General features: G+C 75.1%; 53 protein-coding genes (1 of these 53 running past the window's edge). 24 read left to right on the forward strand and 29 right to left on the reverse strand.

Annotated elements, in window-relative coordinates; genetic code table 11:
• Positions 1-1699: lytic murein transglycosylase (locus MY526_RS17880; RefSeq protein WP_436704724.1), on the forward strand; the 1699-nt coding region annotated here is incomplete at its 5' end.
• Positions 1700-1892: 193 nt separating this feature from the next.
• Positions 1893-2075 carry a hypothetical protein gene (locus MY526_RS17885; RefSeq protein ID WP_436694165.1) on the forward strand — a complete coding sequence of 61 codons (183 nt, stop codon included), beginning with the start codon at positions 1893-1895 and terminating at the stop codon, positions 2073-2075.
• 31 nt (positions 2076-2106) lie between these two features.
• Here the strand turns inward: MY526_RS17885 and MY526_RS17890 are convergent, their stop codons facing one another.
• Both MY526_RS17890 and MY526_RS17895 read right to left on the reverse strand, forming a co-directional pair.
• Positions 2107-2925, reverse strand: coding sequence for a phosphotransferase (locus tag MY526_RS17890; protein ID WP_436694164.1), 819 nt, complete (start codon positions 2923-2925; stop codon positions 2107-2109).
• Positions 2913-3245, reverse strand: a complete 333-nt coding sequence (locus MY526_RS17895) for a hypothetical protein (protein WP_436694163.1) — start codon at positions 3243-3245, stop codon at positions 2913-2915. Before MY526_RS17895 ends, MY526_RS17890 begins: the two co-directional genes overlap by 13 nt.
• A gap of 238 nt (positions 3246-3483) precedes the next feature.
• On the opposite strand from MY526_RS17895, the gene MY526_RS17900 reads away from it, so the two are divergent.
• From MY526_RS17900 to MY526_RS17920, 5 genes are all read left to right on the forward strand, one after another.
• Positions 3484-4053, forward strand: a complete 570-nt coding sequence (locus MY526_RS17900; RefSeq protein WP_436704725.1) for a hypothetical protein — start codon at positions 3484-3486, stop codon at positions 4051-4053.
• A 79-nt stretch (positions 4054-4132) separates the two neighbouring features.
• The gene (locus tag MY526_RS17905) at positions 4133-5557 is read left to right on the forward strand and encodes a sensor histidine kinase (RefSeq protein ID WP_436704726.1); all 1425 of its coding nucleotides are present in this window, start codon (positions 4133-4135) and stop codon (positions 5555-5557) included.
• A 73-nt stretch (positions 5558-5630) separates the two neighbouring features.
• On the forward strand, positions 5631-6377 hold the full coding sequence (locus MY526_RS17910) for an SDR family oxidoreductase (RefSeq protein ID WP_436704727.1): 747 nt from the start codon (positions 5631-5633) through the stop codon (positions 6375-6377).
• Between the two features lie 23 nt (positions 6378-6400).
• Positions 6401-7090 (forward strand): maleylpyruvate isomerase family mycothiol-dependent enzyme, encoded by a 690-nt coding sequence (locus MY526_RS17915; RefSeq protein WP_436704728.1) that lies wholly within the window; start codon positions 6401-6403, stop codon positions 7088-7090.
• A 99-nt stretch (positions 7091-7189) separates the two neighbouring features.
• Positions 7190-7636 (forward strand): DUF5709 domain-containing protein, encoded by a 447-nt coding sequence (locus MY526_RS17920; protein WP_436704729.1) that lies wholly within the window; start codon positions 7190-7192, stop codon positions 7634-7636.
• 196 nt (positions 7637-7832) lie between these two features.
• Here the strand turns inward: MY526_RS17920 and MY526_RS17925 are convergent, their stop codons facing one another.
• Complete coding sequence (locus MY526_RS17925) at positions 7833-8330, reverse strand: GNAT family N-acetyltransferase (protein WP_436694157.1); 498 nt, start codon at positions 8328-8330, stop codon at positions 7833-7835.
• 38 nt (positions 8331-8368) lie between these two features.
• Positions 8369-8914 carry a bifunctional adenosylcobinamide kinase/adenosylcobinamide-phosphate guanylyltransferase gene (locus MY526_RS17930; protein WP_436704730.1) on the reverse strand — a complete coding sequence of 182 codons (546 nt, stop codon included), beginning with the start codon at positions 8912-8914 and terminating at the stop codon, positions 8369-8371.
• 148 nt (positions 8915-9062) lie between these two features.
• On the opposite strand from MY526_RS17930, the gene MY526_RS17935 reads away from it, so the two are divergent.
• On the forward strand, positions 9063-9794 hold the full coding sequence (locus tag MY526_RS17935; protein ID WP_436704731.1) for a Clp protease N-terminal domain-containing protein: 732 nt from the start codon (positions 9063-9065) through the stop codon (positions 9792-9794).
• A gap of 12 nt (positions 9795-9806) precedes the next feature.
• Here the strand turns inward: MY526_RS17935 and MY526_RS17940 are convergent, their stop codons facing one another.
• The 3 genes from MY526_RS17940 to MY526_RS17950 are packed head-to-tail and all read right to left on the reverse strand — an operon-like array spanning position 9807 to position 11093.
• Positions 9807-10451: an SRPBCC family protein gene (locus tag MY526_RS17940; RefSeq protein ID WP_436704732.1), complete on the reverse strand. Its 645-nt coding sequence runs from the start codon at positions 10449-10451 to the stop codon at positions 9807-9809.
• Positions 10448-10831, reverse strand: a complete 384-nt coding sequence (locus MY526_RS17945; protein ID WP_436704733.1) for an ArsR/SmtB family transcription factor — start codon at positions 10829-10831, stop codon at positions 10448-10450. Before MY526_RS17945 ends, MY526_RS17940 begins: the two co-directional genes overlap by 4 nt.
• Positions 10832-10853: 22 nt before the next feature.
• A complete protein-coding gene (locus MY526_RS17950) occupies positions 10854-11093 on the reverse strand; it encodes a hypothetical protein (RefSeq protein ID WP_436704734.1) in 240 nt (79 codons plus the stop codon).
• A gap of 135 nt (positions 11094-11228) precedes the next feature.
• On the opposite strand from MY526_RS17950, the gene MY526_RS17955 reads away from it, so the two are divergent.
• The 4 genes from MY526_RS17955 to MY526_RS17970 all read left to right on the forward strand — a co-directional run bounded on the left by MY526_RS17955 (position 11229) and on the right by MY526_RS17970 (position 16416).
• Positions 11229-11864: a TetR/AcrR family transcriptional regulator gene (locus MY526_RS17955; protein ID WP_436694151.1), complete on the forward strand. Its 636-nt coding sequence runs from the start codon at positions 11229-11231 to the stop codon at positions 11862-11864.
• Positions 11861-13531, forward strand: coding sequence for an MDR family MFS transporter (locus tag MY526_RS17960; protein WP_436694150.1), 1671 nt, complete (start codon positions 11861-11863; stop codon positions 13529-13531). The genes MY526_RS17955 and MY526_RS17960 overlap by 4 nt, the downstream gene beginning before the upstream one ends.
• 71 nt (positions 13532-13602) lie before the next feature.
• Complete coding sequence (locus tag MY526_RS17965; protein ID WP_436704735.1) at positions 13603-14619, forward strand: LLM class flavin-dependent oxidoreductase; 1017 nt, start codon at positions 13603-13605, stop codon at positions 14617-14619.
• Positions 14620-14802: 183 nt separating this feature from the next.
• Positions 14803-16416: an alpha/beta hydrolase gene (locus MY526_RS17970; protein WP_436704736.1), complete on the forward strand. Its 1614-nt coding sequence runs from the start codon at positions 14803-14805 to the stop codon at positions 16414-16416.
• Between the two features lie 57 nt (positions 16417-16473).
• Here MY526_RS17970 and ggt read toward each other — a convergent pair whose 3' ends face one another.
• Positions 16474-18270 (reverse strand): gamma-glutamyltransferase, encoded by a 1797-nt coding sequence (ggt, locus tag MY526_RS17975; RefSeq protein WP_436704737.1) that lies wholly within the window; start codon positions 18268-18270, stop codon positions 16474-16476.
• A 272-nt stretch (positions 18271-18542) separates the two neighbouring features.
• On the opposite strand from ggt, the gene MY526_RS17980 reads away from it, so the two are divergent.
• A complete protein-coding gene (locus MY526_RS17980; protein WP_436704738.1) occupies positions 18543-21308 on the forward strand; it encodes an ATP-binding protein in 2766 nt (921 codons plus the stop codon).
• Positions 21309-21402: 94 nt separating this feature from the next.
• Positions 21403-21699, forward strand: coding sequence for a hypothetical protein (locus MY526_RS17985; RefSeq protein WP_436694145.1), 297 nt, complete (start codon positions 21403-21405; stop codon positions 21697-21699).
• Between the two features lie 59 nt (positions 21700-21758).
• Here the strand turns inward: MY526_RS17985 and MY526_RS17990 are convergent, their stop codons facing one another.
• Entirely contained in the window at positions 21759-22625 is an 867-nt protein-coding gene (locus tag MY526_RS17990; RefSeq protein ID WP_436694144.1) for an alpha/beta fold hydrolase, read from the reverse strand.
• A gap of 99 nt (positions 22626-22724) precedes the next feature.
• Here MY526_RS17990 and MY526_RS17995 point away from each other — a divergent pair, with 99 nt between their 5' ends.
• Positions 22725-23483 (forward strand): hypothetical protein, encoded by a 759-nt coding sequence (locus MY526_RS17995; protein WP_436694143.1) that lies wholly within the window; start codon positions 22725-22727, stop codon positions 23481-23483.
• 18 nt (positions 23484-23501) lie between these two features.
• Here MY526_RS17995 and MY526_RS18000 read toward each other — a convergent pair whose 3' ends face one another.
• The 14 genes from MY526_RS18000 to MY526_RS18065 all read right to left on the reverse strand — a co-directional run bounded on the left by MY526_RS18000 (position 23502) and on the right by MY526_RS18065 (position 43310).
• Entirely contained in the window at positions 23502-24749 is a 1248-nt protein-coding gene (locus MY526_RS18000) for a cation:proton antiporter (protein ID WP_436704739.1), read from the reverse strand.
• 150 nt (positions 24750-24899) lie between these two features.
• Positions 24900-26192: a ferritin-like domain-containing protein gene (locus tag MY526_RS18005; RefSeq protein ID WP_436704740.1), complete on the reverse strand. Its 1293-nt coding sequence runs from the start codon at positions 26190-26192 to the stop codon at positions 24900-24902.
• A 42-nt stretch (positions 26193-26234) separates the two neighbouring features.
• Entirely contained in the window at positions 26235-27434 is a 1200-nt protein-coding gene (locus MY526_RS18010; RefSeq protein WP_436704741.1) for a low temperature requirement protein A, read from the reverse strand.
• 61 nt (positions 27435-27495) lie between these two features.
• Positions 27496-27936, reverse strand: coding sequence for an NAD(P)H-dependent oxidoreductase (locus tag MY526_RS18015; RefSeq protein ID WP_436704742.1), 441 nt, complete (start codon positions 27934-27936; stop codon positions 27496-27498).
• 28 nt (positions 27937-27964) lie between these two features.
• On the reverse strand, positions 27965-28144 hold the full coding sequence (locus tag MY526_RS18020) for a hypothetical protein (protein WP_436694138.1): 180 nt from the start codon (positions 28142-28144) through the stop codon (positions 27965-27967).
• 64 nt (positions 28145-28208) lie between these two features.
• Positions 28209-29075, reverse strand: a complete 867-nt coding sequence (locus MY526_RS18025; protein WP_436694137.1) for a tryptophan 2,3-dioxygenase — start codon at positions 29073-29075, stop codon at positions 28209-28211.
• Between the two features lie 37 nt (positions 29076-29112).
• Positions 29113-29949, reverse strand: a complete 837-nt coding sequence (locus MY526_RS18030) for an ABC transporter permease (protein WP_436694136.1) — start codon at positions 29947-29949, stop codon at positions 29113-29115.
• The gene (locus MY526_RS18035) at positions 29946-30941 is read right to left on the reverse strand and encodes an ATP-binding cassette domain-containing protein (protein WP_436694135.1); all 996 of its coding nucleotides are present in this window, start codon (positions 30939-30941) and stop codon (positions 29946-29948) included. The genes MY526_RS18030 and MY526_RS18035 overlap by 4 nt, the downstream gene beginning before the upstream one ends.
• A 163-nt stretch (positions 30942-31104) precedes the next feature.
• Entirely contained in the window at positions 31105-32115 is a 1011-nt protein-coding gene (locus tag MY526_RS18040; protein WP_436704743.1) for a PDR/VanB family oxidoreductase, read from the reverse strand.
• A 13-nt stretch (positions 32116-32128) separates the two neighbouring features.
• Positions 32129-33391: an aromatic ring-hydroxylating dioxygenase subunit alpha gene (locus tag MY526_RS18045; RefSeq protein WP_436694133.1), complete on the reverse strand. Its 1263-nt coding sequence runs from the start codon at positions 33389-33391 to the stop codon at positions 32129-32131.
• A gap of 21 nt (positions 33392-33412) precedes the next feature.
• Positions 33413-34906, reverse strand: a complete 1494-nt coding sequence (locus MY526_RS18050; protein ID WP_436704744.1) for an MFS transporter — start codon at positions 34904-34906, stop codon at positions 33413-33415.
• 30 nt (positions 34907-34936) lie between these two features.
• Positions 34937-36907, reverse strand: a complete 1971-nt coding sequence (locus MY526_RS18055; protein WP_436694131.1) for a 3-oxoacyl-ACP synthase III family protein — start codon at positions 36905-36907, stop codon at positions 34937-34939.
• Positions 36908-36936: 29 nt separating this feature from the next.
• Positions 36937-42426 carry a carboxyl transferase domain-containing protein gene (locus MY526_RS18060; protein ID WP_436694130.1) on the reverse strand — a complete coding sequence of 1830 codons (5490 nt, stop codon included), beginning with the start codon at positions 42424-42426 and terminating at the stop codon, positions 36937-36939.
• A 68-nt stretch (positions 42427-42494) separates the two neighbouring features.
• The gene (locus MY526_RS18065; protein WP_436694129.1) at positions 42495-43310 is read right to left on the reverse strand and encodes a 3-oxoacyl-ACP reductase family protein; all 816 of its coding nucleotides are present in this window, start codon (positions 43308-43310) and stop codon (positions 42495-42497) included.
• A gap of 310 nt (positions 43311-43620) precedes the next feature.
• Here MY526_RS18065 and MY526_RS18070 point away from each other — a divergent pair, with 310 nt between their 5' ends.
• Both MY526_RS18070 and MY526_RS18075 read left to right on the forward strand, forming a co-directional pair.
• A complete protein-coding gene (locus MY526_RS18070) occupies positions 43621-44739 on the forward strand; it encodes an LLM class flavin-dependent oxidoreductase (protein WP_436694128.1) in 1119 nt (372 codons plus the stop codon).
• The gene (locus MY526_RS18075; protein ID WP_436694127.1) at positions 44736-45494 is read left to right on the forward strand and encodes an SDR family NAD(P)-dependent oxidoreductase; all 759 of its coding nucleotides are present in this window, start codon (positions 44736-44738) and stop codon (positions 45492-45494) included. The genes MY526_RS18070 and MY526_RS18075 overlap by 4 nt, the downstream gene beginning before the upstream one ends.
• 12 nt (positions 45495-45506) lie before the next feature.
• Here the strand turns inward: MY526_RS18075 and MY526_RS18080 are convergent, their stop codons facing one another.
• Entirely contained in the window at positions 45507-46553 is a 1047-nt protein-coding gene (locus tag MY526_RS18080; protein WP_436694126.1) for a YihY/virulence factor BrkB family protein, read from the reverse strand.
• 91 nt (positions 46554-46644) lie between these two features.
• Here MY526_RS18080 and MY526_RS18085 point away from each other — a divergent pair, with 91 nt between their 5' ends.
• Positions 46645-47115 carry a heme-degrading domain-containing protein gene (locus MY526_RS18085; RefSeq protein WP_436704745.1) on the forward strand — a complete coding sequence of 157 codons (471 nt, stop codon included), beginning with the start codon at positions 46645-46647 and terminating at the stop codon, positions 47113-47115.
• The gene (locus MY526_RS18090) at positions 47112-48329 is read left to right on the forward strand and encodes an MFS transporter (RefSeq protein ID WP_436694124.1); all 1218 of its coding nucleotides are present in this window, start codon (positions 47112-47114) and stop codon (positions 48327-48329) included. The genes MY526_RS18085 and MY526_RS18090 overlap by 4 nt, the downstream gene beginning before the upstream one ends.
• A 3-nt stretch (positions 48330-48332) precedes the next feature.
• Here MY526_RS18090 and MY526_RS18095 read toward each other — a convergent pair whose 3' ends face one another.
• From MY526_RS18095 to MY526_RS18105, 3 genes are all read right to left on the reverse strand, one after another.
• Positions 48333-49007, reverse strand: a complete 675-nt coding sequence (locus MY526_RS18095; RefSeq protein WP_436694123.1) for a maleylpyruvate isomerase family mycothiol-dependent enzyme — start codon at positions 49005-49007, stop codon at positions 48333-48335.
• Between the two features lie 165 nt (positions 49008-49172).
• On the reverse strand, positions 49173-50174 hold the full coding sequence (locus MY526_RS18100; protein ID WP_436694122.1) for a cytochrome d ubiquinol oxidase subunit II: 1002 nt from the start codon (positions 50172-50174) through the stop codon (positions 49173-49175).
• Entirely contained in the window at positions 50171-51556 is a 1386-nt protein-coding gene (locus MY526_RS18105; RefSeq protein WP_436704746.1) for a cytochrome ubiquinol oxidase subunit I, read from the reverse strand. The genes MY526_RS18100 and MY526_RS18105 overlap by 4 nt, the downstream gene beginning before the upstream one ends.
• A gap of 165 nt (positions 51557-51721) precedes the next feature.
• On the opposite strand from MY526_RS18105, the gene MY526_RS18110 reads away from it, so the two are divergent.
• The gene (locus tag MY526_RS18110) at positions 51722-52690 is read left to right on the forward strand and encodes an anti-sigma factor RsbA family regulatory protein (protein WP_436704747.1); all 969 of its coding nucleotides are present in this window, start codon (positions 51722-51724) and stop codon (positions 52688-52690) included.
• Positions 52691-52698: 8 nt separating this feature from the next.
• On the opposite strand, the gene MY526_RS18115 is transcribed toward MY526_RS18110, so the two are convergent.
• Positions 52699-53244: a TIGR03086 family metal-binding protein gene (locus MY526_RS18115; protein WP_436704748.1), complete on the reverse strand. Its 546-nt coding sequence runs from the start codon at positions 53242-53244 to the stop codon at positions 52699-52701.
• A 37-nt stretch (positions 53245-53281) separates the two neighbouring features.
• On the opposite strand from MY526_RS18115, the gene MY526_RS18120 reads away from it, so the two are divergent.
• Positions 53282-54103 carry a helix-turn-helix domain-containing protein gene (locus MY526_RS18120; RefSeq protein ID WP_436704749.1) on the forward strand — a complete coding sequence of 274 codons (822 nt, stop codon included), beginning with the start codon at positions 53282-53284 and terminating at the stop codon, positions 54101-54103.
• Positions 54104-54128: 25 nt separating this feature from the next.
• Here the strand turns inward: MY526_RS18120 and MY526_RS18125 are convergent, their stop codons facing one another.
• Positions 54129-55919, reverse strand: a complete 1791-nt coding sequence (locus MY526_RS18125; protein ID WP_436694117.1) for an FAD-dependent oxidoreductase — start codon at positions 55917-55919, stop codon at positions 54129-54131.
• 203 nt (positions 55920-56122) lie between these two features.
• Between MY526_RS18125 and MY526_RS18130 the strand changes: the two genes are divergently transcribed.
• From MY526_RS18130 to MY526_RS18140, 3 genes are all read left to right on the forward strand, one after another.
• The gene (locus MY526_RS18130; protein ID WP_436694116.1) at positions 56123-56539 is read left to right on the forward strand and encodes an ester cyclase; all 417 of its coding nucleotides are present in this window, start codon (positions 56123-56125) and stop codon (positions 56537-56539) included.
• A complete protein-coding gene (locus tag MY526_RS18135; RefSeq protein ID WP_436704750.1) occupies positions 56536-57378 on the forward strand; it encodes an SDR family NAD(P)-dependent oxidoreductase in 843 nt (280 codons plus the stop codon). The genes MY526_RS18130 and MY526_RS18135 overlap by 4 nt, the downstream gene beginning before the upstream one ends.
• Positions 57379-57583: 205 nt before the next feature.
• On the forward strand, positions 57584-57671 hold the beginning of the coding sequence (locus tag MY526_RS18140) for an LLM class flavin-dependent oxidoreductase (protein ID WP_436694167.1). 1097 nt of this gene lie beyond the right edge of the window; the window shows 88 of its 1185 coding nt (coding positions 1-88); it begins with the start codon at positions 57584-57586; the stop codon falls past the right edge of the window.

The raw sequence follows: 57671 nt of genomic DNA on the forward strand, positions 1-57671 counted from the left end.
CATGGCTCCGATCCGACTTGCCCCCGTCGCGGCCGGGGGCCCGGCCCCCGAGCCCGCGCCGTCCCTGCGCGACGTCCCGCCCCGGCCGGCCGCGGGGCCGGTGTCCGCACTGGCCGGCCGCGGGATCCCCGCGACCGCGCTGGACGCCTACACCCGTGCGGCCGCCGCCGCCCCCGCGTCCTGCCACCTCAGCTGGCCGCTGCTCGCCGCCATCGGCCGGGTGGAGTCCAACCACGGGCGGTTCGCCGGTGCGGTGCTCCGCACCGACGGGCTGTCGGACCCGCCGATCGTCGGCATCGCGCTCACCGGCGCCGGGACGGCCCGCATCGTGGACACCGACGGCGGGCGCCTCGACGGGGACGCCGTCCACGACCGGGCCGTGGGCCCGATGCAGTTCATCCCGTCCACCTGGGCCCGGTACGCCGAGGACGGCGACGGGGACGGCCGGCGCGACCCGTTCGACATCTACGACGCCGCCGCGGCCTCGGCCGCCTACCTGTGCGCCGCCGGCGGCGACCTCCGCACCATCGCCGGGCAGGCGCGGGCGGTGTTCGCCTACAACCACTCCGCCAGCTACGTGGCGACCGTGCTGCAGTTGGCGGCCGTGTACGCCGGCGGCCCGGTCCCGACCCTTCCGACGCCGGTCCCGGCCGGACCCCCGTCGATCCCACCGGCCGCGCCGGCGCCACCGCCGGCGATCCTGGCCGCCCCGGAGCCGGCCCCGCTCCCCGAGCCGGCCCCGGCACCCGATCCGATCCCCGCGCCGGCACCCGAACCAGTCCCGGCACCCGAACCCGGCCCCGCCCCGGAGCCGCCGGCGGCGCCGGCGGAGCCCACATCGCCGGACGGGCCCGAGACCCTCGCCTCCGCCGAGACGCCGGCCGTCGCCGAGCCCTCGGCCGTGGACGAGGCACCGCCCGCCGCCGACGAGCCGGCCGCCACCGGGACGCCGGCGGAGGACCCCGAGGTCCCGGCGGCGGAGCAGCCCACCGCTCCTGAGCCCCTCCCCACCGAGCCGCCGGCCGAGACGCCGACCCCGACAGCGGAGCCGACCCCCACGGAGTCGCCGGCCGAGACGCCGACCCCGGCAGCGGAGCCGACCCCCACGGAGTCGCCGGCCGAGACGCCGACCCCGACCGAGCCGACGGCCGAGACCCCGGCCCCGACCGAGCCGCCGGCCGAGACCCCGGCCCCGACCGAGCCGCCGGCCGAGACCCCGGCCCCTGTGGAGGAGCCGACCCCAGCAGCGGAGCCGGCTCCGGCCGACACTCCGGCTCCCGCGGAGCCCCCGGCCCCCGCGGCGGAACCGGCGCCGGCGGAGCCCCCCGCTCCGCCGGAGGAGGCCTGCCCCGCCGTCGAGCCCGTGGTCGTCGACGTCCTCAACACCACCGGGGACCCGGCGCTCGCGGAGGCGGCGGCCGCCCACCTGGCCGCTCCGGGGGTCGTCGTCGGCAGCGTCACGACGAACGCCGACGCCGTCCCGTCGGGCATCACGCACCCGGCCGGCGAGGAGGAGTCCGCGCGGCTCCTCGCCGACGCCCTCGGCGCGGGCGACATCGCCGAACCCGGCGACGTCGTCCACGTGACGATCGTGCTCGGCCCGCCCGACCTCGACGTGGCGATGGCGGCGCTCAGCGACTTCCCCGGCCTGCCTTCGCCGGCCTGCGATCCCGCGGCGGACGGCGACGCGACCCCGTGAACCGGACCGGCCGGGGGCTGCGGTCCGGGGCTAGCGTCGGTCCATGACGACACCGCCTCCGGGTCCCCAGCCGCCGTCGCCGTCCCCGTCGCCGGTCGACCCCACCCCGCCGCCCGAGCCCGCGCCGTTCCCGCAGCCGAGCCCCACCGACCCCAGCGCCCCACCGCCCAGCGGGCCGCAGCCGGTCTGACCCGTGAGCATCGACAGGTCGCACGTCGTCCAGGTGCTGCGCGCCAAGGGCCGCACCGATGAGGCCCGCCGCGCCGAGGAGGTCCTCGACGTCGACGTCGACACGGTGCGGGACGCCGAACTGCTCCGCGAGCTGGGGATCGACCCCGACAGCCGCGCCGAGGGCGGCGGGCTCGCCCTCCGCTGAGCGGACGCCCGCGCGGGGAGTCCGGGACAGCTCAGCGCTCGGGGGGCGCCGGGCGCTGCCAGAACGACGCGGGCCGGGCCTCGACCTCGACGGCGGACCGCTCCAGGTCGTCGGCCTGCCGGCGGATCGCCGCGTAGGCCGGGTCCCCGCCGTCGGCCAGCCGCCGGACGACGGCGGCGTTGATCCGCGCCCGCTCGGCCACGACCGCCCCGAACGCTCTCCGGTCGCCGTCGAAGCCGTAGGCGTCCAGCAGCAGGTGCAGGCGCCGCGACGCGTCCGGCACGGGGGTGGCGGCGTGCGGCCAGGCCGACCCCGCGGCCAGCAGCGGTACCCACTGCAGCGCCGCGTAGGCGAGGTCCAGTTCGGGCGAGGACGGGCTCGCCGTGTCCCAGTCGACGAAGCCGATCACGTGGCCGGTCCGCCAGACCGCATTGTAGGGCGCGGCGTCGTGGTGCCCGATGACCAGCCCCGGCCGCCACGGCCGGCCGGAGAACCAGGTCGCCCCCTCCGGGGGCACGAACCGCGCCGTCACGTCGTGCAGCCGCCGCAGCCAGGCGCCGACGTCGGCCAGGGCGGTGTCGGCGTGCACCCACGAGGGCCACGGCCTGCGCTCGCCGACGGTCTCGCCCTCGAGGAAGCTGAGCACCTCCCGGCCCTGCGCGTCGACGCCGAGCACGCGCGGGGCGCCCTCGAACCCGGCCGCCTCCAGGTGCCGCAGCACCGCGTGGACCGCCGCTGTCCACGGTCGCGCCGGGCGGTGCACGGCGGACCCGATCCGGACGACGCCGGCGGTGGTCCGGCCGCCGCCCAGCGGTACGCCCTCGGCCGGGGTCTGCGCTATTCCGACCACGCCGGCCGGTGCACCACGACGCCCCGCGCGGCGAGGTCGGCCCGGATCCGCTCCGCCCGGTGCCGCCGGGCCGTGGCGCGCTCGCGGAGCATCGCGGCGACGGCCGGGTTGGCGAGGCGCTCGGCCCGGAGGGACAGCACGGTCGCGAGCTCGTGGTCCACCGACACCCGGCGGATCTGCCCGACCAGCTCCCGAGCCGGCTCGCCGAGGACGCTCGCCCGCAGGGGCGCCGGGTCCGAGGCGACGGCGGCGACGATGCGGTCGACGGCGTCACCGGGGCCTGCGGCCGGCCGGGGGGACGTGCGCACTGCCAGGGTCATCGGGGTCCCTGCCTCTCACGGGCGCGGCTCTCGGAGCGGGGTGCGTGGCCGGTTCACCCGGTCGGGTGACGCCGGTCACGAGGAGGATGCCGCCGGCCCCGGCCCCGCCACACCCCCAGGCGGGTGGTCGCGCTCCGCCCCAAGGGGGTGGGGCAGGAGCGAACGCAGCGTTCACTACTGACGTCGTGCTGACCGCGTACGAGGACTACCGCGAGTGGGACGCCGTCGAGATGGCCCGGTGGGTCGTGCCGGAGAGGTCACCGCCGAGGACCTGGCCGAGACGGCGACCGCGCTCATCGACGCCTTCCGGGCGCTCAACGCCGTCGCCGCCGTGGCCGACCCGCAGCCCGGCCCGGCCGGGGACGGTCCGCTGGCCGGCGCGCCGTTCGCCGTCGAGGAGCTGCTCGCCGGGCCGGGGGCTGCCACGACCGGCTGCTGGACACCCGGGTCGCGGCGCTCACCGAGGGACGGCGGACCGGACGGCGGCCGCCGCGCAGCTGCTGGACTTCTGGCTCGACCACCGCCTGGCCGTCGTCGTCCTGCTCGACCGGGCCGAGGGCACCGCCGTCGCGGGCTGCCCCGAGGCGTTCGTGCGGCGCCTCGCCGCGCACGCCGAGCGTCCCTGGACACCCCGCCGGCCCCGGTGCAGCGGGAGATCCTCGAGCTGGTCTTCGACAACACCCGTCGCGTGCTGGCGCACATCCTGCGGACCGCCTGCGACCGTGAGCACGCCCGCGCGCTGGTCGACGCCTTCTGGAGCTACCAGCTGCCCGGGCTCGACGGCTTGCCGGCGGCCCTGCGGCGGTAGGGTGCCGCACCGGGCAGCAGCAGTGCCCGGTGCGGCCCCGTCACCGCGGCCGCGGTGCGTGCGTCGGGAGGCCTCGCCGATGACCCCAGTGACCGTCCACGACGACGTGATCGGCGCAGACGACCTGCGCCCGCTGCCGCTCTTCGGGGGCATGGGCGAGGACCAGCTCCGAGCCCTCGTGGGGGCGGGGACGACGGTGCGGTTCGCACCCGGGGAGGAGCTGTTCACCGCGGGCCGGCCCGCGGACGCCTGGTGGCTCCTCGTCGACGGCGGGATCGACCTGGTGCGCCACGTCGGGCGCGAGGAGACGCTGCTCGCGACGATGGACGTGCCCGGCCGGTGGGCCGGCGGCTTCCGCGCCTGGGACGAGCACGGGGTGTACCTGGCGACGGCCCGCGGGTGCGTGGCCGGCCGCGTCTTCCGCGTCCCCGCGCCGGCCCTGCGCGACTGGGCGACCACCTGGTTCCCGTTCGGCGTGCACATCATCGAGGGGATCTCCCGGACCGCGCGCACCTTCGAGGCGGCAGCCCGGCAGCGGGAGTCGCTGGTCGCGCTCGGCACCCTCGCGGCCGGGTTCGCCCACGAGATCAACAACCCGGCGGCCGCGGCGGCGCGGGCCGTCGACGAGCTGGGCGCCGTCTGCGCGGCGGCGCTGACCTCGGTCGGCTGGCTGGCCTCCGGCTCGCTGACCGCCGCCCAGTTCGCCGCCCTCGACGAGCTGCGCCGCGAGTTGCAGCCGGACGCCCCGGCGGTCGGCCCGGTCCTCCTGGCCGACCGCGAGGACGCCCTCGCCGACTGGCTGGACCGCCACGGGATCGACCAGACCGCGGAGACGGCCGACGTGCTGGCCGGTGCCGGCGGCGACCCCGCCTGGTGCGACCGGGTGGCCGGCGCGACCGGCGGCGCCGCGCTGGAGCCGGCCCTGCGGTGGGTGGCGACGACGCTGTCCGCGTCGGGGTTGCTGCGCGAGGCCCGGGAGTCGACCCGCCGCATCTCCGACCTGGTGGCGGCGGTCAAGTCCTACGCCCAGCTCGACCGGGCGTCGACGCAGCAGACCGACGTCGCCGAGGGGCTGGACAGCACCGTGGTGATGCTGGCCTACCGGATCCCCGGGACCGTGACCGTCGTCCGCGACTACGACCCCGCCGCGCCCCGGATCGAGGCGGCCGCGGCCGAGCTCAACCAGTTGTGGACCAACCTGGTCCACAACGCGCTCGACGCGATGCCCGACGGCGGGACGCTCCGGCTGTCCACCCGCGCGGACCGCGGTGGCGTCGTGGTCGAGGTCGGCGACACCGGCACCGGGATGTCGCCCGAGACGCAGCAACACGCCTTCGACCCCTTCTTCACGACGAAGGAGGTCGGTGAGGGCACGGGCCTCGGCCTGCACATGGCCCGCCGCATCGTCGACGGGCACCACGGGGACATCGCGATCGAGCTGCGACCGGGCGAGACGGTGATCCGCGTCCAGCTGCCACCGGGTGGCCGGCGCCCGCACCCCTGACACCATCTGCGCGGGTCCCCGGGGGCGCGGCGTCACACGGGCGCGGGCCGCGGGGGCCGACCGGAGGTGACGGGTGAGCCGGGGTGTGTGCGTCGTGACCGGCGGCGGCCGGGGGATCGGAGCGGCGACGAGCCTGCGCCTGGCGCGGGACGGGTGGGACGTGGTCCTCTCCTGGACCGCCCAGCAGGAGCCGGCCGAGCGCGTGGCGGCGGCCTGCCGGGAGGCCGGCGTCCAGGCGGCCGCCGTCCGCGCCGACGTGTCGCGCGAGGCCGAGGTGGCCGCGCTGTTCGCTGCGGCCGCCGAGCGCGGCCCGGTCACGGGCCTGGTGAACAACGCCGGCGCGTTGGGCCGCCGGTCCCGCGTCGAGGAGCTGGACGCCGACCGCATCGAGCACACCCTCGCGGTCAACACGCTGGGCTCGTTCCTGTGCGCGCGCTCGGCGGTGCGGGCCATGTCGCCCCGGTACGGCGGGGACGGCGGCGCGATCGTCAACGTGTCCTCCCGCGCGGCGGTCCTGGGCGGAGCCGAGGAGTACGTCGACTACGCCGCGGCCAAGGCGGCCGTCGACGCGCTGACCGTCGGCCTGGCCAAGGAGGTGGCCGCCGACGGCATCCGGGTCAACTCGGTCCGGCCGGGGCTGATCCACACCGACATCCACGCCGCCGGCGGGCAGCCGGACCGGGTCGACCGGCTGGCCCCGACGGTCCCCATGCGCCGCGGTGGGCACCCCGAGGAGGTGGCCGAGGCCGTGGCGTGGCTGCTCTCGCCCGGGGCCTCCTACGTCACCGGGACCTTCGTGGACGTCTCCGGCGGCCGGTGACCGGTCTCGGGCATCCTCGCGCCATGACCGCCGCACTCGACCACCTCGCCGCGCTTGCGGCCGAACAGGCCGTGTTCGCCCGCCTGGCGGCGGCCGCGGACCCCGCCGCCCCGGTCCGCGCCTGCGCGCCCTGGACCGTCGCCGACCTCGTGCGGCACCTCGGCGGGGTGCACCGGTGGGCCGCGGCCACCGCCCGGTCGGCGCCGGAGGCCGGCGTCCCCGACGACGGGCCCTTCCTGGCGGCGCAGACGGTGGAGGGCTACCCGGACGCGGCCGCCGAGCTGCGCGCGGCCCTCGACGACCCGCGGCGGCCCTGCCCCACGCTGACCGGCGCCGGCGAGGCCGGCTGGTGGCGGCGCCGGCAGCTGCACGAGACCCTGGTCCACCGGCTGGACCTGGCCGGGGCGGCCGGCGGACCGGTGGACGCCGATCCGGCAGTGGCGGCCGACTGCATCGCCGAGGTGCTCGACACGATGCAGCCCCGCCAGGTGCGGCTCGGCCGGATGGCGCCTCCGGCGACGGCGGTCCGGCTCACCACGCCCACGGCCGGGTGGACGCTGGGGTCCGGTCCGGTCGTCGCCGAGGTCGCCGGCCCCGAGCTCGCCGTCGCGCTGCTGCTGTGGCGGCGGACCACCCTCGCCGACCCCCGCCTCGCCGTGGCGGGCGACGCCGGTGCCGCGGGCGCGCTGCTGGCGGACCCGATCACGCCCTGAGCGGTCCGTCGCGCCACCGGCGTCGCAGCGGGTGGTGCCGGCACCGCCACCAGGGGCAGGCTGCCCTCATCACCCGGTTGCGACGACGGGAGGCGGCGCGTGGACCCCTGGGCCAGCCCCGACGACCTCGATGGCGAGAACGACTCCGGCGTCCTCGACCTGGCGGACACCCTGGACGACCGCGGCGTCGACCCGCTCGACGAGGGCTGGTCGCCGGCCGAGCGGCCCTGGGCCTCGACCGACTGGGGCACCACGGGCGACGAGGAGGAGCGGGGCGAGAGCCTCACCGGCCGGCTCGCCCGGGAACTCCCCGATCGGACGGTGGAGGACGGCGACGGCCTGGGCGACGCGTCCGACACCGACGGCGAGCTGATCGACGAGGAGGTCGGGGACGCCCGCGCCGGCCGGCTGGCCGAGGAGGACGACGGCGTCCGCCTCGACACCGACGCCGAGCTCTTCGCCCACGACCGGGGCATCGACGGCGGAGCGGCCTCGGCCGAGGAGGCGGCGGTCCACGTGGTCCCCGACGACGACCGCTGGCGTTGACGGCCCCTTCTCCCCCTCGCTGCACCTCGACCTCGGGGAGGACCACCGCAGGCTCGGGGACCTCCCGGCCGCCCGGCGGCAGCTCGAGCTCGGCCTGGCGGCCGCCGCGGCACTGCCCGACGACGGTTGCGGCGCGATGATCCGCGGCGGCCTCGAGTCCCTCGCCGAGCGGCTGCGGGAGGGGTGACCGGCACGGTCACAGCGCCCGGTAGTAGCGGACCAGCGGCAGCCCGGTGAATCCGGCCCGCTCGTACGCCGCCCGTGCCGGGGCGTGGCCGGGGTCGCCGCCGGTGGCCACCACCGCCAGTCGGACGCCGGCCTGCCGCATCTCGGCCAGCGCGTGCTCGACCAGGGCGGCCCCGGTCCCCCGGCGCTGCTGCGCGGGATCCACGGCGACCATCTCGATCTCCCCGCTGCACGGCTCGTCGTGCGTCTCGTCGTGCAGGGCCACCGCCACGAAGCCGATCGGCCGGTCGGCCTCGTCGACGGCCACCCGGACGAGGAGCGCCCCGTCCCGGCAGACCTGCTCGACCGCGCGCGCCTGGCTCGTCGTCCAGTCCGGGTACAGGTGCCGGTAGACCGCCGCCCCGAGCACGGCCTCGAAGGAGGCGAAGACGGGGGCCCACGCGCGCAGGGACAGGGCCACGACCGCCTCGACGTCGGCCTCGGTGAGCTCGCGGATCCCGACCGGCACGCCGTCAGGCTCCCGCGCGCGTCAACCGCTCTGCGCGGTCACCTCAGCCGCTGCGGGATGCCGGCGGTCAGCAGCCAGACCCGGTCGGCCCGCGCGGCCATCCGGGCGTTGAGCGCCCCCATCTCGTCGCGGAACCGCCGTCCGGACGCCGTCGCCGGCACGATCCCGCCGCCGACCTCGTTGCTGACCGCCGTGACCCGCCGCCGGGTGCCGGCCCAGGCATCGACGAGCGCGTCCACCGCGGCGGCGAGCCGGGCGTCGGCGTCCGGGGCGCCGGTCCAGATGCCGCAGTCGTCCATCGTGCGGGCCAGCCAGGTGGTCAGGCAGTCGACCAGCACCGGCGGGCCCGGGCGGCCGAGCACCGCCGCCAGGTCCACGGTCTCGACGGTCCGCCAGGACGCCGGACGGCGGGCGCGGTGCAGCCCGACGCGATCGGTCCACTCGGCGTCGCTCCCGTCCGGCACGGCCCCGCAGGCGACGTACTCGACGCCGCGCACCCGGTGCAGCCGCTGCTCCGCGAAGCGCGACTTGCCCGACCGGGCGCCACCGAGCACGAGCACCCGCCGCGGCCGGCGGCCGATCACGCCCAGTGTCCCGGGTCGGCGGGCAGGGGCAGGTCGGCGGTCACCGCATCGGTCCAGAGGTCGGGGGCGTGGGTCGGACCAACCTACGACGCGGCCGTCGTCAACGCGCGGTTGACGACGCGGCGGTCGTCAACCTACGGTTGACGACATGACCGACGCGCAGCCCCCCACTCCGGTCCGGCTCGACGACCTCATCCACGCCGTCACCCGCACCCACGAGGCCCCGCTCGACCAGCTGGCCGGCGCGGTCCTCCTCGCCGAGCACCTCGGGGACGTGGCCGACTCGCTCATCGGGCACTTCGTCGACCAGGCCCGGCGGACCGGCGCCTCCTGGTCGGACATCGGCCGCAGCATGGGAGTCACCAAGCAGGCCGCCCAGAAGCGCTTCGTCCCGAAGGCGGGGGCGGCGAAGGGCGACGCGCCGCCGCTGGACCCCAGTCAGGGCTTCAGCCGGTTCACCGACGAGGCGCGCGCCGTCGTCGTCGGCGCCCAGGAGCAGGCCCGCACCGCGCGCAGCGCGACCATCGGCGTGCCGCACCTGGTGCTGGCGCTGGTCCACGACCCCGAGGGCGAGGCGGCCCACGCCCTCGCGGCGCAGGGCGTCGCGCTCGACGCCGTCCGCAGGACCGCGACCGCGACGCTGCCGCCGGCGGCCGGCGTGGTGCCCGACCTCATCCCCTTCGACCCGCACGCGCAGCAGGCGCTCGAGCTCACCTTCCAGGAGGCGTTGCGCCGGGGGGACGACGCGATCGGCGGCGGGCACCTCCTGCTCGCCGTGCTGGAGGCCGAGGACGGCACCGGGGTGCTGGCCGGGCTGGGCGTCGACAAGGCGGCCGTCGACGCCCACCTCACCGAGGCCGCAGCGTCCCCGGCGGGGTGACCTCCGGCCCGGCTACCCGGCGGACGGCTCGGTCGGTCCGGCCACCAGGTCGGGGGTGAACTGGGCACGGGCGACCTCGGTGGCCACGGCGACCCCCTCGGCGGTGGCGGTGCCGCTGACCGCGACGACCTCGGCCCAGGCGTCGATGCTGCGCTCGTGGTAGTGCTGCATCTCCGGCGCGTTCTCCCAGGCCACGGGGTCGTCGACGACCTCGCCGGCCAGGAAGCCGGCCAGGCCGAGGACGGCGGCGTCCCAGCCGGGGCCCACGTACAGCCCGCCCGCCCCGCTGCCGGCGATCTCCAGCGGCACGGTGTGCTCCAGGGAGAACGTCGTTCCTCCTGCGTCGGCGGTCAGCCGGACGTCGACGACGCTGACCTCGCCGCCCCAGGTCACGGTGAGCCGGCTCGGCGGCTCGCAGCGCCGGATCTCGCCGCCGGCGTTGCCCTCCACCTGGAACGTGCCGCCGGCCCGCAGGTCGCCACTGACCGGGGCGAACCACCGGCCCAGCCGCTCGGGGTCGGTGAGGGCGTCCCACACGTCCTCGACGGACGCCGGGTAGGTGCGCCGCACCGTGACGGCGACCTCCTCGCCCCCCTCGGCGGCGCGCCGGCTCACCGACCGCGCCGCCGCGGCCACCTCGAGCAGGATGTCCCTCACCTGTCGTCCTCCGTTCCGGCCGCCCGGCCGCTGTCCGGGGGCGGGATCGCCCTCCGGCGTCGTGCGCGTTCGCCGCGGGCCAGCTCGGTCGCCAGCGCGTCGAGGTGCTGGTCCCAGGCGCCGCGGAACCGGTCCAGCCAGCGGTCGACGTCCTGCAGCGCGGCGGGCTCGACGGCGTAGAGCCGGCGAGCACCCTCGGCGCGAACCCGCGCGAACCCGTTCTCGCGGAGGACGCGCAGGTGCTGGGACACCCCTGGTTGCGTGATGCCGAACTCCGCCTGGACGACGGCCCCGATCGCCCCGGCGGGCTGCTCGCCGTCGGCCAGCAGCTCCAGGATCCGGCGTCGGACCGGGTCTCCGAGGACGTCGAACGCGTGCACGGTCCAAGGCTACAGTGATCGCTTATATAAGTCGAGGGTCATCCCGGTTGTGCGGGTCGTGCTGGACCGGGTCGTCGTACGTGTCGACCGGCCCCCCGGACCGCGGGGTCTCCTCCTCCGGGACGTCGGTGTCGACGCGGGTGGGCACCCCGCGCCCGACCGGCGGGTCCGGCGGCACCGCCTCGGCCGGCGTCGTCGGGAGGCGGGGGCCGTCGTCCGGCTGCCCGCCGGCGGGGTACTCGTCGTCCCGCGTCGTCGTCATCGCTGCTCCTCCGTCCGGGCGTGCTCCGTCGCACTGCGGGTACCCCCACCGCCCGCGAGCGCACGCGCGCCGGGTGACCGACGACACGACCGCGGTAGACGCCGTCCTTCTGCACGCCGTGCAAAGATGCACGACGTGCAAACAGAAGCCGGCCTGCGCGAGCGCAAGAAGGCCGACACCCGGCGCCGGCTGACCGCCGCGGCGCGGGAGCTGGTCCTGGCCGCCGGGCTCGACGGCGTGACCGTCGAGCAGATCTGCGACCAGGCCGGGGTCTCCCTGCGCACCTTCTTCAACTACTTCGAGTCCAAGGAGCTGGCCGTCATCGGCCAGGAGCCGCCGGTGGGCACGCCCGGGGCGCGGGCGGCGTTCGTCGCGGGTGGCCCCTGCGGTGACCTGCTCGCCGACCTCCTCGACCTCCTGGACCCGACGCCGCTGTTCGACGAGGTGGGGCGCGCCGGCCTGCAGGTGGTCATCGCCCTCGCCGAGCGGGAACCGCGCCTGCTGGCCGCACACCTGGCCCGCGAGGCGTCCCGCGAGCAGGAGATCGCCGGCCTGCTCGCCGAGCGGCGCGGGCTGCCCCGCCCCGACGCCGGGTGCGCCGCCCTCGCGGCGGCGGCCCAGGCCCTCGTGCGGACGGCGTGCCGCGCCTGGTTCGAGGCCGACGACGGCACCCCCCTGCAGCACTACCTCGAGGCCACGCGGACGGCGTTCCTCGAGACCCTCCCCCCGACGCCGACCACCTCGGCGTCCCGACCCACAGGAGCACGGTGACCACCCCGACCGCCGCCGACGCGGCACCCATCGTCCTCACCCGGCGGCGGATCAACCTGATCTTCTCCGCGCTCATCGCGGGCATGCTCGTGTCGAGCCTGGACCAGACGATCATCTCGACGGCCATGCCGACGATCGTCGGAGACCTGGGCGGCGTCGCGCACATGGCCTGGGTGACCACGGCCTATCTGCTGGCCAGCACCCTGGTCATGCCGATCTATGGCAAGTTCGGCGACCTGTGGGGCCGCCGGACCCTCTTCCTGGTGGCGGTCGGGCTGTTCACCGCGGCCAGCGTGGGGGCGGCCCTGTCGCCGGACTTCACCTGGTTCGTCATCTGGCGCGGGGTCCAGGGCCTCGGCGGCGGCGGGCTGATGATCCTCTCCCAGGCGATCATCGCCGACGTCGTGCCGGCCAAGGAGCGCGGCAAGTACATGGGCCCGCTGGGCGCGGTCTTCGGCCTGGCCGCCGTGGCCGGCCCGCTCGTGGGCGGCTACCTCACCGACCATGCCAGCCTGGGCTGGCAGTGGTGCTTCTGGATCAACGTCCCGGTGGGCGTCGCGGCCCTGCTGATCGGCTGGTTCGCCCTCCGCCTGCCGCGGAAGAGGAACACCGAGCCGATCGACTACGCCGGCATCGCGCTGCTCTCGGCCGCGACCACGTCGCTGATCTTCTTCACCGACTTCGGTGGCGACCGCGGCTGGACCGACGGCTGGACGCTGACCCTCATGGCGGCCTTCGTCGTGTCGGCCGTGCTGTTCGTGCGGGTCGAGCTGCGCGCGGCCCAGCCGATCATCCCGATGAGCCTCTTCCGCAACCGCGTCTTCGTCGTCACCACGGCGCTGGGCGCGGCGGTCGGGCTGGGCATGTTCTCGGCCATCGCGTTCATGCCCACGTTCCTGCAGATGGCGTCGGGCACCTCGGCGGCCAACTCCGGCCTGCTGATGCTGCCGATGATGGCCGGCCTGTTCATCACCGTCATCGGCTCGGGCATCGCCACGACGAAGACCGGTCGCTACAAGGTCTTCCCGATCGCCGGCGTGCTCGTCGTCGCGGCGGCGATGGTCTGGATGACCAGCCTCTCGGGCGACACGTCGCTGTGGACGGTCGGCGCGATGCTCTTCGCCATCGGCCTCGGCCTGGGCCTGATCATGCAGATCGTCGTCCTGGTGGCCCAGAACGCCGTGCCGGCGTCCGACCTCGGTGCGGCGACCGCGACCAACAACTACTTCCGCGAGGTCGGCGCGACCCTCGGCGTGGCCGTCTTCGGGACGATCTTCACCAGCCGGCTCGCCGACAACCTCACCGGCGCGCTGCAGGCCAACGGCGAGCAGGCGGTCGCCGCCGGCATCACCTCGCCCGACAGCCTCGTGCCGCAGGCGGTGCAGGCGGCCGGCGACCCGCTGCGGACGGCGATCGTGGACTCCTACGCCGACGCGCTCGCCCCGGTGTTCGGCTACCTGCTGCCGGCCTTCGCGGTCGCGCTGGTGCTCGCACTGCTGCTCAAGGAGATCCCGCTGTCCGACGTCGCGGGCATGGTCGCCCGAGGGGAGGCCGTCGAGGACCCCGAGCTGCGGCGGGAGCACACCCCCGCGGGAGCGCCGGCCGAGGCGCTCGACGGGCAGTCGCCGCGCGACGCCGACGAGGACCGGGCGCCCGCTCTGACGTAGCCGCGGGAACTCCGAGGGGCCGGGACGGCAGCACCGTCCCGGCCCCTCGCCGTGTCGGCGATGATCTCCGCATGCCCGACCCCTCTGTTCCCCTGCAGCAGCTCGGCTTCCTCACCATCGGCCTCTTCGACGGCACCGACCCCCGCCCCGGGCACGAGACGACGCTCCGGGTCATCGAGCTCGGCGAGCAGCTGGGCTTCGACAGCGCCTGGGTGCGCAACCGGCACCTGCAGTACGGCATCTCCTCCCCCGTCGCCCTCCTGGCCGCCGCCACCCAGCGCACCCGGCGGATCGAGCTGGGCACCGCGGTGATCCCGCTCGGCTGGGAGAACCCGCTGCGGCTGGCCGAGGACCTCGCCACCGTCGACGTCCTCTCCGGCGGCCGGCTCAACCCCGGGGTGAGCGTCGGCCTCCCGATGCACTGGGACGACGTCAAGGGCGCCCTATACCCCGACACGGCCGACGTCGAGGACTTCTCCTACGCGCGGGTGTCCCGGCTGCTGCGGCTGCTCGGCGGCGAGCCGGCCAGCACGTTCGCCGGCCGCGAGGGCGTGGTGGAGGAGTGGTCGGACCGGGTGCAGCCGCACTCCCCCGGCCTGCGCGGCCGCACGTGGTACGGCGGCGGCAGCCTGGGCTCGGCGCGGTGGGCGGGGGAACAGGGCATGAACTTCCTGACCAGCAGCGTGGTCAAGGCCGAGGAGTCCGAGGACTTCGCCGAGATCCAGGCCTCGCTCGTCGCGGAGTTCCGGGCCACCCACCCGGCGGGCCGGGTCTCCCAGGGGCTCGTCGTCATCCCCACCGACACCGCCACCGCCGCGCAGCGGCAGAAGTACGCCGCCTACGTCGAGGCGCGCACCCCGCGAACGGCGACCCCGCAGGGGCCTGCCCGGCTGCTGTTCGCCCGCGACCTGCTCGGCACGTCCAAGGAGATCGCCGAGGCGCTGTACGCCCATGCCGGGTTCCGCGCGGTCACCGAGGTCGTCTTCGCGCTGCCGTTCAGCTTCGCCGACGAGGACTACGAGCAGATCCTCACCGACATCGCCACCCGGCTGGGCCCGACGCTGGGCTGGCGACCGAGCGCCTCCTGAGCCGGTCACCGTGCGGGCGGTCAGGGGGGCGACCCGCACGGTGACGGCGCGCAGCCTGCGTTCCGGAACTGACGGACTCCTCAACACGCAAACGGTGACGGGCGTGCTCTCACCCCGGTTGACTTCCCGCGACACACCCGGCGGGCGGCGTCGCCCGCGTCGTGCCCAGGAGGCCGGTGTCCCATGACGAGCCGTCGAACCGCCGTCGTCAGCAGCGTGGTCGCCGTGCTGATCGGCGCAACGCCCGCAGCCGCGAGCGCCCACCCGGAGGCCGCTCCGGCGGTCGAGCAGACGCCGGTCCCCACGCTGACGTGGCAACCCTGCGGCGCAACGCCCGAGGCCACCGCGGCCGGCGTCGAGTGCGCGCGGGCGCCTCTCCCCATGGACTACGACGACCCCGGCGGGGCGCAGGTCGACCTCGCCGTCGCCCGGATCCCGGCGACCGACCAGGCCAACCGCCTCGGGTCGCTGTTCTTCAACTTCGGCGGCCCGGGCGCCCCGGCCGTCGACTACCTGCAGGCCTTCGGCCCCGGGATGCTCGATCTGCTCAACCAGCGCTTCGACATCGTCGCCGTCGACCCCCGCGGCGTGGGCCAGAGCACCCCGTCCGTCGCGTGCCCGCCCCAGCCGGCCCCGTCGCAGGCCCTCAGCCCCCCGGAGATCGACGTCGACGCCCAGGTGGCGGCCGCGCAGGCCGCCGTGGACGCCTGCCTGGCCGGGAACGGCGAGATCCTCGAGCACCTGTCGACCGCGAACGTCGCCCGTGACATGGACGCCGTGCGCGCCGCGCTCGGCGAGGAGCAGCTGAACTACCTCGGCTTCTCCTACGGCACGTTCCTCGGCGCCACCTACGCGAGTCTCTTCCCCGACCGGTACCGCGCGCTCGTCCTGGACGCCGCCGTCGACCCGGACCTGTGGATCCACGACCCGGCGGCCGAGTTCGCGACGTTGGTCGGCGGCTTCGAGGACGCGCTCGACCGGTTCCTCGACGCCTGCGCCGCCGACCAGGTGGCCTGCTCCGGCTTCGGCGGGGCCGACCCGCACGCCGCGTTCGACGCGCTGGTCGCCACCGCGCACGCGACCCCGCTCCCTGCGGCCGGGTTCCCCGAGGACCCGACGCCGGTGACCGGCGACGACGTCCTGGCGGTCACGGCGACGCTGCTCTACGCCAAGCAGGCGTGGGGCGTGCTCGCCGCCGCGCTGTCCGCGGCCGAGGACGGCGACGGGTCGCTCTTCCGCGCGATCATCGCCATCCTCACGGCCGGGGCCGACCCGGCCGGCGACCCGTTCTTCCCGATCACCGCATCCGAGCAGCAGTGGCCCACCGACATCGAGGCCTACCTGGAGCGCGGTGCGGCGGAGTGGGCCGCGTTCCCGCACTTCTGGCCCAGCGGGTCCTACTCGAAGTTCGGCTACGCCCTGTGGCCGGCCCAGGACGAGGACGCCTTCGGCGGCCCGTTCGTCGCCGACCCGTCGGCCCCGACCGTGCTGGTCGTCGGCAACACCCACGACCCGGCCACGCCGCTGTCGGGGGCCGTCGCGCTGACCGAGCGGCTGGGCAACGCCCGCCTGCTGACGATGGACGGCGACGGGCACGGCGCCTACGGGGGCAACTCGTCCTGCATCGACAGCGCGGTCGACAGCTACCTGTTCACCGGCACGCTTCCGGCCGAAGGGACGGTCTGCCCGCAGGAGGTGCCGTTCACCCCGCTGGACCCGGCGACGATCCCCGTGGCCACCGCCACGTCCCTGCCGCTGCCGGTGACCACGGCCGGCGTCCTCACCGGCGGACGCTGAGGATCCGCGGCACCGCCGGTCCGGCCGGGGTGAGCCCGTCCGCCCACATCCTCACTGTCAGTCGACGAGGACGTCGTCCACGACTCCGGCGCTGCCGCCGCCGCGCCGCTGGGGCTCGGCCGCGGCGAGGAGCAGGCCGCCGGGCAGGAACTCGATGCCGGTGGCGGCACCGATCTCCGCGACCGGCGCGAAGGCGTGCCCCAGCGTGGTGAGGTCGGCGCCGTATGCCTCGAGGAAGGCCGGTTCGGCGTCGGTCGTGGCGCCGTTGCGCGAGCTGGCCCGGGGGGCGGCGATCGCGTCGGCGAGGTCGGCGTTGCGGTCCAGGCGCTCGACGAGCGTCTGCAGGACCGTCGTGATGATGGTGGCGCCGCCCGGTGAGCCGAGTGCCAGCACCGGCTCGCCGCCGTCGAACACGATCGTCGGCGCCATGCTGCTGCGCGGTCGCTTGCCGGGGCCGGGCAGGTTCGGCTCGGGCCGGGCGGGGTCGGCCTGGGCGAAGGTGAAGTCGGTGAGCTCGTTGTTGAGCAGGAACCCGCGGCCGGGCACGGTGATGCCGCTGCCGCCGGTCTGCTCGATGGTCAGCGTGTAGCTCGCGACGTTGCCCGCCGCGTCGGCGACGGTGAGGTGCGTCGTCGAGGTGCCCTCGGCGCCGCCGCCGCCGGCCGCCGCCGCAGGTGCGGGGCAGGGGCCGTACGCGCCGTCGGGCGAGCCGGCCGGCACCGGCCGCGGCGCCGCCCGCACCGGGTCGATCGCGCAGGCCCGCTCGGCCGCGAAGCCGTCGGACAGCAGCTCGGCCAGCGGCACGTCGACGGCCGCGGGGTCGCCGACGAAGGCGTTGCGGTCGGCGAAGGCGACGGCCGCGGCCTCCAGGTACAGGTGCAGCGCCTCGACGTCGGCCAGCGAGCCCAGCGGGAACGTCTCCAGCACGTTCAGCGCCTCGCCCACGGTCGAGCCACCGCTGGACGGCGGCGCCATGCCGTAGACGTCGAGCCCGCGGTAGCCGACCAGCGTGGGCTCGCGCAGCGGGGCGTCGTAGGCAGCGAGGTCGTCGGCGGCGAGCAGCCCGGGTCGGACGGCGGCGGCGCCGGGGGCCTCGGGCGGGTCCTGGACCGTCGCCACGACCTCGGCGGCGAGCTCGCCGGTGTAGAACGGCGCGACGCCCTCGTCGGCCATCAGCTCGTAGGTCCGCGCGAGATCGGGGTTGCGGAACACCGAGCCGACCTCGGGCAGGGCGCCGTCCGGGAGGAACAGCTGCGCCGTGGCGGCGAACCGGCGGAACTTCTCCTCGTTGTCCGCGGTCTGCTGCCGGAACGTCTCGTCGACGACGAAGCCCTCGTCGGCCAGCCGGACGGCGCCCGGCAGGACGTCGGCCAGCGACCTCGTGCCGAACTGCTCGAGCGCCCGCACCCAGGTCAGCGGGGTGCCCGGCGTCCCGACCGACAGCCCGCTCTGCACCGCCTCCTGCAGCGGCAGCGGGGTGCCGTCGGCGGCGAGGAAGGCGTCGGGGCCCATCGCCTGCGGGGCGGTCTCGCGGCCGTCGATCGAGCTCACGGTGCCCGCCGCGGCGTCGTAGTAGAGGAAGAAGCCACCGCCGCCCACACCGGCGGAGTACGGCTCGGTGACCCCGAGCGCGGCCGCGGCGGCGACCGCCGCGTCCGCGGCGTTGCCGCCGTCGGCGAGCACCTCGAGGCCGACGCGGGTGGCGTCGAGGTCGACCGTCGCGACCGCGCCCCCGGTGCCGATCGCCAGCGGCACCTTCTCCGTGGTGGGCGCGGCGGCGGCCGGGCCGGCGGTCGTGACGACGCCGGTGGCCAGCGCCGCGAGGGCGAACAGGGTGGGGGCGCGGCGCGGCATGGCAACTCCTGCACGGCATCGACGGCGCGGACCCCCATCGGACACCCGGGGGTCCGGCGCCCGCCACACGAACCGGCCGCGGACACGTCACGGCCCCGGCGCGGGGGTTCCACGGCCACGCCGGGGCCGGTCAGTCGCGCAGCTTCCCCGAACGCCTGCGGCTCAAACACGCGGCCGAGCAGCGCTTCTTCCCGGCACGGCGGCGCGGCGGGATGCTGGACGCCGTGGAGGCGGGTACCCGGCACCCGAGGCTCCCTGCGGACGACGCCATCGTGGGACGGCGGCGCGAGCTCGACTCGCTGCGGTCCTGGCTCGCCGCCGCCCGGGACGGGCACGGGCGGCTCGTCCTCTGCGTCGGCGAGCCCGGGGTCGGCAAGACCCGGCTCGCCCAGGAACTCACCCGCCTGGCGGTCGGTTCCGGGATCGCCGCCGCGTGGGGGCGGTGCGTCGAGGACGACGGGGCGCCGGCGTACTGGCCGTGGCGCCAGGTGCTCGCCTCGCTCGGCCTCGACGCCGACGCGGTGCTGGCCGGTGACGCGCAGTCCCCCGAGGACCGCTTCCGGCTCTTCGACGCCGTGACCGCGAGCCTGCGGGCGGCCGCCGAGGTCCGTGGGCTCGTGGTCGTCCTCGACGACGTGCACTGGTCCGACCGGCCCTCCCTCCTGCTGCTCCGGCACCTGGCCGACCGGGTCGGCGACGCCCGGCTGCTGGTGTACGCGACGATGCGCGACCTGGGCCCCTCGGGCCCCCTCGCCCGTGTACTCCCCGACCTGCTGCGGTCACCCGCCTCGGTGTGGGTTCCCCTCCGCGGCTACGACCTGGCCGGTGTGCGGGAGGTGCTGTCGCGGACGGGAACGCCCGGTCCACCGCCCGACCCCGCCGCCGTGCTGGACCTCACGGACGGAAACCCCCTCTTCGTCCGGGAGGTGGCGCGCGCGGTGGCCGACGGGTCCTGGCGCCCGGACCGCCCGCCGCGGACGGTCCTCGACCTCGTGGCGGCCCGGCTGGCGGCCGTGTCGGCCGGCTGCCGCCGGCTCGTCCAGGCCGCCGCGGTGATCGGACGGGACTTCCCGCTCCCCCTGGTCGCCGTCGTGCTGGAGACGGTCCCGGCTTCCTTGTCGCGGTCGGTCGACGAGGCGGTGGCGCACGGATTCGTCGAGCGGGCCGAGGCGGGGCCGTACCGCTTCGTCCACGCGCTCATCCGGGACGCCGTCGAGGCCTCGCTCACCACCGCCGAGCGCGCCCGCCTCCACCGCGCCGCTGCCGAGGCGATCGAGCGGCAGTACGCCGGCGACCTGGCGCAGCACCTCCCCGCCCTCGCCCGGCACTGGGCCGAGCTCGTGCCCCACGGGGAGGGAGCCACCGCCCGTGAGTGGACCGTCCGGGCCGCGGACGAGGCCGTACGGCAACTCGCGTACGAGGAGGCGGTGCGGCTCTACCGGGCCGCGCTGCACATGGACGCCCCGCCGCCGGCCGAGGCCGATCGCTGCCGGCTGCTCGTCGCGTCCGGACGGGCGAACCTCCTGGCCGGTGACGTCCGGCCCTGTGTCGAGGACGTCGTCGCCGGCGCCGAGGCGGCCCGCGCGGCGGCGGATCCCGAACTCCTGGGCAGCGTCGCGCTCGTCCTCGAGGCGGTGCCCGACCCGGCCGTCCACGCACTCGCCACCCAGCTGTGCGACGAGGCACTGGCGGCGCTCGACGGTGCCGACGCCACCGCGCTGCGCTCCCGGCTGCTCGCCCAGCGCAGCCACCTGGCGTTCTACGACGGCGATCAGGAACGCGTCGCGTCGCTGAGCGCCGCGGCCCTCGCCACGGCCCGGGCGACCGACGACCCGCACGCGCTGGTGGACGCGTTGCGCGCCCGGAAGGAGGCGTGTCCGGGCCCGTCGGGGCGGGAGGAGCGGATGCGGCTCGCCGCCGAGCTGGTCGACATCGGGCACCGGACCGCCACGCCGCGGACGGCCATGTGGGGCGAGATCTGGCGGATCGAGGGGCTGCTCGAGGCAGGTCGCCTGGTCGAGGCGTCCGACGAGCTGTCCGCGCTCGGCTTGGCGGTCGACCGGGTGGGTGGGCCGGTCAGCTCCTGGCACCTCGACCGGGTGACGGCCTGCACCGCCCAGGCGCGGGGCCGATTCGCCGAGGCGCTCGCGGCCGGACGGAGGGCGCGGGACCGGATGCACCCGGTCGAACCGGGTCCGGCACGGGGCACGTGGTTCGCGCTCTGCTGCGTCCTGAGCCGCCACGTCGTCCTCCCGGAGGCGGAGGAGGTGCCGCGGAGCCGCTTCGACCCGCTGCCCCGGTTCCGCACGCTGGGCCCGCTGATGAGGGCCCTGCTGTTCTGCTCCTCCGGGCAGCCCGAGGAGGCCGGACGGTCCTACGCGCAGGCCGGACCGCTCGCGACGTGGACCCTCCCCGCCTTCTACGCCGTGCACGGCGAGGCCTGCGCGACGCTCGTGGCTGCCGACCTGGGCCGGACCGACGACCTGCCGGCGTTGCTCGCCCGCCTGCAGCCGTCCCGCGGCACGCACGCGGTGGCCGAGGGCGTCTGCTCGCTCGGCCCGGTCGAACTCGCTCTCGGCATCGGTGCGGCGGCGCTCGACCGGCTGGACGACGCCGTCGAGGACCTCACCGTCGCCGCCGACCGAGCCGCGCGGGCGGGCGCGCTCGGCTTCGCCGCCGAGGCGGGGCACCACCTCGCCACGACACTCCTGCGCCGGGACCGCCCCGGCGACCTCGACCGGGCCCGGACGGCCGCAGTGGACTCCGACCGCCTCGCGCACACCCTGGGCATGTCCGCGTACGTGGCACGGACGACGGCCCTGGTCGCCCACCTCGGGCGCAGCGCACCCCCGATCCTCAGTGCGCGCGAGACCGAGGTGGCGAACCTGGTCGCCAGTGGCCTGACCAACCGGCAGATCGGCGCACGGCTGGGGATCTCGGAGCGCACGGCGCAGAACCACGTGCAGCACGTCCTCGGGAAGCTGGGCTTCCGCACCCGCAGCCAGATCGCGGCGTGGCGTGCGGGGCTGCCCTCATGAGTACGCCGCTGAGTGATCCGGCGGATGTCCCGGGGTGTCTGCCGGTCCAGGCTCCTCCCAGCGGTCGACCGGCCGCCTGACCGAGGAGGAAGCCATGTCCTACATCGCGGTGGCCACACCGTCCTTCGACTCGATCGAGCAGTTCGACCGCGTCGTCGGCCAACTCGACCGGACCCCCGACGGGCTGGAGGCCCGCTACGTCGGCACCGCCGACGACGGCCGGCTGCGCGTCGTCACGCTGTGGGAGTCGCGGACGCACTCGCAGCGCTTCTTCACCGAGACGCTGCGGCCGCTCCTCGAGCGCGAGCTGGGTCCCCGGCCGGACGGCGGAGGCGTGGAGGTCCTCGGCGTCGAGGTGGCCCGCGAGTACGTCCGGACGCCGGAGGGGTGACCCGACGGCGGGGTCGTCGCCGGTCGGCGGTCGTCCGGCAACGACCCGCCCCGGGGGGATCAGGGTCGCAGCGCCCCGTACACCTCGGCGGCGTGGTCGAACACGAAGAAGTGCCCCTCCCCGCCGAGCCAGTGCGGAGTACAGGTCGGCAGCATGTGGGAGAGCACCCGCCCCAGGGCCACTGGGACCTGCCAGTCCTGGGTGCCGTGCCAGACGTGGACGTGCTGGCGCACCTCGGACAGCGGGAACCCCCACGGCCGGAACAGCAGGGCGCGGTCGTCGGCCAGCACGCCGGGTCCGTTGCGCAGCCCCTCGGTGAAGGTGGCGGCGAGGAGCCGGTGGACGCCGGGCCGGCCGAGGACCCGCCGGTCGGACGGGTTCAGCCGCGTCCGGAGGTATCGCGGGATCAGCCCGGGCCGCAGGGCGGCCGGCGCGAACACCGGCGTGAGCAGCGCCGTGGCCGGGGAGGGCCGGTGCACCGCAGACCGCATCCGGCGGGGCACCCACTCGGGCCAGGGCCAGGGGACGTCGGGCGGTGGCGCGCCGCCCAGCACGCCGACCCCGCGCACCCGGTTGCCGAGGGCGTGCGCGCAGGCCAGCGCGTAGGCCGCGCCGCCGGAGAGGCTCAGCACGCTGAGCCGGTCGACGCCCAGCGCGTCGAGCAGCTGCGCGACGTCGCCGGGCCAGTCGGTCACCCGGCGGCCTGGCTGCTTGTCGGAGCGGCCGAAGCCGGGCCGGTCGGGGACGACGAACCGGATCCCCCACCGCCGGTACTCCGCCACGTCCTCGACGTGCCGCTCCAGCCGGGAGCTCGGGGAGCCGTGGCAGCCGAGCACCACCCGGCCGCCCGGGTCGCCGTACTCGGCGTAGGCCATCACCCGGCCGTCGGGCAGCCGGAGGGAGCCCTCGCGCGGTCCGTCGTCCATGGGCGGCCCCTACCCCGCGCGGCCTCCGGGGAGACCGATCCGCCTTGACACCGGCGCGACGATCGGGCCGGCCGCAGTCCTGGGGCACGGGGTGGCGCAGTGGGCATCGAACTGGAGCTCGTCCCGGTGCTGGCCGGGCGCCGGATCGTCGTCGCGTGGATGCTGGGCGCGTTCCTGCTGACCTTCCTCGGCACCCGGTTCGTCACGCGGGCCATCCGGACCGGCCGGGGGCCCTTCCGCGACGCGAGCATCGGCGGCGTCCACGTGCACCACGAGGTGTACGGCATCTTCCTGCTGCTCGGCACCGGGCTGGTGGAGCTGACCTACCGGCCCGGCGGCGCGTGGCAGCACGTCCTGGCGGTCCTGTTCGGCGTGGGTGCCGCGCTCACCCTCGACGAGTTCGCGCTGTGGCTGCACCTGGAGGACGTGTACTGGTCGGAGCAGGGCCGCAGCTCCATCGACGCCGTCCTCATCGCCGTCGTGGTGGGAGTGCTCCTCCTGGTCGGCGCCAACCCGTTCGACGCCCAGCAGCTGCCGGGCGACCTGCCGGTGGCGGTGACCGTGGCGCTCAACCTCGGGTTCGCGCTGGTCGCGATCCTCAAGGGCCGGGCGGTGCTGGGCGTGGTGGGGGTGTTCGTCCCGGTGGTGGCGGCGGTGGGCGCCGTGCGCCTGGCCCGGCCGCACTCCTTCTGGGCCCGCCGGCGGTACCCGGCCGGTTCACCTCGGAGACGGCGGTCGGAGACCCGCTTCCCGCCGGGCCGGCGGACCCGCTGGGACGCCGTCGTGGACCTGTTCGCCGACGTACCGCACCGCGCCCCCGCCGGTCCGGTCGTCGGCGCGCCGCACGCCGGGCCGTGAGCCCCGGCCGCCGGCCGACTACACCGGCCTCCTCCTCGCCATCGGCCCGATCGAGCGCCGCCTGCTGACCCGGTCGGCCGGCACCACCGGCTGAGCCTCCGGCCCCGGCCCGCCCCCCGGCGGCCGCAGGGCGACGGCCAGCGCGGGGCAGACCAGTACCGTCAGCACGCCGGCGCCCACGAGCGCCGCCGCGTTCTCCGTGAGCATGGTGCCGTTGCGGAGCCCGATCTCGGCGAGGGCCACGAGGACGGGCAGCGCGGTGGCGGTCACGAGCGCGGTCTGGCCGCGCTCCCGCCAGGTCAGGACCCGCCGGTAGACCAGCAGCGCGGGCAGGCCGCGCACCGCGAGCAGCAGGCCGAAGAAGAGCGCCACGCGCAGCGGTGCCTCGGCGATCGAGTGCAGGTCCAGCGCCATCCCCGAGTACACGAAGAACACCGGGACGAAGAACCCGTAGCCGACCGCGTCCAGCTTGGGCTCCAGCACCGGCGAGGCGCCGCCCACCCACTGGCGCAGCACGACCCCGGCCAGGAAGGCCCCCAGGACCGCGTCGAGGTGGAACTCGTCGGTGACGGCGATCAGCGTGATCAGCAGCAGGATCGTGGCGCGCAGCGTGATCTGGGCGGTCTCGTGCTGACCGCGGAGGACGACGGTGGCCAGCCGCCCGCCGTCCTGCACGGCCCGGCGGCCCAGCGCGAGCAGCACCGCGAGCACCGCCACGGCCGCGAGCGAGGCCAGCGCCGCGAACCGGTTCTGGGTGCCCAGGAACAGCGCGATCGCCAGCACCGGGAAGAGCTCCCCCACCCCGCCGGCGGCGAGCAGGTACCGCCCGAGCCGGCCCTGGAGCAGCCCGTTCTCGCGGAGCACGGGCAGCAGCGTGCCCAGCGCCGTGGTCGTCAGGCCCAGCGCCACGGGGAGGAAGGCGCGGACCAGCCCCGCCGCGGCCAGCAGCGCGACCACGCCGACGGCGAGCGTCAGGGACACCGTCCAGGCGAGGACGGCGCGGCGGCCGGCGTCCTCGGCGAAGACCCGCAGCTCCACCTCGTAGCCGGCCAGCAGGAACACGAAGCCGAGTCCGACGTCGGCGAGCACCTGGACGTCCTCCGGCGAGCTGAGCCCCAGTACGTCGGGGCCGATGAGGATGCCGCCGGCCAGCAGGAGGACGACCTGCGGCACCGGCAGCCGGGGCAGCAGGCCCACCACCACCGGAGCCAGCAGCGCCACGACGAGGACGGCCACGAGCGCGTCGACCACGAGGACGTCGTCCACCCGGTCCTCCCGTCGTCCGCTGCGCCGGCGCGGGAGAGATCGTGCCCGAACCGAGGACCTCCCGACGAGGGGCGTCGCCCCCGGCTCACCCGCTGACGCCAGTCGCACCGAGCGACGAGGTCGTCAGCCGGCCGGCCACGGAGCGGCCGGTCACCCGTGCCGCTGGAGGTCCGCCCTGATCTCGCGCAAGGCGTCCGCAACTCCCCGCACCGCTTGCGGCGCCCCCCGGTCGGCGATGCGGGCGGCGGCGTCCGCGAGCTCGCCCAGCCGCTCCAGGAAGGTGAGCCAGGCGGCCCGGCGGTGCGGGGCCAGCGCCACCGCGCGGTGGATCTCGAAGCTCGGGCCGGCCGTCGCACCCGCGTGCTCGCCCCCGACCGGCAGGGTGGCGACCAGCGAACCGAGCGGTGAGACGACCGAGGTCATCACCGCGACCGCCGCCCCCGCCAGCGCCCGGAGCGCCTCCGGCGACTCGTCGGTGTGCGCCAGGTAGCGCTCCAGCAGGTTCGTCATCAGAACGTAAGCGCTGTTGAACAGGTCCATCACGGCCACGGTCAGCTCGTCGTCGACGACGACGCCGTGCTCGACGTCCGGCCTGGCCTTGGCCACGGGGTCCGCCACGACCGGCCACGCCGGGTCGAACGCCGGATCGGCCCGCTGGGCCTCACGGAGCTCCTCCCGCATCCGCAGGAAGGTGCCGTAGTGGGCGTCCTCCCAGTTCCCGCGCACGCCTTCGCCCTGCTCGACCAGGAGGCGCAGAGCCTGACGTGCCGAGGAGAGGTCCGTCACCGGGACGAGGTCCTCGAACCCCAGGTCGTCGGCGGCCGACTGGGCGCCGGGAGCCCCGATGAAGACGGCGACCTCGCCCCGCAGGTCGACGAGGTGCTCGAAGCCGTCCTCGATCGCCTGGTACAGCTCCCCCACCGTCGTCAGGCCGCCATCCCCGGGCACCGGCTCACCGTCGCCGTCTCCGGCCCGCACCGCTCCGGGGGGAGCTCCGGCGCCGGGGGCCGACGGCGCCAGGGCCGGGTCCTCGTCGACGTCGTCCTCGATGCCGACCCCCTCGGGGCGTTCGAGGTGGACGAACCGGGTGAGGGTCGCCTCGTCGAACCTGCGCAGCGCGATCGTGATCCCCGCCGGGTAGTACCGGGACTGCTGCGGAAAGGGCGGCCGGCCCATGTGGGGAGCCGCGCCCAGCGCGGTCAGGAGGTTGGACACCAGGGCCAGGTGGAGCATCTCCTCCCTTGCCACGCCCGCGAGCAGCCCCCGCCAGCGGGCCACGCTCTCCCGCTGGTCCTCCGGCAGACCCGCGTCCGCGCCGGTTCGTAGGCTGAAAGCGGCGAACAGATAACTGCAGCAGAGACCGTGCTCGAGCTCCGCCGCCTCGTACAGGAGCGAGACGAGCTCCTCCCGCGTCTCGCACCGGATCGCGCACCGCTCGGCCACCACCACCGGCTACCCGCCCGCCCGGGGATCCACCCCCCGGCCTCACACCTCCCGAACGGCGAGCCGGCCGGTCGCCCGCTGCAGCGACCCCACCACGACCACGGCGACGACCAGCAGGGCGAGCGCGCCCACGACCACGACCGCGGGCAGCTCGAGCGCGACGTCGAGCGCGGCGACGGCGGCCGCGCCGACCGGCCACCACCATCCGCGCCGCGCCCGGCCGGACATGCCGCCGACGGTCACGCTCACCGACACCAGGTAGAGCGCGACGCCGCCGGCGAGCAGCAGCCGGGTGCCGACCGGCACCTCGCCCTCCGAGCTCTGGACGACCGCCAGCTCGACCCCGGCGCCGACGCTGGCCAGCGCGAGGGTGAGCGGCAGCTGGCCGAAGACGTAGGCGTCGTGGGCGTGGTCGCCGCGCTCGCCGCCGGTCTCCTCCAGGAGCCGTTTGGCGCGGGCGCCGGCCAGGTCGAAGTAGCTCCACCACAGCGCCGCGGCGAGCACGAAGGCGAGCGCCGCGACCGGCAACGCCGGCGCCGACCACCCCGCGTCGGCGAGGCCGTGCGCGATGCCCGCCACCGACTCCCCCAGCACCAGGATCACGAACAACGCGAACCGCTCCGGCAGGTGCTCGACGTGCAGCGGGACGTCGGCCGAGGACCGGCTGGCCAGCAGCGGGACCAACGCCTCGGCCAGCACCGCCGCTGCCCACAGCGCGAAGCCGATCGGCCGCGGCACCACCAGGGACAGCGTCCAGAGCAGGGCCCCCGCGACCGCGCCGGCCATGTACAGCCGCGTGACGGGGCGGGCCTGGGGCACGTGGCGGTGGGCCCGGTGGTACTGGAGGAGCAGCAACAGCCGCAGCACCAGCTGGCAGCCGACGAACAGCGCGAAGCGCTCCCCCGTCGCCTCGGTCGCCGTCGCGGCCATCCCGATGACCGCGGCCATGCTGCCGAGCTTGTACAGCCGGTAGACGACGTCGTCGTGGTCGAAGCGGTTCGCGTAGAGGGTGGCGCTGACCCACGCCCACCAGACGGTGGTGAACAGCCCGGCGAACTCCAGCTCGCCGGCCCACGTCACGTCCGCGCGCAGCGCGATCGCGAGCTCGGCCACGACGAGCACGAACGCGAGGTCGAAGAACAGCTCCAGGCGCGAGGCCGACCGCCCCTCGTCGGTGCGCAGCTCCGGCCGGCGCACCGCTCCGTTGCCGGTCAGCGCGCCCAGCCAGCCCCGTTCGGGCACCCGGTCCCCTCCCGCCGAGCCGGCGGCAGCCGGCGACCGCCGTCTCCCTACCCCGGGCGGGTCACAGTTGCACCGCGACGGTCGCGGCCAGCTCGCGGCAGGCCTCCAGCTCCGCCGGGCCGGGCGCGCCGACGAGCTGCAGCGGCGCGGCCACCTGCTTCCAGCGCAGCGCCCCGGTGATCCGCTCGATGCTGCCCAGCGCGCCGGCGGTGTCGTCGTTGCCGTGCACGTAGACGCCGTACGGGAGGCCCGGGGTGGCGTCCAGGCACGGGTAGTAGACGGTGTCGAAGAAGTGCTTGAGCGCCCCCGACATGTAACCGATGTTCGCCGGCGTCCCGAGCAGCACGCCGTCGGCGGCGAGCAGGTCCGCGGCACCGGCCGACAGCGCCGGCCGCACGGTCAGCTCCGCCTCCTCGACCAGCGCGGCGCCCTCCCGCACGGCCTCGAGCAGCGCCTGCATGGCGGGCGAGGGCGTGTGGTGGACGACGAGCAGGCGCGGCACCCCCGCATCGTCCCCCGTGGGCAGCGGGTCAGAAGTCGTGGGCCTCGTCGGACTCGTAGTCGCCCGTCGGTTGCTCCGGACGCGGGCCCGGGCGGGCCGCCTGCGGGCGGGCCGGCCGCGGGCTCGACGGCGCCGTCCCCGCCCTGACCTCCTCGTGGGCCAGGTCGTAGCCGTAGTCCCCCGCCGGCTGCCTCGGGTCCTGCGTCATGGTGGGCCTCCTCGCTCGACGGCGGGGCCATGCTCGTCCCCGCCCGCACCGGGGACAAGGGCCCTCAGGTGCCGATCTCCGTGCGGACGGCGTAGAGCTCCGGGAAGAAGGTGAGGTCCAGCGCCCGCCGCAGGAAGCCCACGCCCGACGACCCGCCGGTGCCGGTCTTGAACCCGATGGTGCGCTGCACCGTGCGCAGGTGCCGGAAGCGCCACAGCTGCACGGCGTCCTCGAGGTCGACCAGGCTCTCGCAGGCCTCGTAGACGCCCCACGGCGTCTCCTCCGACTCGTAGACCCGGCGGAACAGCGGCACCAGGCCGGGCTGGAACGCCCACGGCTCGCGCACGTCCCGGTCCAGCACCGCGGAGGGGACGTCGAGGCCCAGGCGGGCGAGGTGGCGGAGGAACTCGTCGTAGAGGGTGGGGGCCTCCAGCAGCTCCACCAGCAGCCCGCGGGCGGCCGGCTCGCCGTCGAACACGGCCAGCATCCCGGCGTTCTTGTTGCCGAGCACGAACTCCACCGCCCGGTACTGGTGCGACTGGAAACCCGACGCGCTGCCCAGCGCCCCGCGGAACTGCACGTACTCCCGCGGGGTCAGCGTGGCGAGGACCGACCACTGCTCGATGAGCGTCCGCAGCACGTGCTTGACCCGGGCCAGGCACTTCAGCGCGGGGGCGAGCTCGTCGCCGGCCAGGTAGCGGCAGGTGGCGCGCAGCTCGTGCAGCACCAGCTTGAACCACAGCTCGCTGGTCTGGTGCTGGACGATGAAGAGCAGCTCGTCGTGGTGCACCGGCCGGCTGCGCGGGTGCTGCGCGTCGAGCAGGTGGTCCAGGTCGAGGTAGCCGGCGTAGGTCATGGCACCGTCGAGGTCGGTGCGGATCGACCTCTCGATCGGCCGCACCGACCGCGACGACTCCTCCGGTGGCGCCACGGCCGCAACCTATCCCCGCCCGGCGGCCGCCGGGTGCTCAGCGGCTGCGGTACAGCCGGGTGGTCACCGGCAGGAACACCGCCGCCAGGGCGGCGGCCACGGCCAGCGACACCAGGATCGCGGTGCCGTCGGGCGTGCCGGCCATGAGCGAGCGGGACGCCGTGGCCAGGATCGAGATCGGGTTGACCTCGACGAAGGCCTGCAGCGGTCCGGGCAGCGTGGACGGGTCGACGAAGACGTTGGACAGGAACGTCAGCGGGAAGATGCCCATGAACCCGGCGTTCATGACCGCGTTCGGGGAGCGCAGCAGCAGCCCGAGCACGCAGAACACCCACGACAGGCCGAAGGAGAACACGACGACGAGCGCGAGGGCCGAGACGGCCCCGGCGACGCCGCCGTCCGGGCGGTACCCCAGGACGACGCCGACCACGATGATCACCGTGCCGGCCACGACGTACCGGACGCTGTCGCCCAGCAGCGAGCCCACCAGGGGCGCCGGCCGCCAGATCGGCAGCGAGCGGAACCGGTCGACCACGCCCTTGGTGAGGTCGGTGTTCAGCGAGACGCCGGAGTAGACGGTCGTGAACAGCACGGACATGACCAGCAGCCCCGGCAGCGTGTAGTCCAGGTACGCGCTGGTCGACCCGGCGATCGCGCCGCCGAAGAGGTACGTGAACATCAGCAGGAACATCACCGGGGTGACGGTGACGTCGAGCAGCTGCTCGGGGACGTGCTTGACCTTGAGCATGCCGCGCCAGCCGAACGTGAGGGCGGTCGACAGCGGCCCCGGCCGCGACGGCCGGGCGGTGGAGGCGATGGCCCGGCGGACGGCGACGGTGTCGGCCGAGTCGGGGGCGGGGGCGGTGACGGTCACGACGCCTGTCCTTCCAGGGTGCGGGCGGTGCCCTCGCCGGTCGTCTCGTCGGCGATGTGGCCGGTGAGCGCCAGGAAGACCTCGTCGAGGCTGGGCTGGTCGAGGGAGAAGTCGGCGATCCCGACCCCGGCGCGGCCCAGCTCGCCGACGCCGATCGCGGCGCGTTCGGGATCCCCGCAGGCGGCCGAGAGGGCGGCGGGATCCGGCTCCAGGACGACCGGCCCCACCTCGCGCTCCAGCACGCGGGCGGCCTCGGCGCGCCGGTCGGGGTCGAGCAGCCGCACGTGCAGCGAGCCGGTGCCGACAGACGCCTTGAGCTGGCCCGGGGTGCCCTCGGCGATCACCCGGCCGCGGTCGATGACCACGATCCCGTCGGCCAGCTGGTCGGCCTCCTCCAGGTACTGGGTGCAGAGCAGGATCGTCGTCCCCTCGGCCACCAGCGCGCGGGCGATCTCCCAGACCTGGTTGCGCGACCGCGGGTCCAGGCCGGTGGTCGGCTCGTCGAGGAACATCAGCTGCGGGGTGACGACGATGCTGGCCGCGATGTCCAGCCGGCGCCGCATGCCGCCGGAGTAGTGCTTGACCAGCCGCCCGGCGGCGTCGGCGATGCCGAACGCCTCGAGCAGTTCGTCGGCCCGGACCTTGGCGGCGCCCCGGGAGTGCCCGAGCAGCCGGCCGATGAGCACCAGGTTCTCCCGGCCGGTCAGCTCCTCGTCCACCGAGGCGAGCTGGCCGGTCAGGCTGACCGATCCGCGGACGGCGTCGGCCTCGGTCACGATGTCGTGACCGAGGACGCGGGCGGTGCCGGAGTCGGGCTCGAGCAGCGTGGCCAGCATGCGGATGGTGGTCGTCTTGCCGGCCCCGTTGGGTCCCAGGACGCCGTAGATGGCGCCGGCCGGGACGACCAGGTCGACCCCGTCGACGGCGCGGGTGCCGCCGAAGGACTTGGTCAGCCCGGTCGCCTCGATGGCCAGGGGTGGCTGTGCCGTCATCTCGTCGTCCTCTACCTCGGAGTCGGTCTGAGCATCTCTCGACCCTCTGACCGAATCTGGGCCCCCGGGTCATCGACCGCCACCGGTTTTCTGCCGGCCGCGGTGCGAACCCAGCATCGGACTTCGAGCCGACTCGAGGTCAAGCCCGGATCTGACTCCCGCCTCAGGGGACGTCGATGGTGACCGCGGCGGGCTTCCCGTCGGCGCCGGCCAGCCCACCGGTGCGCGCGCTGACCACTCGCGAGACGCAGCACTGGAGCCGGTCGCCGGCCTGGTGCTGCTCCTGGCTGAGGAAGACGTCGCGGTGGTCGATGACCCCCTCGACCTCGATCACCTTGACCTGGCAGAGGCCGCACTCCCCCCGGCGGCAGTCGAACATCAGGTCCGCGCCGCAGGCCTCCAGGGCCTCGAGCATCGAGACGTCGTGCGCGACGAGGGTCTCCAGGCCCAGCCGCGGGATGCGCACGGTGAACGCCTCGGGGGCGAACCGGCCGCTGCTGCCGAACGTCTCGAACCGCAGGTCCGCCGGGCGCCGTCCGGCCGTGGCCCAGGCCGACTTGATCGCGTCGAGCATGGGCGTCGGACCGCAGACGTAGAGCTCCCCGCCCGCGGGGACGCCGGCCACCAGGTCGGCGACGTCCAGCCCCGTCCCCTCGTCGTCGACGCGCAGCTCGAGCCGGTCACCGTGCTCGGCGGCCAGCTCGTCGACGAAGGCCATCAGCCCGCGGGAGCGCGCGCCGTAGACGAAGCGGTAGTCCGCGCCCCGCGCCTTGAGCGCCTTGCCCATGGCCACCAGCGCGGTGATGCCGATGCCGCCGGCCGCCAGCACGTAGCCGGGCCGGCCGTAGTTGAGCGGGAAGTTCTGCAGCGGCTGGGTGATCGACACGTCCTGGCCGCGGCGCAGCGCGTGCACGTACGCCGAGCCGCCCCGGCTCTGCCGGGCCAGCTGCACGCCGAGCACGATCTCGGTGCCGTAGGCGCCCATCCCGACGACGGAGTACGAGCGGACGTCGGCGCGCCCGTTGACGTAGACGCCGATGTCGATGTGGCTGCCGGGCGGGGCCGGCGCCTCCATGTACTCGGGCTCGAGCACCACCTGGCGCACGTGCTGGGCGACCTCGCAGACGTCGAGCACCCGGGCCCGGCGCCACTTCTTGGAGCTGGTGGCGGCCATCGGCGTCGCCGCCCTACAGCCCGCGGCCCATGAGACCCACCGTCGGCTGCTCGCGGTGCCCGGCGATGCCGCCGGCCACCTCGGCGGCCATCCCGGTGCCCTCCTCGCGGTGCGCCTCGTTGGCCGCGCCGGTCACCGCGCCCATCGCCACCGCGGCGTCGCCGGAGGTCTCGCTCGGCGGCGACGCGTCCGAGCCGGACTCGGCGTCGATCATCCGCTGCACGATCCGACGGGTCCACATGCTGCCGGCGTCGATGTTGAGGTTGTAGAAGTCGTAGCCGGGGTTGGCCTCGATCCCGCGCTGCTGCGCCTCGAGCATCACCTCGTCCTCGAAGAAGACGCCGGACACCCCCTCGCGCAGCCGGGTGGTGATGACCTGCTTGTCCAGGCACCAGTCGCGGGCGAAGGCCCACAGGTAGAAGCAGGTGCTGTCGGTCTCCGGGGTCATCGTGTTGATGACCGTGCCGGTGACGCCCTGGCTGCGGTCGCCGTCGGGGGCGCCGGTGCCGGCTTTGGCCACCCCGACGTCGATCGCCACGGTCGACGGCGCGGTGTAGTGGATGATCTGCCAGCGGTCGACCGGGCCCTCGTAGTCGGGGAACCGGTCCTGCAGGTTGCGCTTCCAGAACGGCGGCGCGTCGATGCCGAGCATCCACTTGGTCACCGTCACCGTCCGGGCGTCGTGGGTGACCTCGAAGTCGGACTCCGACAGCGCGTCGTGGCCGATGCTCGACCCGTGCACGAACTGCTCGTGGGTGAGGTCCATGAGGTTGTCGATGATCAGCTGGTAGCTGCAGTTGACGTGGATCGTCTTGCCGTCGCCGGCCCACTCGGGGTGGTCGTTCATGTGCAGGTCGGGGACGAGGTCCGGGTCGGCGAGCGCCGGGTCGCCGGGCCACACCCACACGTAGCGGTGCCGCTCGACCACCGGGTAGGAGTGCACGGTGGCGCTGGGGTTGATCGTCTCCTGCGCCGGCATGAAGGTGGCGCGGCCGTCGGCGTCGTAGCAGATGCCGTGGTAACCGCACATGACCTCGTCGTCGCCGCGCAGCTTGCCCATCGACAGCGGCGCCAGGCGGTGCCAGCAGGCGTCGGCGAGGGCGACGGCGCGGCCGCCGGCGGTGCGGTAGAAGACGATCGGCCGGTTGGCGACGGTCTTGGGCATCAGGTTGCGGCCGACCTCGTGGTCCCACGCCGCGGCGTACCAGGCGTTGGACGGGAAGTGCCGGAAGCCGGCGTGGGGCGTGGCCGCCCCGGGCTGGGCGGGGTGCGACATCGGGTCCTCCAGGGGAACGGCTCAGGCGGGGATGGGGTCCTCGTGGTGCGCCGGCGCCTCTCGCACCATCGCGTAGAGGAAGAAGGAGACGATCATGATCCCGGCGGCGAGGTACACGCCGCTGGCCCAGCTGCCCGTGGCGTCGCGGAGGATGCCGCTGACCACCGGGCTGAGGACGGCGCCGATCTCGGAGACGAGGTTGAGCATCCCGAAGGCCGCGCCGCGCTCGGTCGCGGGGACCAGGTCACCGGTCATCCCCTGCACGATCGGCTGCAGCGCGTTGAAGAACACGCCGGAGCAGAACAGCAGCAGGCCCAGCAGGGCCAGCGAGGGCTCCCGCCCGCCGGAGATGCTCCAGCCGAAGGCCAGGACGAGCACCGAGTAGACGGCGGTGCACACCAGCGCCAGCGGCTTGCGCCCCCGGCCCGACCGGATGGCGCGGTCGGCCAGCCAGCCGCCGACCGGGAAGCCGAGGATGCCCGCCCCCGCGTTGAAGGCCGCGGTGAGCGCGGCGGCGAGCAGGCTGCTCTCCGCCGCCTCCCGGACGATCTGCACCGACCAGAAGCTGAAGAACCACAGGTTCCACAGGATCGCGATGTAGGCGACGTAGATCAGCCACATGTTGCGGTTCAGCAGGGCCGCACCGCGGCCGGAGCGCTGGACGCTGCGCACGATGACCGCGATGTAGACCAGCGCGATGACCGAGGCGATGGTCGCCGTCGCCCACTCGGGCCACTCGAGGCTGTCGGCCAGCAGGAACAGCGCGACGATGACGACGAACGTGGGCGCGGAGAACAGCGCCAGCTGCGCGAACGGTGCGCCCAGCCGCATCGCCCCGCCGAGCCGGGCCCGGAAGAACGCGAAGGCGATCGTGACGACGACGAACGTGCCGGCGGCGAAGACGAAGAACGGCATCCGCCACGCGCCGTCCCCCAGGCCCAGGGCCGTGCCCCAGTCGATGAGGACCGGCGTGAGGACGATGCCGAGCGTCAGGCCGATCGACAGCCCGGTGATCACCACGCCGAGGCCGAGGGTGCGCTTGGCCACCGGGGTGTGGTTGATGATCAGCGTGCGGTCGTTGGAGTAGAAGACGCCCTCGCCCAGGCCGGTGAGCACGCGCGCGGCGACGAACGCCACCAGCCCGGTCATCAGGCCGGAGACGACGGTGAGCACCGCCGCGGCCAGCAGCGAGACGATGATCATCTCGCGGTGGCCGTACCGGTCCCCGAGCCGACCGCCCGGGTACTGGGTGAGCATGTAACCGAGGAAGAACATCGAGCCGACCAGGCCGCCGACGGTCGCCGGGTTGCTGGCGTCGCCGATGAACCCCGACTCGGTCTCGATCATCCAGGCGATGACCGGGCCGGTCACCGTCCGGTCGGCGTAGCTGACCACCCAGCCCAGCAGGAGCACGCCCCACAGGGCCCGGTACGGCAGGACGGGCGCGCCGTCCCGGTGGTCCTCCAGCAGGCGTTCGTTGTCGGCGGTGTCTCCCTCGGCCGGCCGGCCCGCCATCGCCACTCCTCCCCGTCGGCCCGCGGCGGGTCAGCCGAAGGCGGTCTGCACGTCGTCGGAGGCCGCCGGCCGATCCCCCGGCGCCTCGGGGGCGCCGGGCACGCTCGGCTGCTCGGCCGCGGCCCCGGGCGCGGACGGCGTCTGCACCGCCACCACCGCGGGGTCCAGGCGCATGATCGAGTAGCCGGCGACGGCGCCGGCGCCGAAGCCGGGCGCGAAGATCCGCTGCGGCTCGGAGAGGACGCCGTCGCGCACCGCGTCGTGGATGGCCAGCGGGATGCTCGCCGACGAGGTGTTGCCGACCTGCTCGATGTTGAAGTAGAGCTGGTCGGCGGTCAGCCCGGCCCGCTCGGCCAGCTGGATGACCATCGTCTTGTTGGCCTGGTGCGGGACGATCAGGTCGACGCTCTCCATGAGCGAGCCGGCCCGCCCGTCGGGGTCGGGCAGCGCCGAGAGCTCCTCGATCATCTGCGCGAGGTAGCGGCCGGCCAGCGCCTTCACCTCCGGGCCGAAGACGGTGATGTTGTTGTCGAACTCGGGGTTCGGCCACAGGATCGAGTTGACCTGGCTGGCCGGGCCGCTGGCGTAGGTCTTCATGACCAGCAGGTCGGGCTCCTCGCCGTCGGGCGCGACGCCGACGACCATCCCCGACGCGCCGTCCCCGAAGATCATCCGCGAGGTGCGGACGTTCCCGATCTTGTCGGAGAACTTCTCCACGCAGACCACGAGCACCGGCCGCTCCACCTCCTGGAGCAGCCGGGTCGCCTCCGCCAGCCCGTAGGGCATGCCGGCGCAGGCGGCGATGATGTCGTAGGCCGCGGCGACCTGGTACATCCCCAGCTGACCGCAGAGGTAGGTGGCCAGCGACGGGATCAGCCGGGAGCTGGTGCAGGTGCACACGAGCACCGCGCCGATCTCCTCCGGTTCGCGGCCGGCCTTCGCCAGCGCAGCCTCCGCGGCCTGCAGCGCCAGCTCCTCGAGGCTGACGGAGCTGTACCGGCGCTGCTCGATCCCGGTCTTGGTCAGGATCTCCTCGGCGCTCATCGGCGACCAGTTGTAGGCGGTGTTCCGGATCAGGTCGTCGTTGCTGCAGACCTGGTCGCCGTGCACCGCGGACAGCGCCTCCAGGCGCGGCATGACGCGGAAGTCCCGGCGGACGTCGATCTCGCGGTAGGGGCGGATCGGCTGGCGCGACTCCCGCGGCTGCGCGGCCCCGCGGGGCTGGGCACCGTCGTCGAGCCGGCGGAGGAAGTCGCGGACCGACTTGTCCCGGGGGGTGAACACGACGACGTAGTCGTCGTCGGAGAGCTGGCCGGCGTCGGCCAGCTCCAGCTGGGCGCGGTCCCAGGGGTACTGGTTGTGCAGCACCATGGCCCAGCGGTGCAGCGACTCCAGCTCGGGCACGTCCTCGTCGCAGTCGAGGATGTCGCGGTAGTCGTAGACCGGGTAGTCGGGGTCGTAGCTCGGCAGCCGGAAGGTGAGACTGCCCGGCTTGTCCAGGAACTCCGCGACCGTCGGCTTGATCGCCGGCAGCGTCGTCGCGTGGTGCTTGCGGTTGGCGAAGACGTCGAACAGGACGCCGAAGATGCGGTCCTCGACCTCGGCGTCCCACTGCGCCGGCAGGGTCGGGTAGGCCTCCTGCACGGCGGCGACCTTCGTCTCCCCCTCCTCCCACGGCTCCACGACCGGCAGGAACACGTCGGGCCGGTTGCGCGGGACGTCGGCCCACCGCATGGGCCGCTTCTCGTACATGGTGATCGAGAAGCGGTTGGCCCAGAACAGGTTGAGCGCGAGGTCGCGCATGAGCGCGTAGCGCGTGGCGTAGCCGCCGGTCCGGACCTTCTCCAGGATGTCGGTGCCGCTCGGCGCCTTGGTCTCGAAGTCGCGCCGGATGACGTCGTCGAGCTGCTCCAGCGTCTCCACCGTCGAGAAGTCCAGCTCCGGGACGATGTTGGACGGGAACACCATGCGGCCGTGCCGGTTCAGGACGAACGCGTTCACTTCAGGTCCTCTCGACAGTGCGCAGACGGTCACCCGCCGGCGCGCTCGATCCCCCGCACCACGGCGTCGATCAGGCGGGGGCGCAGCTCGGCGGCGGGGATGATCGCGTGCACGGACCCCACCTGCCGGGCCCGTTCGATGTTGTGGATCGCCTCGAACTCCGCGGCGACCTCGCCCAACTTCTCCGAGCGGACGGTGGCGCGCAGCGCGGCCAGCTCGACCCGGAGGTGGGCCGCCTCGACTCCCTCGGCGGCGGCGATCGCGGCCTCCAGCTCCTGCACGCGGGGGTCCTTGGCGGTGCGCTGGTCGACGTCACGGGTGAAGACGACCGCGGCGGCGGGCGCACCGCCGAGGACGGAGGCGTACGAGCCCTCGACGGCCAGCACCTCGATGCTCTCGTTGAGGACGCCGGAGAAGACCACGAAGGCGCCGCCGTGGTAGCGGGACACCACGCAGAAGACGATCGGGCCGTCGAAGTTGACCATCGCCCGGCCGATCTCGGCGCCGTACTCCAGCTGCACGTTGCGCAGCGACTCCGGGGAGCCGTCGAAGCCGGACAGGTTGGCCAGCACGACCAGCGGCCGGTTGCCGCTGGTGGCGTTGATGGCCCGCGCGGTCTTCTTCGACGACTTGGGGAACAGCGTGCCCGCCGTCCACTGGTCCGGTCCGTCCGCCGGGTAAGCGCCGCGCCGCGGGATCGGGTGCGACTCGATGCCCAGGATGGTCACCGGGTGACCGGCCAGGTGGGCGTCGAAGACGACCGAGGTGTCGGCGTCGGCCATGCCGGCCCACCGCTCCAGCGTCGGGTGGTCGGCGTCGGCGACGGCGCGCATGACCGTCCGGATGTCGAAGGGCTTCTTCCGGTCGGGGTTGGTCACCGGCGAGAAGATGTCCCCGACGGTGGTGAAGTCGCTCGCCGGGTGCTCGTGCGGGAAGTCCCGCACGTCGCGGTCGCGGGGATCGCTGGTCGGCGCCGGCCGGGCCCACCGCTCCCCGGGCGCCCGGTAGGTGTGCTCGTAGTGCTGGACAAGCAGGTCGTGGGCCGCGGTGAGGTTGGGCGCCCAGTACTGCGCCTGCCCATTGGGACCCATGACCCGGTCGTAGCCGCCGATGCCGAAGTTGTCCTCGGCCGAGACACCGCCGGAGTAGTCGAGGGAGTGCTTGCCGGTGAGCACCATCGCGCTGTCCGGCGTCATCACCAGGATGCCCTTGGTGTGCATGAGCATCGTGGCCTCGGCGTTCCAGTACGGCTGCGCCCCGACGTTGATGCCCGCGACGACGACGTTGATCTCGCCGCCGGCCTGGGTGAACTCGATGATCCGGCGCAGCGCGCGGGAGACCCAGTCCATGTTCTCGGTGCCGCTGTCCATCGAGATGCGCGCACCGGAGGAGAGCGCGAACCACTCGACCGGGATGCCGCGCTCCTCGGCGAGGTCGAGGGCGGCGACGACGCGGTGGCACTCGGGCTCGGAGACGGTGCCCAGCTGCTTCGTGGGGTCGCCCATGAGCACCACCCGGGTGACGCCCTCCGGGTAGCGCTCGGTCGGCGTGCTCACCACACCGGCGACGAGGCCCGCCTTGTTGTTGCCCGGGGCGCGGTCCACCGGGACCAGCCGGCCGGTGTCGTCGAGGTCGTGCTCGACGAAGGTGCCGCGCGGCCCGGCCAGCAACGAGGCCAGCTCGTACGGGTAGACGGTGCCGCGGGCGCGGGAGCGGAGCACCTTCTCGGTGTAGGCGTCCAGCGGCCGCATCGGCTCGGTGGGACGGTCGGTGACCCGCATCTGCACGCCGGTGCCCGGCTGGTGCGAGAAGCGCAGCGCCACCTCCCGCGGCGGCCCGCTCTCCTGCTCCTGCAGCCGCGCGAGCAGCACGACCTCCTCCAGACCGGCGCCCACGGTCAGCGGCGCGGCGGACGCGGCGAAGCCGGCCAGCTGCGCCAGCGGCACCTCGATGGAGGGCCAGGCGTAGAGGAAGATCCGGTTGTGCTCCAGCCGCCGGCGTGACGGGCGCTCGGCCTGGGCGCGGCGCAGCCCCTCCAGGCAGGCGGTCAGCTGCCGCTCGAAGGTCGGGTAGCCGACCACCTCGCCGGACGGGTCGCGCACGGGGGTCACGTCCCGGACCTCGGCCATCGCGATCAGCCGCTCGTCGGCCGGGTTCTCCTTGGCCCGCACGTGCAGCAGGAAGGTGTCCTCGGGCGAGGGCAGCCGCTCACCGTCGAAGTTCTTGAGCCGCCACATGTTGAGCCGCTGGGCGGTCAGCGGGTGCAGCCCGCGGATGATCCGCTCCTCGGCCAGCCCGCCGTCCCCGGTGGGCCGGAAGGTGACCGTCTCGATGTCGCCGTCGGGGGTGCAGACGCTCACCGTGACCCGGCGCCCGCTGCACAGCAGCGGGGCGCCCTCCAGCAGCCCGCGCAGCTCCTCGGAGACCGCATCGGGGTCGGCCGGGCGGTCCGGCCAGGAGAGGTAGAGGTCCACCACCAGGTTGGCCGGGTCGGCGACGCCGGCGACGGTCGCGGTCAGGGGCTCCAGGGCGGCCGGCAGGTCCGACCGCTCCAGCATGACCGCGAGCAGGTGCAGATGGGCGCCGGCCAGCTCGTAGTCGGCGGCCACGCAGGACAGCCCGTCGACCAGGAAGGTGCGCACGCCCTGCAGGTCGCGGCTGCGGTAGTAGCGGCGGGTCAGCACCTCGAGCACCGGGTCCGGGACGGTGGTGGCGCGACCGAACCGCTGGGCCAGCAGGCTGATGAGCGGCTCCGGGCTGGCGACCAGCGCCTCGATCCGGTCCATCCCCTGGCCGGGCGCTCCGGCGGCCTCGACGTCGGCGAGCAGCCGGTCGGCCTCGTCGAGCACCTCCTGGCGCGCCTGGCGGACCACCGGCTCCTCGAAGTGGCGGAACCGGACGGCGCGGGCCAGGTCGCCGACGGCGGGGTAGCGCAGCTGGGTGGCGACGACCAGCCGGTCGAGCACCTCCCCCACCTCCGACCGCAGCGGGTCCGGCGGCATCGCCTGCGCGGTCAGCCAGCGGTCCAGCAGCGCGAGGACCGAGGGCAGCTGGTCGTTGATCCGCTGCTGGGCCAGGAAGATCCGGTGCACCGCCTCCTGGAGGGCCGGGCCGGGCTCCAGGTCCTCGACCCCGTAGTGCCGCAGGCCGCGGCCCAGTCGGCCGCGGAAGCTCTCCGGCAGCCCCTCGCGCTCGACGTCCAGCGAGTGCAGGTAGGCGTGGAAGTACTCGCGCGGGCTGTGCACCTGCGCGTCGGCCTCCTCCTCCTCGCTGGCCGGCCGGTTGCGGGACAGCTCGGCGAGGTCGGCGAAGGTGGTGAGCACCTCCAGCTCGCGGTGCAGCAGGTCGGGGTCGTCCACCGGCAGCTCGCCGCGCACCCGGCCGTACTCCTCGACCAGCTGGCGGGCGTGCCCGCGGCTGACGTCGTAGCCGGTGATCAGCGCCTGGAGCGCACCGAGCAGGTCCAGCGCGCGCTCCCGCGGCTCGCCCCCGCGCGCGACGGCGTCCCCCTCGGGGAAGGTCACCCGCTCGCCGGTGACCTCGGCGACGTCCTCGGTGGCGCGGTCCAGGCTGAGCAGCCCGGCGCCGGCGTCGACCTGCGCGTTGACCGCGGCCAGCACCTCGCGCACCCGCCCGGCGAAGGGCGCGTGCACGGCGGTCTCCATCTTCATGCTCTCGAGAACGGCGACCGTCTGGCCGGCCTCGACGTCCTCCCCCGCCTGGACACGGAGGGCGACGACCACCGCGGGCGCGGGGGCGCGCACCGTGCCGCCGGCGTCCCGGCCGACCCGGTGGGTGACCCCGTCCACCTCGACCAGGTGCGAGCCGGGCGCGGTCACCGACACGACGGTGAACCGCCGGTCGCCGATCCGCAGCCGGCTCTCCAGCGGACCGAGGCGGTCCACCTCGACGTCGACGTGCCGGCCCTCGAGCCCGACGCGGTAGTGGTCCCCGCCGAGCCGCGCGACCGACAGCCGGTAGACCTGGCCGCGGTAGCCGAGCTCCAGGGTGCGGCCGACCTCGTGCGGTGCCCGCGGCCGACCGCCGCGCGCCGAGGCCAGGAAGGCCGCCCGCTCCCAGGACTCGTCGGCGTCGGAGACGTCGATGGCCACCTGCGCCAGGGCGACCCACGCCGTCTCGGCGGGCTCGGTCGCGCCGGTGGTCCCGGTCCGGTCCAGCCAGCCGGTGTCGGCGGTGCCGGAGACGACCTCGGGACGGTCGAGCAGGTCGATCAGGAAGGACTTGGTCGTGGTGCCGCCGCTGAGGACGACGGTGGTCTCCCGCAGGGCGCAGCGCAGCCGGGCCAGCGCCTCGGGCCGGTCCCGGCCCCAGGCGATCACCTTGGCGACCATCGAGTCGTAGGCCGGCGGGATGACGTCGCCGACGCCGATGCCCGTGTCCACCCGGATCCCCGGACCGGTGGGCAGCCGCATCAGCTCCACCCGGCCGGGCGCGGGGGCGAAGCCGGCCTCGGCGTCCTCGGCGTTGAGCCGCACCTCGATCGCGTGGCCGTTCTCCTGCGGCGGCTCGCCCTCGAGCCGGCCACCGGCGGCGACGTGCAGCTGCAGCTTGACGATGTCCAGGCCGGTGACCTCCTCGGTCACCGGGTGCTCGACCTGCAGCCGGGTGTTCACCTCGAGGAAGGTGAACAGCTCCTCCTCCGGCTGGTAGAGGAACTCCACCGTGCCGGCCCCGACGTAGCCGGCCGCCTTGACCAGCGCCGTCGCCGACGACTTCAGCGCGGCCGACTGCTCCGGTCGCAGCGCCGGCGAGCTCGACTCCTCCAGCACCTTCTGGTTGCGGCGCTGCACCGAGCAGTCCCGCACGCCCGGAGCCCACACCGTGCCGTGCTGGTCGGCGATGACCTGCACCTCGACGTGCCGGCCGCCCTCGACCAGCCGCTCCATGAACACGACCGGGTCGCCGAAGGTGCGCTGCGCCTCGCCCTGGGTGCGGGTGAGCGCCTCCTCCAGCTCCGCCTCGGACCGGACCACGCGGATCCCGCGGCCACCGCCGCCGCTGCGCGCCTTGACGATCAGCGGGTAGCCGATGGTGCTCGCGTGCCGGCGGCCGTCGTCCAGCGTCTCGACCGCACCGCCGCTCCACGGAGCCACCGGCACGCCGGTCTTCTCGGCCAGCACCTTGGCCTCGATCTTGGCCCCGAGCAGCCGCATCGACTCCGGGGGCGGACCGATGAAGGTGACGCCGAGCTCGGCGCACAGCTCGGCGAACGCCGGGTCCTCGGCGACGAAGCCCCAGCCGACCCACGCCGCGTCGGCGCCGCTGGTGCGCAGCGCCCGGGCCAGTTCCTGGTGGTCGAGGTAGGGGTTGCCGGCGCCGGTCTCGCGCAGCAGGACGCCCTCGTCGGCGGCGCGCACGAAACCTGCCCGCCGCTCGGCCTCGGTGTAGAGGGCGATCACCCGGGTCCGTGTCCCGTGCTCGGCATCGAGCTCCCGGACGGCACGGACGAGCCGCATGGCGGGCTCGCCCCGGTTGACGACGGCGATGCGGCTGAACACCTGGGGGCACCCCTCCTGAGTCGGTTCGGTCGGCGGGGCTGCCGTCGGCGAGACGGCGCCCGGCCCGGCTACATGTCCAGGCCCCCGTTGACGCCCCAGACCTGGCCGGTGATGTAGCCGGAGGCGTCCGCGGACAGGAAGTGCACCACCCGGGCCACCTCCTCCGGCAGGCCGAGCCGGCCCAGCGGGATCCTGGCCTTCAGGCCGTCGAGCACCTTCTCGGGAACGGTCTCGAGCATCTCGGTCGCCGTGTATCCCGGGGTGACGGCGTTGATCGTGACGCCGATGCCGTCGGTGAGACCCTTCCGCTGGACCTGCATCGCGGCCTCGCGGGCGAGGGTCTTCGTCAGCCCGAACAGGCCGGCCTTGGCCGACGAGTAGTTGGCCTGACCGATGCCGCCGGTCTCGCCGATGACCGAGGAGACCATGACGATCCGCCCGGTGCCGCGGTCGAGCATGTGCTCCAGCGCCGCCTGCGAGAGGTAGAAGGCCCCGGACAGGTTGACGTCGATGACCCGGCGCCAGTCGTCGTCGGTCATCTTGAGGACGGTCTTGTCGGCGGTGATGCCGGCGTTGTTGACCAGGATGTCGAGCCGGCCGTGCTGCTCGATCACCTCGGCGATGGTGCGCCGGCAGTCCTCGGCCGACCCGATGTCGCCCCGGTGGACCGTCGTGCGGCTGTCCGGGTGGCTGGAGCCGATGTCCTTGCAGAACTGCTCGGCGGCCTGCTGGTTGCCGCTGTAGCCGGCCGCGATCGCCGCGCCCTGCCCCGCGAAGCTGCGGCAGATCGCCGCGCCGATCCCCCGGGTGCCGCCGGTCACGAACGCGACCCGGCCCTCCAGCTTGTCCCCTGCCCGCGTCGGGCGGGGTTGTGTGGCTGTCACGGAGCCTCCTCCAGCGACGGGCGTCCCGCCGAATCGTGCCAGGTCGGAGGCGGTCCCTGGATGTGACCGTGGTCTCCGGCTTCGGTACGACCGCAGCCTCCCGCCGTCGTCCGGCGCCGTCAAACGGAGACCCAGGTCACCTCCGCGGTTCGCGCCGGTGCCGGCGGCCAGGGCGGCGAGCTCCCCCGGCGCGGTTGCCGGACGGCGGCGGCTGCGGCTGACTGGGCGGGCCGCCCGCCGGCCCCGACGAGGAGGACCGCATGCACCGACCGACCCCGCAGCACGCCGCCCCAGGAGCGGAGGAGCGGTCGTGAGCGACGGGGTGGACCTGGAGTTCGGGCTCTTCGACTGGGTGGACGCCCGCCCGGGACGGTCGGTGGCGGAGGTCTACGACGACCGGCTGCGGGTGCTCGCCGAGGCCGACCGCGGCGGCGGCTTCAGCACCTACCACCTGGCCGAGCACCACGGCACGCCGCTGGGGCTCTCCCCCTCGCCGGCGGTGTTCCTCGCGGCCGCGGCGCGGGTCACCGAGCGGATCCGGCTCGCGCCGACGACGTTCATCGTCCCGCTCTACGACCCGCTGCGGCTGGTGCAGGAGATCTGCATGCTCGACCAGCTCAGCCACGGCCGGCTCGACGTCGGCGTCGGCAAGGGCTCCTCGCCGATCGAGGCGGCCATGTACGGGCTGACGAGGGAGGACACCGCGCAGCGGTTCGAGGAGTTCTTCCCCGCGGTGGTGGCGGCGCTGGAGACCGGGGTGTTCCGCCGGCCGTCGTCGAGCGGGTCGGCGGCGGAGCCGGTGGAGCTGCAGGTGCCGGTCGTCCAGCGGCCGCACCCGCCGCTGTGGTACCCGACGTCGAACGCCGCCTCGATCCCGCGGCTCGGGGACGAGGGCTACAACGTCCTGTTCGGGTTCGCCTTCACCTCGCCGCCGCTGGAGGTCGTCCGCGAGCAGAGCCGGGTGTTCGCCGCGCGGTACCGCGAGTCGGCCGCCCGGGGCGGGGTCCGGTACGCGCTGCCGGGCCGGACGCCGCGGTTCGGCATGCTGCGCCACGTGCTGGTCGCCCCGACGGACGACGAGGCGCTGGCGCTCGCACGGCCGGCGTTCGCCGACCACCACGCGAGCTTCACGCACCTGTGGCGCAAGGCCGGCGACGAGCGCTTCACCGGGCCGGTGGACTTCGACCGGCTCGTCGCCGAGCGCAAGCTGTTCGTCGGGTCGCCGGAGACGGTCGCCGCCCAGGTGACCGAGGCGGTGTCGATCGGCGAGATCAACCACCTCGCCGGCGCCTTCGCCTGGGGGTCGCTGGAGCTGGCGCCGGTCCTCGACTCGGTGCGGCTGTTCCGCGACGAGGTGGTCCCCTCGGTCCGGGCGGCCCTGGCGCGGGACGGCGCGGCCGCGGGGCAGCGCGCGGAATGGCACCGGTGAACACCGTCGAGCCGGGCACGGTGGTCGTGGTCACCGGCGGCGCCCGCGGCATCGGCGCCGAGCTGTCCCGCTCCCTCGCGCGGCAGGGGGCGGCCGTCGTCGTGGCCGACGTCGTCGACGCGGCGCCGCTGGTCGAGGAGCTGACCGCCGAGGGCCGGGCGGTGAGCGCCGTGCCGACCGACGTGAGCGACGAGGCCACCTGGACCCGCCTGGTCGCCGCCGTCCTCGAGCAGCACGGCCGGGTCGACGCGCTGGTCAACAACGCGGCGGTCTACCAGGGGCTGGGTGCCAAGGTCCCGTTCACCGAGATCTCCGTCACCGAGTGGGACCGGGTCCTGGCCGTCAACGCCCGCGGGGTGTGGCTGGGCATGCGCGCGGTCCACCCCGCGATGAAGGCGCAGGGCCACGGCCGGATCGTCAACATCGCCTCCGCGACGGTGCACATGGGCGTGCCCTGGTTCGCGCACTACACCGCCTCCAAGGGCGCGGTCATCGCCCTGACCCGCAGCGTGGCCCGCGAGGTGGGCCGCGACGGGATCACGGTGAACGCGATCGCGCCGGGGCTGGTGGAGACCGAGGCGACGTTCACCCTCAACGACCCGTCCTACGTGGCCACCGCCGCGCAGGGACGGGCGGTGCCGCGCGGCATGGTCCCGGGCGACCTCTGCCCGGCCGTCTCGTTCCTGTGCTCCCGCGACAGCGGCTTCATCACCGGGCAGACGGTCGTCGTCGACGGCGGCGTGACCTTCGTCTGAGCCAGGGCGGGCTCACCGCCGCGGCCCGGACTCGTCGACGGCGCCGGCACCCTCGTCCGCGGGCCCCTCGCCGGCCGGCTCGTCCGCGTCGCCCGTCCTCCCCTCGAACGAGACGTCGACCCGCTGGTGCCGCACCGCCCGCTGGGCGCGGGCCGCCCCGGAGTAGACCCGCTCGTCACCCTCGGTGAGGTCGTCGTGGTCGACGAACGGGGTGAGCAGCGCCCGCGGGTGCAGCCGGTCGACGCGGACGACGTTCACCTCGGCGCAGAGCACGAGCGCGGTCGAGGCCAGGTAGATGAAGGCGATCAGACCCAGGACCAGGGCGAACACCGCGTCGACGGCGCTGGCGTTGGCCACCACCCGGGCGACGTAGACCCCGCCGAAGGACTGGAGCAGCTGCCACAGCACGGCCGCGCCCAGCGCGCCCGGGAGCACCTGCCGGGCGGTGAGCCGGCGGGCGGTGGTGATCCGGAAGCCGAGCACGAAGACCGCGGCGTTCACCAGCACCGAGACGACGGTGATCAGCACGTGCAGGAGCCCGCTGAAGCCACCGCCGTAGGCGGCCGCGCCGCTGCCCACCGCGGAGAGCACCGTGCTGGCCAGCACCAGCACGCCGAGGGTGCACAGCAGCAGCAGGCTGCGTCCCCGGGAGGTGAGCGGGTCGGGGCGGCTGTGCCGGGGCACGGACCAGACGGTGTTCATGGTGTGCTGCATCGCCTGCCCCAGCCCCAGCGCGCCGTAGAGCGCGACGAGACCGCCGACCACCACGCCGGTGAAGCCGCCGCCGAGCCGCTCGGGCGTGCCCAGCTGCTCGCCGATGACGGGGAACTCGGCCAGCGCGGAGTCCAGCAGCTGTGCCTGGAGCTCCGGGTTCCCGGCCAGCACCAGGCCGAGGACGGTGGCCAGCAGGAGCAGCACCGGGAACAGCGCGAGGAAGCCGTAGTAGGTGATGAGGGCGGCGAGGAAGTGGCCGTCGTCGTCGAGGAACTTGTAGAGCACCGCGATGGGGAAGCCGGCGCCCGGGTGGCGCCGCTGGTACCGGTCCAGCCGTTCGGTCATGCCCATGGCCCACCCCTGCCCGCTCCGTGCTCCCAGCCCTACCCGTTGGGCGCGCCGACAGTCGGTCGGACCGCCCGGGTAGGAAGGGCGCATGGCCGACGCCTTCCCCCCGCTCGCCGAGCTCGCCGCCGAGGAGCAGGACCTGCAGTTCACCAGCTTCACCAACGACGACGCCTGGGACCTCGGCTCGGCCCTCGTCGCGGCCGCCCGCCGGGCCGACGCACCGGTCGCGGTCGCGGTCGTCCGCAACGGCCACCGGCTGTTCTCCGCGGCCCTTCCCGGCGCGACCCCCGACAACGACGAGTGGATCGAGCGCAAGACGCGGGTGGTGCACCGCTTCGGCCACAGCAGCCTCTACGTGCGGCAGGCCTCGATCGAACGCGGCACCACGTTCGAGGAGGAGTTCGGCCTCGACCCCTCGCGGTACGCCGCGCACGGCGGCGCCTTCCCCGTCCTCGTCCGGTCGGTGGGCCCGGTCGGCGCCGTCGTCGTCTCCGGGCTGCCCCAGCTCGACGACCACCGCATGGTCGTCGCGGCGATCCGCGCGCACCTCGGGCGGTGAGCGGGCTCGGCGTGCGCCGCCCGGAGTCGGCCGATCCGGCGCTGCGCCGGGCGCGCCTGGCCGTCGGCCTGTGCTTCTTCCTCAACGCCGTCCTCTACGCCAACCTCGTGCCGCGGTTGCCCGAGGTCAAGGAGCGGCTCGGGCTCTCCAACGGCTCCCTGGGCGCGGCGCTGGCGGCGCTGCCGCTCGGCGCCCTGCTGGCCGCGCTCTCCTCGGCGTGGCTGATCCGCCGGCTCGGCTCCGGCCGGGTGGCGTCCGGCGGGCTGGTGCTGCTCGCCGCCGCCGTCGCCGGGACCGCCGTCGCTCCCTCCTGGCCGGCGCTGGCCGCCGTGCTGCTCGTCGCCGGCGCGCTGGACGCCGTCGTCGACGTGGCGCAGAACGCCCACGGTCTGCGGGTGCAGCGCCGCTACGACCGGTCGATCCTCAACGCCTTCCACGGCGTCTGGAGCATCGGCGCGGTCGCGGGCGGCCTGCTCGGCTCGGCCGCGGCCGGGCTGGGCATCCCCCTGGGCGTGCACCTCGCCGGGTCGGCGGTGGTGTCGGCCGCCCTGGCGCTGCTCGGGTACCGGGCGCTGCTGCCGGGCCCGGACGACGACGACCGGACGCCGCCGGCCACCCACGTGGACGGCCGGCGCCTCCGCCGCCGCGACGCCCTCCCGGCCCTCGCGGCGCTGGGCGTGCTGGCGGCGTGCGGCGCCTTCGTCGAGGACGCGGGCTCGTCCTGGAGCGCGCTCTACCTGCGCGGCGAGCTGGGGGCCGGCGCGGCCGCGGCCGGTCTCGGGTTCGTGGCCCTCTCCGTGGCGATGACCGTCGGGCGGCTCACCGGCGACCGCGTCGTCGACCGGTTCGGGCAGCGCCGGGTGGCGCGGCTGGGTGGGGCGCTCATCGCCGCCGGGATGGGCGGGGCGCTGGCGTTCCCGTCCCTCCCGACCGCGCTGGTCGGGTTCGCCCTGGCCGGCCTGGGGGTGGCGACGCTGGTGCCGGCCGTGTACGCCGCCGCCGACGAGCTCCCCGGGCTGCCCGCCGGCCTGGGGCTGACGGTGATCAACTGGCTGCTGCGGATCGGCTTCCTGCTCTCCCCGCCGCTGGTCGGCGTGCTGGCCGACGCCAGCAGCCTGCGGGTGGCCCTGCTGACCGTCGTCCTCGCCGGGGTCGGCGTGGTGGTCGTCGGCCGGGTGCTCGCGCCCGCGGCCGCCGCGACGCCGGCGCGCTGAGACTCACGCCAGCCGGGCGGCGGCCTCCGCCACGCCCGGGCCGGTGAGCCCCGGCAGCGCGGCCGGGCGGTTGGTGGCCAGCAGCAACAGGTCCCCGACCGGACCGCGGACCTCCCGAGAGCCCTCCCCCGCCGACCAGTCCGCGTCCGTGGCGACCAGCCGGAGGCCGCGGAAGCGCCGGTCGGGCCGGCGGTAGAAGGCGCTGGACCACACGTGCCGCAGCGCGGGCAGCGCCCGCCGGGCCGGCACCTCGCGGGGCCGGCACAGCGGCCGGGCGACGTCCTGGCCGTGCACCAGGATGTCGACCAGCGGGTCCAGCGGACCGCTCAGCCGCAGCCGGGAGTCCACCCCGGCGGTCGCGCGCAGCTGCCCGACGAGCTCGGCGGGCCGGTAACGGGCGGCGCGCTCGCGCGCCCACTCCGCCTCCGCCCGGTCGAAGTCGCCCCGGGTCCGGGCCACGCGCACCAGCGTCGGCCAGATCCGCTGCTGCGGCGACAGGGTGAGGTGCGCGACGACGTCGTGCACCGTCCACCCCGCGCACAGCGACGGCGTGGCCCACTCCTCGGCGGAGAGGGTGTCGAGCAGGTCGGCGAGGGACAGCCGCTCGTCCCGGACGTCGTCGAGGTGGGCGACGCGGGGACGACGGCGGGCGACGGCGGAGGCTCCGGGGCGGGTCACACCGGGCAGACGGCCGGGCGGCGCCGAACTCATCGCCGGGGGCCGGGCCGCCGCGGTCGAGCGGCTGGTGCACCAGGTCGGCCCGCCACGGGGGCGGGACCGGCGGGTTGCGACCTCGCAGCCGGTCCGGACAGCCCGGCCCTTCCTGTCCCGTCCGGGCGCCGGCTAATCCTGGCGGGCGGGCCGCTGGAACAGCACGTAGAGGTAGGCCAGCGCCGGCAGCAGGACCAGCGCCCCTCCGAGCAGCGCGACGAGCACCGCCACGAGCGTCGCCCGGCCGCGCGCGGCCTCCTCGATCGTCAGCTCCGGCAGCAGCACGTACGGGTACTGGGCGACCGCCCAGCCGACGAGGATCGCCGTGACGGCCAGGGCCGAGGCGGCCCGCGCGGGCACGTAGCGCCGCGTCGCCAGCAGCCCGAGCGCGGCCAGCCCGGCCAGCACCGACACGACGACGACGGGGAGCGCCCGGCCGGTGAGGCCCTCGAACAGCACGGGCGCGTCCGCCCGGAGCACGAACATCCCGGCGATGCCGGTCAGGCCGGTCAGCGCCGCCGTCCCCAGCGCGCGCAGCCGGAACGCGGCGGCCAGGTCGTCGGCCCCCTCGCGACGGGCGTCCGCGCAGAGGAACACCGCGGCCAGGTAGGCACAGACCAGCACCGCGAGGACGCCGCCCAGCACCGAGGTCGGGTTCACCCAGCTGGTCACCACGTCCCCGGCCGCGATGCCGGCCGGCACCCGCCCCGAGGCCACCCCACCGACCACGGCGCCCAGGAAGTACGGGGTCACCAGGGAGGAGAACGCGAACCCGGCGCCCAGGGCCCGGCGCAGGCCGAGCGTGGTGACGCTCTTGCGGAAGGCGAACGCCGACCCGCGGGCGATCATCCCGAACGCGGCCAGGGTCAGCGGGATGTAGAGGGTGCTCACCACGGCGGCGAACGCCCCGGAGAACGCCGTCCACAGGACGACGAGCACGAAGACCAGCCAGACGTGGTTGGCCTCCCAGATCGGCGCGATGGACCGCTCGATGAGGTCCCGCTGAGGGGCGCCGCGCCGGGTGCCCCCGGCCAGCAGGTCCCAGATGCCGGCGCCGAAGTCCGCTCCGCCGAAGAGGCCGTAGGCGACCAGGCCGACGAACATGGTGCTGAGCACCGCCTCCGCGATCGTCATCGCAGGGCCACCTCACCGCTGTGCGGATCCGGTGGCCGGGCGTCGGCCTCCTGCGGCGCGGGGGTGTCGGCGCGGTGCGCCAGCCGCCGGAGCACGACGGCGGTCAGCACGGTGAGCACCAGGTAGACCGCCACCACGGCGTAGAACCCCGCGAACAGGCCGGGCGCCGGGCTGACCGCGTCGGCGGTGCGCAGCACGCCGTACACGATCCAGGGCTGGCGGCCCACCTCGGTGACGATCCAGCCGGCCTCCATGGCCACGACGGCGGCCGCTCCGGACACCGCGACCGCCCGCAGGAACCACGGGGTCTCCGGCAGGCGCCGGCGCCGCCACCAGCTCCAGCCGGACCAGGCCGCCACGAGCAGCAGCGGGAAGCCGAGGGACACCATGACGTCGAAGGCCAGGTGCACCACGTTCACCGGCGGCCGCTCGTCCGCCGGGAACTCCTCCAGCCCGAGGACGACGCCGTCGGGGTCGTGGTGCACCAGCAGCGACAGCCCGTTCGGGATCTCCAGTGCCCAGCGCAGCTCGCCGTCGACGTAGAGACCGCCGACCGAGAGCGGGGCGCCGGCCCTCGTCTCGAACTGGGCCTCCATCGCCGCCAGCTTGGCCGGCTGGTTGTCGGCGACGACGTTGGCGATCCAGTCCCCGACCCCGATCTGGACCGGCGTGAGGACCGCGGCGACGGCGAGCGGGATCAGCAGACCCATGCGGTGCCGGCGCTCGCGGCGGCCGCGCAGCATCCCGACGGCGTAGACCGAGGCGACGGTGAAGCCGGTGACCATGTAGGCGGCCAGCAGCATGTGCGTGACCTGCGGCCAGGTCGACGGCCCGAACATCGCCGCCCACGGCCGGCCGTCGACCACCTGCCCCTCCTCGTCCAGCCGGAACCCGGTGGGGTTGTTCATCCACGCGTTCGCGGCCACGACGAAGAAGGCGCCGGCCATGCCGGAGACGATCATCGGCACCGCGCTCAGCACGTGCGCCCGCGGCGAGAGCCGGTCCCAGCCGAACAGGTAGACGCCCACGAAGATCGCCTCGATGAAGAAGGCGAAACCCTCCAGCACGAACGGGAAGCCGTAGACCTCGCCGAAGCGGTCCATGAGGACCGGCCAGAGGATGCCCATCTCGAACGACAGCAGCGTCCCCGACACCGCGCCGGCGGCGAACAGCACGCCCATCGCCCGGGCCCAGGTGCGCGCCAGGCCGAGGAGGTCCGCGTCGCCCCGCCGGTGCCCACGCCACTCGGTGACCACGGTGAGCAGCGGGAAGGCGATGCCGAAGCAGGCGAAGACGATGTGCCAGCCGAGCGACACCGCCATCTGCATCCGCGCCGGGTACAGGTTCTCCGCCGCGTCGGCCAGCACCAGCGAGGGGTCCATCCCGATCTCCGCTCCCGAGCCGCTCCCCGCAGCATGAGGGGGCCGCCGTCCCCCGGCAATCGCCCCGGGGGTGTCCGGCGTCGCCCGGTGTCACCGGGCGGGGCAGCCGCGACCCTGGCTACCGTGGGCGGATACCGGACGGTCGAGGCTCGGAGAGGGGCGGCAGTGGACACCGCGGCGCGCACGGGGGACGGCCCGGCCGACGCCTACACGCACGCCGCCCTCCTCTACGACTCGCTGGACGAGCTGGTCACGGCCGCCGCGCCGTTCGTCCAGGACGGCCTGGCCGCCGGTGAGCCGGTCGTCCTCGCCACCGGGACCCGTACCGCCGACGCCCTCCTCGAGGCGGTGGACGCGGCCCCCGGCGTGCACCTGGTCCCGCGGGCCGACACCTACGACCGGCGCACCGCGACGGCGATCACCGCGTTCCGCCGGCTCGCCGACCGCTTCGTGGCCGAGGGGGCGGCCCGGATCCGCGTCGTGGGCGAGATCGACTTCGGGCGCACCGAGCGGGACCGGTTGGAGTGGCAGCGCTACGAGGCGGTCCTCAACGAGGCGTTGTCCCCCTGGCCGATCTCGGGGACCTGCGTCTTCGACACCCAGCAGCTGCCCGACCCGGTGCTGGCCGCCGCCCTGGCCACCCACCCGGTGCTCGCGACCGCCACGGGCTACGCACCCAACCCGGACTTCGTCGAGCCCGCGCGGTACCTGCGGGAGCTCCCCGTGCTGCCGGAGCCGCTGGAGGAGACGCCCCCGCGGCTGGACGTGCGCGACGTCGCCGACTTCATCGCGCTGCGGCACGCCGTCGCCGCCGAGCTGGCCACGGTGCGCGGCCACCGCGACCTGGTCGACGACTTCCTCCTGGCGACCGACGAGATGCTCTCCAACGCGGCGCGGCACGGCGGCCCGCCGGTGGACCTGAGCCTGTGGGCGTCGGAGGGCACCGTGGTCTGCCGCATCCGCGACCGCGGGCCCGGCTTCGACGACCCCTTCGCCGGCTACGGCCCCGCACACGGCGAGGACCTCTCCCGCGGGGGCATGGGCCTCTGGCTGGCCCGCCAGCTGTGCGACCACGTCGACATCACCCAGGACGCCTGCGGCGTCACGGTGCGGCTGGCCACGCACCTGCGCTGAGCAGCCCCTCAGCCCCGCCCGAGCCGGGCGAGCGTGCGCACCGCCCGGTCCGCCCCGGCGGGTGCCTCGACCGCCGGCCGGCATACGCCCTCCGAGTAGAGGGCCTCGCCGAAGGCGTCGGCCCCGCGCTCCACCCGGTCGAGCTCGGCCTCGGAGAGGCCGGTGTCCCCGCCGGTCGCCCGCGCCACGTCCCAGCGGTGCACCACCATGTCCCACACGTAGAACTGCTCGAGCGCCGCACCCACCGTCGTCGGGCCGAAGAACCCGTCGAACCCGCGCCCGGCGACGGCCTCGTCGGACACCGCCGCGAGCACCCGCCGGGCGTGCTCCCGCCAGGCGGCGGAGGGGTCTCCGTCGACGTCCGGCTCCTCCCCCAGGTCGACGCCGTGCCGGGCGAGGAACTCGCGCTGGGTGGTGACCAGGTGGCGGACGACGTCGCGCGCCGTCCAGCCGGCGCACGGCGAGTCCTCCCCCCACGCGTCCTGCGGTACGGCGTCGAGGACGGCGCTCAGCGGTCGGTTCACGGACTCGTACAGGGCGGCGGTGGTGGTCATGCCCGCACCGTAGGCAGCCGGGTCAGGATGGGTCTTGATGAAAGCCGACAGCGACCGGATCGAGCGGGCCCACCTCAGGGACCCGGACGACGCCTCGCACGTCATCCACCGGTACGACCCCGACCCCGGCTTCGAGGGGCTGGTGCAGCGGTTCTGGATCCCGGTGTGGTCGGTGCCGCCCGGCCGGGAGGCTCCGCAGAAGGTGCTGCAGTACCCGGTGGCCCTGCTCGTCGTGGCCTCCGGCTACGCCCGCTTCTACGGGGTCGCCTCCGGGCTGTCCACGACCGTCCTGACCGGGGACGGGTGGGCGGTCGGCGTCCTGTGCGCCCCGGCGGCCGGCTCCCTGGTCGCGCGCGGTTCCATGGCCGCCTACACCGACCGGCACGCGGAGCTGGCCGACGTGCTGGGGTCCGACGGCGACCGCCTGGTCGAGCGGGTGCGCCCGGCGATGGCCGGCGACCCGCACTCCCCCGGCGCCCACCGGGCCGCGGTGTCCGCCTTCGCCGACGCCCTGCGCCCACTGCTGCCCGTCGACGCCGAGGGCGAGCTGGTCAACCGGGTGGTGGCGTTCGTGGAGTCCGACCGGGACGTCGTCCGGGTGGCCCAGGTGTGCGCGGAGTTCGGGCTCTCGGGTCGGGCGCTGCAGCGGCTGGTGCACCGGCGGCTCGGCCTGACCCCGAAGTGGCTGATCCAGCGGCGCCGGCTGCAGGAGGCGGCCGGGCGGCTGCGGGACGGCGACACGACGGTGGGCGAGGTCGCCGCGCTGCTCGGGTACGCCGACCAGCCGCACCTCACCCGCGACTTCGTGCGGGTGACCGGGATGCGCCCCGGGGAGTTCGCCGCCCGGTACGGCCGCTGACGCGAGGCCGTACCGGGCGGCCGGGTCAGCCGCGTCCCAGGACGCGGCGCAGCGCCCCGCCCAGCCAGTCCCGGGCCTCGGCGGCCGAGGCCGGTGCGCCGAGGTGCCGGGCCGCGACGTAGAGGTCCGGGCGCACCAGGAGGACGCCGGCGTCCTCGATCTCGCGGAGGTCGGCCCAGGTGCCGTACGGGTCCTCGACCGGCCGGCCGGGGCCGATGGAGACCGGGGTGAAGGTCAGCCCGAGCTCGGCGCCCAGCTCCGCGGCGGCCTCCAGCCAGGCCTCGCCACCGATCCCGGTGACCACGCCGAACCGGCCGCGCCCCACCAGGTCGAGGGTCGACGTCCGTCGGCCGCCGACGGTGACCCAGGTGTGCGGGATCTTGGCGCCGGGCCAGGTGGTGGCCTGGGCGTACAGCACCGGGTCCCGGCGGTACTCGGGCATCGGCGTCCCGTCGGGGACGACCGCCGACGAGGCGTACCGCTGGTTGTGCTCGACCCCGTGGGCGTCGAACTCGTAGGCCTTGTAGGCGATCGCCTCGCGCAACGCCGTCCGGATCTTCTCCCCCGCCGGACCGGGCGACTTCCACAGGGCCAGCTGTTCCTCGAGGTGGTCGGCCTGGGTGTGCTCCAGGTCGAGGGCGGTGAGGATCTTCCCGGTGTCGGCGATGCTCTGGTTGGCCCGCTCGACGATCTGCCGCGCGATCGGCGCGCGCTCGGCGTCGTAGCTGTCGAGCAGCGACGGGTCCGCCGTCCCGGCGACGACGTGCGCGAGCTTCCACGCCAGGTTGTAGGAGTCCTGGATGGAGGTGTTGGAGCCCAGCCCGTTGGTCGGCGGGTGCCGGTGGACCGCGTCGCCGGCGCAGAAGACCCGGCCACGGGCGATCGTCGTCGCGAAGTGGTGGTTCACCGTCCACGGCGACCGGGACGTCACGTGCATCTCGAAGTCGTCGGTACCGACGAGCGCGACCGCGAGCTCCCGCACCATCTCGTCGCTGAGGTCGGGCGGCCCCGCGGCGACCTCGTAGCCCCACATGAGCATCCACTCGTGCCAGGGCTTGATCATGCGCAGCACGCCCAGACCGACGCCCTCCCGCTCGGCCCCCGGCTGCAGCATCCAGTAGAGGACCGACGGCCGGTGCGCGACCAGGTGGGAGAGGTCGGCCTCGAACACGATGCTCAGCGCGCCGGCGACGGCCCCGGGGCCCTCGAAGGGCAGGTCCAGGTCGGCCGCGACCTTGCTGCGCGCACCGTCGGCCCCGACGAGGTACCGCGAACGGACGGTGTACTCGGCGCCGCTCAGCCGGTCCCGGAGCGTCGTCGTCACGCCGTCGGCGTCCTGCACGGAGGAGACGTACTCGGTGTCGAAGCGGATCCGCGCGCCGCGCTCCTGCGCGGCCTGGACGAGGATCGGCTCGGTGATCGTCTGCGGGGCGTCGACCATCGCGCACGGGCTGGCGAGCTCGTAGTCGGCGTGCCGGACGGTGTCGGTGCCCCACGACGGGATCCGGCCCAGCTCCTCGCCGGCCAGGCTGGTGCAGAAGGTCGTGTTGCCCATGTACTGCCAGGGCGTCGCCTCACGCATCAGCCGGTCCTCGATGCCCGCGTCGCGCAGCGTCTCCATCGTGCGCTGGTTGGTGATGTGCGCCCGCGGGGTGTCGGAGAGCCGGCCGTACTTGGTGACCAGCAGGGTGTCGGTGCCGTACGTGGCCAGGAACAGCGCCGCGGAGGCGCCGGCCGGCCCGGAGCCGACCACGAGGACGTCGACCGCGACGGCCGGCCCTTCCGCGGGGCGGGGTGTCGTCGCGGCAGCAGTCATGGAGGCCTCGTCTCGGGGTGGCGGGAACGCGGACAACTGTCCGCTGTGGCCCCGATCCCAACTGCCGGACGGCCGGTGTGTCAACCGTCACACGGCGTTGCCTCCTCCGCCGGCCTTCCCGGGGGCTGGAAGCGGCCTCGCCGGGGCCACCGCCGGCCCGGGAGGCTGGTCGCCCCCCCCGCCCGACCGCACGAGGAGCGCGCGTGACCACCGAGGAGAACAAGGCCGTCGTCCGGCGGTTCGTCGAGGAGTTCAAGAACAGCGGGGACGAGGCGGTCGCCGCGCAGCTGCGGTCGCCGGACTTCGTCAACCACTCCGCGCCGCCCGGGGCGCCGCGCGGACCGGAGGGTGGGCCGGCGCTGTTCCGGGCGCGGCGCACCGCCTTCCCCGACCTGGCGGTGACCGTCGACGACATGCTCGCCGACGGCGACAAGGTGGTCACCCGGCAGACCTTCTCCGGCACCCACCGCGGCGAGTACCTGGGCGTCCCCGCGACCGGACGCCGGGTCAGCTGGCCGGTCATCGACATCGTCACCGTCGTCGAGGGCCGGATCACCGAGCACTGGGCGGTCGCCGACCTGCACGGCCTGCACGCCCAGCTGACCGCGGACCCGTCGTGACCGACGTCGTCGCCCCGGGCCGGGTCGCCGTCGTGACCGGCGCCGCCAGCGGCATCGGGCTGGCGCTGAGCGAGCGGTTCGCCGCCGAGGGCATGCGCGTGGTCATGGCCGACGTCGAGGAGCCCGCGCTCGCCGCGGCGGCCGACGCGCTCCGGCAGCACGGGGCCGACGTCCTGCCCGTGGTCACCGACGTCGCCGACGAGGCGTCGGTCGAGGCGCTGCGGGACGCCGCGCTCACCACCTACGGCGCGGTGCACGTGCTGTGCAACAACGCCGGCGTCGGCGGGCCGCACGGGCCGGTGTGGACGGCGTCGCGCGGCGACCTCGAGTGGGTGATGGGCGTCAACGTGTGGGGCGTCCTGCACGGCATCCGCGCGTTCGTTCCGGTGCTGCTCGAGCAGGACGCCGGGCACGTCGTGAACACCGCGTCGATCTTCGGGCTGTTCGCGGGCACCCTGGGCATCTACGGCCCGTCCAAGCACACCGTCGTCGCGCTGTCGGAGGCCCTGCACTTCCAGCTGCGGGAGGCCGGGGCCCCGGTCGGAGTGACGGTGCTGTGCCCGAGCGCCGTGCGCACCAACATCGCCACCTCCGATCGCAACCGGCCGGCCACCGCGGGCCCGTCGGCCGGGTCCGGCCCGGCCGAGCAGGCGTCGGTCGAGCACATGGCCGGGCTGGTGGACGCCGGCCGGCCGCCCGCAGAGGTGGCCGGGCTGGTCGTCGACGCCATCCGGTCGCAGCGGTTCTACGTGCTCACCGACACCCGGCGCGAGCCGGCCATCCTGGCCCGGGCCCGCGCCATCGTCGACGGCTCCGCTCCCCTGCCGCCGCTGGGCTGACCGGCCGCGACTCCGCCGGGTGTCCGCGAACCGCACACTCCGACCCGGTGTGACGTGGGACATACTCGCCGGGGTCGCAGCCGGCGCCGCTGTTCCAGCAGCTCGCGGCGCTCCCGCTCGCCCACCGCGCAGCCCCCGACCCGCAGCCGGCCCGGCTGCGCCCTGGTCCACCGTCGAACCAGAAGGAGCCCGCCCCGTGAACAAGATGCGCTTCGGCATCTTCATGCCGCCGTTCAACAGCCCGCCCACCCAGAACCCGACGACCTCGCTGCAGCGCGACGTCGAGACGATCC

The sequence above is a fragment of the Geodermatophilus sp. CPCC 205761 genome (genome assembly GCF_051383655.1).
In the GTDB taxonomy this organism is placed as follows: Bacteria; Actinomycetota; Actinomycetes; order Mycobacteriales; family Geodermatophilaceae; genus Geodermatophilus.

What these genes read in the sequence shown, in the direction of transcription:
- MY526_RS17895 (WP_436694163.1), bottom strand. Translation starts at nt 3,245, where the DNA reads ATGACCCTGGCAGTGCGCACGTCCCCCCGGCCGGCCGCAGGCCCCGGT.
- MY526_RS17905 (WP_436704726.1), top strand. Translation starts at nt 4,133, where the DNA reads ATGACCCCAGTGACCGTCCACGACGACGTGATCGGCGCAGACGACCTG.
- MY526_RS17915 (WP_436704728.1), top strand. Translation starts at nt 6,401, where the DNA reads ATGACCGCCGCACTCGACCACCTCGCCGCGCTTGCGGCCGAACAGGCC.
- MY526_RS17935 (WP_436704731.1), top strand. Translation starts at nt 9,063, where the DNA reads ATGACCGACGCGCAGCCCCCCACTCCGGTCCGGCTCGACGACCTCATC.
- MY526_RS17950 (WP_436704734.1), bottom strand. Translation starts at nt 11,093, where the DNA reads ATGACGACGACGCGGGACGACGAGTACCCCGCCGGCGGGCAGCCGGAC.
- MY526_RS17965 (WP_436704735.1), top strand. Translation starts at nt 13,603, where the DNA reads ATGCCCGACCCCTCTGTTCCCCTGCAGCAGCTCGGCTTCCTCACCATC.
- MY526_RS17970 (WP_436704736.1), top strand. Translation starts at nt 14,803, where the DNA reads ATGACGAGCCGTCGAACCGCCGTCGTCAGCAGCGTGGTCGCCGTGCTG.
- ggt (WP_436704737.1), bottom strand. Translation starts at nt 18,270, where the DNA reads ATGCCGCGCCGCGCCCCCACCCTGTTCGCCCTCGCGGCGCTGGCCACC.
- MY526_RS17985 (WP_436694145.1), top strand. Translation starts at nt 21,403, where the DNA reads ATGTCCTACATCGCGGTGGCCACACCGTCCTTCGACTCGATCGAGCAG.
- MY526_RS17990 (WP_436694144.1), bottom strand. Translation starts at nt 22,625, where the DNA reads ATGGACGACGGACCGCGCGAGGGCTCCCTCCGGCTGCCCGACGGCCGG.
- MY526_RS18020 (WP_436694138.1), bottom strand. Translation starts at nt 28,144, where the DNA reads ATGACGCAGGACCCGAGGCAGCCGGCGGGGGACTACGGCTACGACCTG.
- MY526_RS18035 (WP_436694135.1), bottom strand. Translation starts at nt 30,941, where the DNA reads ATGACGGCACAGCCACCCCTGGCCATCGAGGCGACCGGGCTGACCAAG.
- MY526_RS18040 (WP_436704743.1), bottom strand. Translation starts at nt 32,115, where the DNA reads ATGGCCGCCACCAGCTCCAAGAAGTGGCGCCGGGCCCGGGTGCTCGAC.
- MY526_RS18045 (WP_436694133.1), bottom strand. Translation starts at nt 33,391, where the DNA reads ATGTCGCACCCCGCCCAGCCCGGGGCGGCCACGCCCCACGCCGGCTTC.
- MY526_RS18050 (WP_436704744.1), bottom strand. Translation starts at nt 34,906, where the DNA reads ATGGCGGGCCGGCCGGCCGAGGGAGACACCGCCGACAACGAACGCCTG.
- MY526_RS18080 (WP_436694126.1), bottom strand. Translation starts at nt 46,553, where the DNA reads ATGACCGAACGGCTGGACCGGTACCAGCGGCGCCACCCGGGCGCCGGC.
- MY526_RS18085 (WP_436704745.1), top strand. Translation starts at nt 46,645, where the DNA reads ATGGCCGACGCCTTCCCCCCGCTCGCCGAGCTCGCCGCCGAGGAGCAG.
- MY526_RS18100 (WP_436694122.1), bottom strand. Translation starts at nt 50,174, where the DNA reads ATGACGATCGCGGAGGCGGTGCTCAGCACCATGTTCGTCGGCCTGGTC.
- MY526_RS18105 (WP_436704746.1), bottom strand. Translation starts at nt 51,556, where the DNA reads ATGGACCCCTCGCTGGTGCTGGCCGACGCGGCGGAGAACCTGTACCCG.
- MY526_RS18115 (WP_436704748.1), bottom strand. Translation starts at nt 53,244, where the DNA reads ATGACCACCACCGCCGCCCTGTACGAGTCCGTGAACCGACCGCTGAGC.
- MY526_RS18120 (WP_436704749.1), top strand. Translation starts at nt 53,282, where the DNA reads ATGAAAGCCGACAGCGACCGGATCGAGCGGGCCCACCTCAGGGACCCG.
- MY526_RS18125 (WP_436694117.1), bottom strand. Translation starts at nt 55,919, where the DNA reads ATGACTGCTGCCGCGACGACACCCCGCCCCGCGGAAGGGCCGGCCGTC.